Genomic DNA, 56,438 nt, shown 5'->3' with positions numbered 1-56,438 from the left:
GGGCTCAAGATCCTCGCCGACGTGGCCGACGCCTCGGCGACCGTCGACCTCGACGCGCTGCGGTCGGGCATCCCCGCGCCGCAGCGCGCCGACGCCGGGCCGCCGCCGATCCTGGTGGGCCCCGCCTCGCTCGACGCCGAGCACGACATGCTCACCCGGCGGCTCGACCTGGCCCGCGCCTACGCGCGGGCGAACGGGCTGAACCGGGTCATGTTCTCCTCCTCGCGCGCCACGCTGGGCATCGTCGCCTCCGGCACGTCGTACCAGGTGGTCCTGCGGGCGCTGGCCGACCTCGGGGTGCGGGAGGCGGACCTCGAAGGGCTCGGGGTGCGGCTCGTCCGGCTCGGGATGCCGTTCCCGCTCGACCCCGCCGAGCTGGTCGCCATGACCTCCGATCTGGAGCGGGTGCTCGTGGTCGAGGACAAGGTGCCGTTCATCGAGGGCCTGCTCAAGCAGGCGCTGTACGGCGGGGAGCGGACGCCGGTCGTGGTCGGGCGCGCCGACGAGACCGGGCGCGAGCTGCTCACCGCGCGTGGCACGCTGGGCGCCGAGTCCGTCGCCGCCGCCGTGGCCGCCTGCCTCGGCCCCGACCGCCTGCCGCGGACCGCACTCACACTGGCCGGCGCCGGCTCCTCCGTGAAGAGGCGCGCCCTGCTGCCCGTCGTCGCGGCGCGGACACCGTACTTCTGCTCGGGCTGCCCCCACAACACCTCCACGCGCACGTCCGACGACACCCTGGTGGGCGTCGGGATCGGCTGCCACGCGATGATCGCGCTGGACGGCAACGGGCGCGGTCACCAGGTCGGCATCACCCAGATGGGCGGCGAGGGAGCCCAGTGGATCGGCCTGGCGCCGTTCACCGAGGACCGGCATTTCGTGCAGAACCTCGGTGACGGCACCTTCCATCACTCCGGCTCCCTGGCCATCAGGGCCGCCATCGCCGCCGGGGTGACGATCACCTACAAACTCCTCTACAACGACGCCGTCGCCATGACCGGTGGCCAGCGCGCCGAGGGCCGCCTGGACGTGCCCGCGCTGACGCGGGCGCTCGCCGTCGAAGGGGTACGGCGCGTCGTCGTCACCACGCCCGAGCCCGAGACGTACCGGAACATCACGCTCGACCCGATCGCCACCGTCAGGCACCGCGACGACCTCCCCGACGTGGAGCGGGAGCTGGCCGCGCTCGACGGGGTGACCGTGCTGATCCACGACGACCGGTGCGCGGCCGAGGAACGGCGGCTGCGCAAACGCGGCAAGCTGCCCGTCGCCGTCGAGAAGGTCGTCGTCAACGAGCGGGTCTGCGAGGGTTGCGGCGACTGTGGCGAGGTGTCCACCTGTCTGTCGGTGCAGCCCGTGGAGACCGAGTTCGGGCGGAAGACGCGCATTCACCAGCCGTCCTGCAATTCCGACCTGAGCTGCCTGAAGGGGGACTGCCCGTCGTTCCTGCTGGTGAAGCCGGGGACGGCGAAGCGGGAGCGGCCGGTGCCGGAGGCGCCGGGGTCTCTGCCGGAGCCTGTGGCGAAGTTCCCAGATAAATCAGCATTGATCCGCATGCCCGGCATCGGGGGGACCGGGGTCGTCACCGTCTCGCAGATCCTGCAGATGGCCGCCCACCTCGACGGCCTGCACGCGGCCGGCCTGGAGCAGACCGGCCTGGCGCAGAAGGGCGGGCCGGTCGTCAGCGACATCCGCATCGCCCCGCACCCGATCACCGGCTCCGTACGGGCCGCGAACGGCAGCGCCGACGTGCTCATCGGCTTCGACCTGCTCGGCGCCGCCGCCGACGCCAACCTGGCCGCCGCCGCGCCGGACCGCACGATCGCCGTGGTCAACACCACCGTCGTGCCCACCGCCGCCATGGTGACCGGCCGCGACCGGCTCGGCTCCACCGAAGGCGCGCTCGCCCGCGTCGAGTCGGCCACCCGGCAGGCCGACAACCTGTACGTGGACGCGCACGGCCTGGCCGAATCCCTGTTCAACGACCACATGCCGGCCAACATGGTGCTCGTCGGCGCCGCGTACCAGCATGGCTGCATCCCGATCTCCGCCGCCTCGATCGAGCAGGCCATCCGGCTCAACAAGGCCGCCGTCGAGCAGAACCTGGCCGCCTTCCGCTGGGGCCGCGCCACCGTCGTCACCCCGGCCGAGGCTCCGGCCGCCGAACCGGGCCTGGAGGAGGTGCTGGCCCGCCGCACCGCCGACCTGACCGGCTACCAGAACGCCACCTACGCGCGCACGTACGCCGACGACGTCCGCCACGTGACGGCGCGCGCCACCGAGCGCGCCGGCGAGGAGGCCGGCGCCCGCATCGGCCTCGCCTACGCCCGCGGCCTGCACAAGCTCATGGCCTACAAGGACGAGTACGAGGTCGCCCGCCTCCACCTCGACCCGGCCGAGCAGGCCAGGCGCGAGCAGGAGTACGGCACGGACGCCGTCGTGTCGGTGCTGCTGCACCCGCCGCTGCTGCGCGCGCTGGGCATGAAGCGCAAGATCCGCCTGCGCCGCACGGCCGCGCCCGTCTTCCGCGGCCTGCGCGCCGCCCGGGTGCTGCGCGGCACCGCCCTGGACGTCTTCGGCTACGCCCACGTACGACGGGTCGAACGGGAGTTGGTCAGCGAATACCGTGATCTCATGCGAGACGCCCTGAACCGGCTCACGCCCGGCACCGCCGACGCCGTGGCCGACCTCGCCGCGCTGCCGGAGATGATCCGCGGGTACGAGGACATCAAGCTCGCTCGCGTCGCCGAGTTCCGCGAGCGGGCGGCCAAGGCCCTCGCGCACCTGAACGCCTCTTCCCAGGAGTAGCCGTGACCGTTGACCGCCTGCTGCCGGACCAGGACGCCCGAGACCTCCTCGACCTCACCCGCGACATCGCCGACAAGGAGCTCGCCCGCAGGGTCGACGAGCACGAACGCGCCGAGACGTACCCGCACGGGCTGTTCGCGACGCTGGGCGAGGCCGGGCTGCTCGGCCTGCCCTACCCCGAGGAGTACGGCGGCGGCGGGCAGCCGTACGAGGTGTATCTGCAGGTGATCGAGGAACTCGCCGCCCGGTGGGCCTCGGTGGCGGTGGCCACCAGCGTCCACACACTGGCCTGCTTCCCGGTGCTCGCCTACGGGACGCCGGAGCAGCGGTCGCGATGGCTGCCGGACATGCTGGCCGGGCGCCTGATCGGCGGCTACAGCCTGTCGGAGCCCCAGGCCGGCTCCGACGCCGCCGCCCTCACCTGCCGCGCCGACCGCGTCGAGGGCGGCTACCGGATCACCGGCAACAAGGCGTGGATCACCCATGGCGGCATCGCCGACTTCTACGCCCTCTTCGCCCGCACCGGCGACCGGAGCATCTCCTGCTTCCTCGCTCCCGGGGCAGCCGACGGCCTCACGTTCGGGCGCCCCGAGGAGAAGATGGGCCTGCACGCGGTGCCCACGACCGGCGCCCACTGGGACGGCGCCTTCCTGGAGGACGAACGACTGCTCGGCGAAGAGGGGCAGGGGCTCCAGATCGCCTTCAGCGCCCTCGACTCCGGACGCCTCGGCATCGCCGCCTGCGCCACCGGCCTCGCCCAGGCCGCCCTGGACGAGGCCGTCTCGTACGCGAAGGAGCGGCAGACGTTCGGCAGGAAGATCATCGACCACCAGGGCCTCGGCTTCCTGCTGGCCGACATGGCGGCCGGGGTCGACTGCGCGCGAGCCACCTACCTGGACGCCGCCCGCCGCCGCGACGCCGGCCTGCCGTACAGCCGGCAGGCGTCCGTGGCCAAGCTGGTGGCCACCGACACGGCCATGAAGGTGACCACGGACGCGGTGCAGGTGTTCGGCGGGTACGGGTACACGCGCGAGTTCCGGGTGGAGCGGTACATGCGCGAGGCCAAGATCATGCAAATCTTCGAGGGCACCAATCAGATCCAGCGGCTGGTCATCAGCAGACACTTGGCCAAGTAGCTTCTGACGTGCGAGAACCCCGCTTTCCGGTGCTGGGAAGCGGGGTTCGGTTGTCTTGGGGCGGCGTCTTACATGATCACTGTTCCGTGCCTGTTCCGTGAGAGACCTCGCGCGGACGGAACAGCCGGTCGTCGATGGCCTTCCGAGCGCGGTCGTGGGAGCCGGGCATCATGTGGGCGTAGACCCGGAGGGTGAACCCCGGGTCGGCATGGCCGGGGTATTCAGCGAGCGCCACGTCGTACAAGGGCCGCAACAAGCCCCTGTCGCAGAAGCCGGCCAACCGCTCCCACGCTCGGCTACGCGGACCGGGCGAACGCGCCAACGCCCAGCTCAAGAGCTGGCTTATCCTCCGCAAGCTCCGCTGCTGCCCGCACATGGCAGGCGCGCTCTGCAAGGCGATGGCCGTTCTGCAGAACTACGAGCTCACCCGACATCCTCGATCACTTGCCGCAGGGGCATCCGGCCGCCTCACTCATGCTGCGGCGTGAGGACTTGTCGGCCATCTACAGTTGGGCAGTGGTCACGTCTTCGGCCCTGTCCTGGACCGCCGAGGCGATCGGCGACCGGAAGTTGCTGGAGATCGGGGCCGGGTCCGGCTGTTGGAGTCATCAGCTGATCCAGCGGCCGTGCGCGCTCACCCTGACAGGGGTCTCCTGCTGGTGCGGCCTCCCCACCATGACCAGACCCTGCGCGCTTTCTTCGATGAGCTGGAGCGGCACTGGTATGAGGAGGCCGTTTGTCCTGTTGCCGTCCATTGGCTGGGCCACAACGACCGGATGATGCTCTATCGTCGCATGTCCGGCCGCCGTTGACATTGACGAGTTCCCGCGTGTTCAGCGCACTGCCATGGGTGGGCGGACACCCGGGCAAGAGCTTCGACGTGGTGCCCATTTGTCTTGTGAGGGCTGCGACCCGGCAGGCCCGGGAAAGTCCTCACGCCAGGTGACAGTCGCCACCTGCAGCAGAGCCCACAGATCGGCGGCGGCGATGGCTCGGACACGGGCGTGAGCGCGCCGCGTCAACAAGCTCCCGCCACACGGACAGAGTCCCGATCGGCGCCTCGGCCGTACCCGCCCAACGTCTGTGCGACCCGCACTCGTACCCGGTGAAACTTGTGCATGACGCGACATGGCGGCCCCCCCGAGTCTCGGTCACGTCCACGGACGTGGTGTATGAATCGATCTCCGAGTGATCCTGTTTCTGCAGGTTAAGCGGTAAGTGTCTGTGGGAGTTGGTTCGGGGTCGGTGTGTCGCTTGTGATCAGCCGGACGCGGGCTTTGGCCAGGATGTCCAGGCCCATGTAGCGTCGGGCTTCGATCCATTCGTCGGTCTGCTCGGCCAGCACCGCGCCGACCAGCCGGATGATGGCGGCCCGGTCGGGGAAGATGCCGACCACGTCGGTGCGGCGGCGGATCTCTTTGTTCAGTCGTTCCTGCGGGTTATTCGACCAGATCTGCCGCCAGGTCTCACGCGGGAAGGCGGCGAAGGCCAGCAAGTCCTCGCGGGCGGCGTCCAGATGCTCACAAGCGGCCGGGTACTTGGCCTCCAGCGCTTCGATGACCCAGGCGTGCTGGCTGCGCACCTGCTCGGCGGTGGGCTGGTCGAAGATGGTGCGCACCAGGGTGGCCACCCACGGCTGGGCTGACTTGGGTACGCAGGTGAGCAGATTGCGCAGGTAGTGGGTGCGGCAGCGCTGCCAGCACGCGCCCGGCAGAGCGGCGCCGATGGCCTCGACCAGGCCGCGGTGGGCGTCGGAGATGACCAGCTGAACGCCGGACAGGCCCCGGGCGAGCAGGCCGCGCAGGAACGCCAGCCAGCCGGCACCGTCCTCGGCCGAGGTGACCTCCAGGCCGAGGACCTCGCGCTGGCCGTTGGCGTTGACGCCGGTGGCCACCAACACGTGCACGTTGATCGTGCGACCGCCCTCACGCACCTTCTGGGTCAAGGCGTCCAGCCAGACGAAGGTGTACGGGCCGGCGTCCAGCGCGCGGGTGCGGAACGCCTCGACCTGCTCATCCAGCACCTTGGCCATCTGCGAGACCTGGCTCTTGGAGATGTGCTTGATGCCGAGCTGCTCGACCAGCTTGTCCACCCGCCGGGTGGAAACGCCGAGCAGGTAGGACGTGGCGACCACGCTGATCAGCGCCTGCTCGGCCCGTCGGCGTCGCTCCAGCAGCCAGTCCGGATAGTAGGAGCCGGACCGCAGCTTCGGAATCGCGAGCTCGATGGTTCCTGCGCGGGTGTCCCACTCGCGCGCCCGGTAGCCGTTGCGGGAGTTGGTCCGCTCGTCGCTGCGCTGGCCGTAGGCGGCCCCGCACAGGTTGTCAGCCTCGGCCGACATCAACGCTTCGGCCATGGTCTTCACCATGGATCGCAACATGTCAGGGTCGTCGGTCTCGATCTGCTTCGCGAGCCACTGCGCGGGCGTCACACTGTTGTCTGCGGCCATCGACTGGTTCTCCTTCGATCTTGATCTAGCTACTCGAAGGATCACTCGATGGCCGTCTTCATTTCACGGCGCCACGCCTGTGACCAGGCCAAACTCGTACACCACTCCCGTGGACGCAACCCGAGTCTCGGGAGGCCGCCATGTCGCGCGGACGTTGGCCGTCGTTACACGGCCCACGCGTACAGGGTGCGAATGTTGCCACACCATGCCTCGATATCGGTAACGCCTCGATAGACGGTGTACGGTCCGCAGTCCCACCAGAACGAGTTCTCTACCATGATCTGCACCGAGTTGTTCGGGCCGCAGTGGTTGTACTTCGCCCGCCGGTCGGGGGTTTCTGTGAAGTGGTTGTAACCACATTTGTACGCCGCGGTGTTACCGGTCGCCGCCGTCTTGGCCGATGCTGGCGAAGCGCCACTCAGCAAGGCTCCGACCATCAGTACTCCGGCCAAGCCTGCGGCAACTCTCTTCGCTCTCATGCACACTCCTGAATCCTGCCGATTCTCGAACCCGCACAGTCTGCCATTCCACCTGTCATGCCGATACGGGCAATGCGGCCAAAGTGTGTTGCTTCTCTGCCAGTCGCCGACGGGATGTCGATGCCGAATGACCGGACCAGGGCCGCGTCGAGCGACAAGTACGGCCGTTACCCTCCGCTGGACGCATGAGAGCCCCAGTGACCACCGGCGGGCCTTCGGCGTTCATGACTGAGGCTTTCCAACCTGATCGCGCAGGTCAGCAGGGGCGGTGTCGGGACCGGTTGGCATGAGAAGAGGCTCCCGGTAAGACAGCAGTCGACCAAGATTCGATGCCCCAACCGGGAGCCTCGCTGCGTCTTACCGTGCCTCGATTCGGCTGCCCAACCACACCCGGGCCCGCCTGGCCGAACTCGTCCGCACACAGCGGGCCGAACGAGGCTGCCGATGGCGGCGGTTAGGCCCGGCCCAGCAAGCGCTGCCGGTCCTGGCCCATCTGCGTAACGGCGACACCTACGCACGCCTGGCGCTACGTCCGCGAAGCCGTGGACCTTGTGGCCGTCCTGGCCGACGACGTGCACGCCGCCACGGCACGAGCGGGCCGGTCGGCCCACGCCATCCTGGACGGCACACCCATCCCGATCGGCCGCCTCGCCGATGAGCGGCCGTACTACAGCGGGAAACACAAGAAACACGGGATGAACGTGCAGCTGCTGGCCCATCCGGTGGGCCGGCTGGTGTGGGCCTCGCCCGCGCGTGCGGGTGCTGTTCACGACGTGACCGCCGCTCGTACGATGCCTGATCGACGCCCTGACCAGCGCCGGCGTCAAGACCTTCGCCGACAAGGGCCATCAAGGCGCGCAGGCGGCACCATCCGCACGCCGTTCAAGCGGCATCGCCACCGACGATGGCTGTCACGCCGGCAGCGAGCGGTCGACCACGCCCATGCCCGCATCCGCGCCATCGGCGAGCGCGCCGTCGCCACCTCGAAAAACCTGGAAGGTACTGACCAAGCTGCGCTGCTGCCGCATCGCGCGACCACGCTCGTGCAAGCAATCCTCGTGCTGCAGCTCATCGAGGAGGGCCTTTACCCAGGATGAAAAAGGCTCCATGTCGAACGAGCACGTCGACGTTCGATTGCTGTAATCCGAGAAGGCGACTGCCGATGTCCGGCAAACATAAGGCCCAGTTCCGTCTCCGTCAGGCCGGAAATGCGGCGCCCTCAAATGAAGTGGTCGCGAGAATAGATGATTCACGGCACTTTATGCCGTGCGGGCGCCATCATAGTCCGAAGGCTCCAAGTGATCAGCGGGCATTCGGCCATGTCGATGTCCAGGCCGGGATGGCTCTGTCGCTCGTACCGGTGGGTCGGTATGATCACGCCATCCGTCCCGTGTGACCCCTCAGGCAGGACCCCTGTGCGCCCCGTGCCTCCGCCGCCCGTCATCAGTTACCAGGACTGGGGATTCCTCTGCGGAATCCTGGCCGCCAGGACGACGGAGGAGCTGACGTCGCGCCCCTTCGTCCCGAGCCCCGCACGCCTGGCACCCGGGGAGCGGGCTCTCCTCGTGGGGCCGGCGCAGCGCCACACCTGGAAGCCGCAGAGCGCTGTCGCGTACAGGCGGGACAACATGTTCGCCTTCGGGTCGCTCTCCTTCGTCGTCGCCGCGCACGCGATCAACGAGGCCGCCAACGCGATGAGGAAGAGCAAGGCGAGGGCGGAGGCGCAGGGACAGTGGGTGATCGACGGCGCCGGGCCGCTGACGGTCACCACGCACGGCGCCCACTTCACGCACCCCGACACCTGGGCGCATTTCGCCTGGGGGAGGGCCGAGTTCTGCGACATGGACGCTGCCGACCTGTTCCAGATCCACATGGTCGACGACATGACGGGTCACCGGATCGGGCTGAGGTTCCGGACCATCTGGGCGCCGTTGGTCTTCGTGCTCACGGCGTTGTCCTCGCAGCCCGGGCATCCTCGGCTGCACGATCGTTCGTGGGTGCCGCCTCACCTCGCGCATGTTCATCCAGAGGTGCCCGCACTGGTGGCTGACGTGGCGCTCAAGCTCGCCACGGGGCAGGAACTGCCGCTGGACCAGGCTCGCTATCGCGGCCTGCGCGGCTGACGACGCTCGGGGAGGGGGCTGGGACCCCTCTGGCGCATGCGGGCTAGTGGCGCGCTAGGGGCGGGCTAGCGGGGCCGGGAAGCATCCGAGGCGTGGATCTCCTGCTTGTCGCGTGCCAGGTCCTGATCGGGTCCGTGTTCGCCGTCGCCGCGTTCACCAAGCTGCGCAGCCGCGCGGACCTGCGCTCGTTCGCGTCGACCCTGGTGATGGTGCCGGAGCGGCTGCGCCTTCCGGTGGCCGCGGTGGTGGCGGCGGGTGAGGCGGCGACGGTCGCTCTCATGGTGATCCCGGAGATCGGGCTGGTCCTCGGCGGGATCATGCTCGGCGCGTTCAGTGTGGTGATCGCCGTGAGCGCCCGGCGGGGCGCGCGGGTGTCCTGCCGCTGCTTCGGCCCGTCCGTGGTCTCGCTCGGCTGGGTCCACCTGGTGCGGAACGCGCTGCTGCTGGTGGTGGTGGCGCTGGGCGGGATGGCGCTGACCTTGACGAGCGGGCCACCGGCCGCGGCGGCGCTGGCGGTGGCGATACCGGCCGGGCTGGTGGGGGCGGTCGTGCTCGTCGCCTTCGACGACATCGCCGGGTTGTTCATGAACAGAACGGGGAGTGTGTGATGCAGTACCTGATCGCCGCGGTCGTGCTGATCGGTCTCCTGTGCATGGTGAACATGCTGCTGACCATCGGCGTGATCCGCCGGCTGCGCAGGGAGAGCTCGCCGTCGATGCCGGCGGAGGGGCTCCTGCCCGGCGAAAGGGTCCCGGAGTTCGCCGCCATGACCACGAGCGGCGAGCCGATCTCCGGTGAACTCCTGGGCGCGCCCGCGCTGGTCGGCTTCTTCTCCCAGGGCTGCCAGCCCTGCAAGGACCTGCTGCCGCTCTTCGTGGAGCGGGCGCGCGGCACGTCGGACGGTGTCCTCGCCGTGGTCGTCGCCGGCCCCTCCGAGAACCCGGAAGCCGACGTCGAACGGCTCGCGCAGGTGGCGCAGGTCGTCAAGGAGGCGCCCCAGGGCCCTCTGCAGAGGGCGTTCAAGGTCAGCGGGTACCCGACGGTCATCACGATCGGCGCCGGGGACACGGTCGTCAGCAGCGGCCACATCATGCCCGACGAGGTCACGGCGCCGTGAGGCGGGCGCTCGTGGTGGCGGCCTGCGGCGTCGCGGGGCTGGCCCTGCTGGCTGTACGGCTGCGCGCGACGTACGTGGTGATCCGCGTCCACGGCAGCAGCATGGCCCCGACGCTGACCCACGGGGACCGGGTGCTGTCCCGGCGTACGGAGCTGGCGGCGTTGCGCAACGGGCAGATCGCCGTCGTGGCGAGTCCTCGCCCGGACGGTAGCGGCTTCCTGATCAAACGTGTCGCGGCCGTGCCCGGCGATCCGGTTCCGGAGCAGGTGCGGCGGGTGGTCGCCGACGACGTCGTGCCGGCCGGGCGGTTCGTCCTGATCGGTGACAACACCGAGGTCAGTTTCGACTCCCGCGAGCACGGCTTCTTCCACGCCGACGATCTCCATGCCGTCACCGTCAGGAAGCTGGAGCTGCAGCATGGCCGTTGACGGGGTGCGCCTGTCCGCCTCGGCGCGTGAGGCCGCGGCGACCGGCTGGAGCGGCGCCGCCGCCCCCATGATCGGGTACGGGGTCACCCTGCTGGGCATGGCCACGGCGCCGGTCGCGGTGGCGTGGCTGACCAAACTGGTCATCGACGGCCTCACCGGGGCGGCCTCCCTGGCCGAGCTGCTGGCCCTGGCCGCGGGGCTGGCCGGCACCGGGGTGGTCGCCGCGATCCTGCCGCACTGCTCGCGCTATCTGGGCAGCCAGATCGGCCGCGCCATGACGGCCACCACGACGGACCGGCTCTTCGCCGCGACGGCGCGATTTCCCGGGCTCCGGCCCTTCGAGGATTCGCGCTTCCTGGACCGGCTGCGCCTGGCCGAGGACGGGACGTCCAGGGCCGACGGCATCGTCACCGAGGCGTTCGGCCTGGTCCGCTCCGCCGTCACCGTTACCGGCTTCGTCGGGTCCCTGCTGGTGATCAGCCCCGCCATGACGCTGATCGTGCTGTGCGCCGCCGTACCGGCACTCATCGCGCAACTGAAGCTGTCGCGCCGGCGGACGACCTTGATGTGGGAGATCGGTCCGGCGGAGCGAAGGCAGCTCTTCTACAGCACTCTGCTCAGCACGATCGAGGCGGCCAAGGAGATCAGGCTCTTCAACCTGGGCGGGTTCCTGCGCGGCCGCCTCATGGCCGAGCTGTCGACGACTCACGAGGCCAAGCGGCGGATGGACCGCAAGGAGCTGTCGGCCGAGGGGCTGCTCGCCCTGCTGTCCGCCGTGGTGGCCGGAGGCGGGCTCGTGTGGGCCATCGCCGCGGCCCGGACCGGCACGCTCACCGTCGGGGACGTGTCGATGTTCACCATCGCCGTCGTCGCCGTCCAGGGCGGGCTCGACACCCTGGTCAGCGGCATCGCGACGACCGACCACAACCTGCGGCTCTTCGGCCACTACGTGGCGGTCATCAGGGCCGAGCCCGACCTCGTCGTGCCTGCCGACCCCGCGCCGCTGCCGCGGCTGCGCCGGGGGATCGAGCTGCGCGACGTGTGGTTCCGCTACAGCGACGACCATCCCTGGATCCTGCGCGGCGTCGACCTGTTCATCCCGTACGGCGCGGCCGTGGCGCTGGTCGGGCTCAACGGCGCGGGCAAGAGCACGCTCGTCAAACTGCTCTGCCGGTTCTACGACCCGAGCCGGGGAGCGATCCTCTGGGACGGGGCCGACCTGCGCGACGTCCGGCCGGAGGCGCTGCGGGAACGGATCAGCGGCGTCTTCCAGGACCACATGACCTACGACTTCTCCGCCCGCGACAACATCGGTGTGGGAGACGTGGACGCCCGTGACGACCTGAACCGGATCCGCGCCGCCGCGCGGAAGGCCGGGGTGGACGAGCTGCTGGCGGCCCTTCCCCGCGGCTACGACACGCTGCTCACCCGGATGTTCGCCAGCGAGGAGGACCGCGAGGACTCCTCGACGGGCGTCGTGCTCTCCGGCGGCCAGTGGCAGCGAACCGCCCTGGCCAGGGCCTTCCTCCGGGACGACCGTGACCTGATGATCCTGGACGAGCCGAGCTCCGGCCTCGATCCCGAGGCCGAGGCCGACGTGCACGCCCGGATGCGCCTCCACCGCGCCGGCCAGACCAGTCTGCTCATCTCCCACCGGCTGAACACGGTGCGGGACGCCGACCTGATCGTCGTCCTCAAGGACGGCGGCGTCGCCGAGCGGGGAAGTCACGACGACCTCATGGCGGTGAACGGCACCTATGCGCGCCTCTTCCGCCTCCAAGCCCGCGGATATCACGAATCCGCGCCCAGTGGACCCGAGGCATCGAAGGAGGTGAAGACAGAATGCTGGACAAGCTCATCGACCGGTTGATTCCCACGGCCAAGGCTGACGCGGCGTGCACCCCGAGGTGCGTGCAGATCAGCTACGACCCGAACACCGGCTGCTACAAGATGCGGTGCTACAACCGTGACTGCAGCTACCGCACGGTCACCCTGTGCGAGTAACTCCCCGGAGAAGAGGTGGGACCGATGAAGTACATCACCGCCTTGGCGGACCGGATCGTCGCCTTCGCCGTACCGGCGGGTGACGCGCAGGCCGCCTGTACTGCTCGTTGCATCATCGACCACACGACCTGCACCGGCAGCATTTGTTGTGCCTACTACAAATGCTGGCGGAGCGACTGCTCGGTCTACTGGCGAAAGCGATGCGCCTAGGTTAGTAAAGGGACGGCCCTCTGGCAGGCTCCGGCCAGAGGGCACCCTGGTACGAGCGGGCGGTGTCAGAACGACGCGCCCCGGAGTATGTCCTGATGCTGCCGGCGTAGGTGGTCGGCCGGTTCGACGCCGAGTTCCGTGCTCAGGATGTCGCGCATGCGCCGGTAGGCGGCGAGCGCTTCGGCACGGCGGCCGAGCCCGGCCAGGGCACGCAGCAGCATCCCCCACAGTGACTCACGGAGAGGGTGGGCCTCGACGAGGCGTTCCAGTTCCGGGATGACCCGGTTGTGGAGGCCGAGCCGCAGTTCGGCTTCCACCCAGAGCTCGGACGCGGTCAGGTGCACCGCGTCCAGACGGCGGCGCTCACAGCGGACGGTTTCGACGTCGATCTCCGGCGCCAGCGGGCCGCGCCACATGTCCAGCGCCTCCCGCAGCAGAACGGCCGCCACCGCGGGGCTGCCCGCGGTCAGGGCGTCCGTTCCCCGGGAGAAGTGCTGCTCGAACGCCCTGATGTCGACGGCTCGATCGGGGACGATGAGGGTGTAGCCGTGCCCGTGGGTGTTCAGGGTGACACCGTGGGCGGCGAGCGGCGCCAGCGTGCGTCGCAGGCGGTATACGTACGTCTGCAGGCTCGCCTTGGCCGTGGCCGGTGGCCTGTCCGGCCAGAGCTCCGTCATCAGTCGATCCACGCTGACCACTCCGCCCGGCCGCAGCATGAGAACGGCGAGGATGGCCTGCTGCTTCGCGGCCCGGACGTCGATCGCGCGGCCCCCGCCGTCGACCACCGACAGGCGCCCCAACAGTTGGAACATCGTGCACCTCCGATCGCCAGTGTGATCGCGGTGGGTATGTTCCAGGTATGACCGTCAGGCGAGCGCGGCTGTCAAGAGCACCTCGACCAGGCCGCGCGCCCGTTTGGCGGGGCCCTCGGGGCCGAGGGACTGGCCGGAGGCGTTCAGCCCTTCGAAGACCAGCGTGAGGTGGTCGGCCAGAGCGGCCGGGTCGCGGACCCCGAGCCGGGCGGTCAGCTCGCCGATGCTCTCGCGGAACCAGGCTTTGGCCGCGACCGCGTTGCGGTGCGCGGGCAGGTCGCGGTCGGGGAACTCGGCCAGCGTCATCTGCAGCGCGCAGCCGCGGAACTGCTCGGAGGCGACCTGCCCGTACACCGTGTCGAAGACCGCCAGGATCTGCTCGCGCGGGTCGGGGCCGGCGGCCGCGACCGCCTCCGCGAACGTCTCGCGGAACTCCCCGGCGGCGTGTTCGACGTACGCGCCCACGAGGCCGTCCTTGGAGGCGAACAAGCGGTACAGGGTCGTCGGCGCGACGCCGGCCTCCGTCGCGACCAGGTCGACGCCGGTGGCCCGGATGCTCTTCCAGTAGAACAGCCCGCCGGCCACGCGGAGCACGTGGTCCCTGGTCTCAGCGGCAGGTCGTTGCATGGTTGCTCCTCACGCGGCACCCGTTGGCGGGCGTTCCCTGATCGATGTTAGGGATCGTTCCCCTACAGCTTAGTCCGTGGGTGAGCTTCCCTTGACGCCGCTCAGGCCTAGAGCTGGTGCAGGGCCGCGTGGTCGGGCTCGGCGGCGCCGCCGTCGAGATGGGCCCGCAGGGAGTCGATGCGGCCTGCCCGGTTGCTCCTGGTGCGCTCGACCCACGCGCCCGCCTCTTCCCGCGGGCCGGGTCCAGGCGGGAGAGGGCGGCGCTGCGCCTCGTGCCGGTACGCTCCCGCTCGGCGGGCTACAGGTGGTCCCGGTCCCAGGCGCCGCGGGCGGTGGTGATGGCGTCCTTGTGGTCGCGGGACCAGTCGGCCAGCGCGGACACCATGCCCGCCAGGCTCTCGCCCATCGGGGTGAGCCGGTAGTCGGTCTGCGGGGGGATGGTGGGGTAGACGGTCCGTTCGACCAGTCCGTCCCGGCACAGCCGTTTGGTCGTCAGCGTGAGCATCCGCTGGGAGATGCCGGGGATCGCCCGTTCCAGCTCCCGGAAGCGGCGCGTCCCCTTGGACAACTCGACGAGGACCAGCACGGTCCAGCGATCGCCGAGCCGGTCGAGCACGTCGCGGATCCCGCAGTCGTCATCGCCGCACGGGCCAGTGACCTGTGGGCTTACCGCCGTGTTCGTGGCTGACACGAAAGTGCCTCCTTACGGGCCGTTCGTCCGGTGTGGATGATCGATGCGTTCCCGATCCGCATCAACACTGATCTGCATCAACACCTAGGAGCGTCAAATGATTCTCGTCACCGGTGTCTCCGGCGGCCTCGGCGGCCTGATCCTGCGCGGTCTCTCCGGCGAGGACGATCTGGAGGTGGTCGGCGGCACCCGCTCGGGTGACGGAGTGAACGCGCGCCGGATCGACTTCGACGACCCGGCGTCGCTCGCCGGCGGATTCCGGGACGTGGACGTCCTCGTGTTCGTCTCGGCCGGATACGCCGAGGACGACGTGGTGCTCGCCCGTCATGGCGCCGTGGTGGACGCGGCGGAGGCGGCGGGCGTCCGGCACGTCGTCTACACCAGCCTGGCGGGCTCGGGCGACCTGATGACGATCGCGCTGCCGCACCGCTGGACCGAAGCGCGCCTGGCCGCCGCCTCGTTCGAGGTGACGGTCCTGCGCAACGGGCTCTACACCGAGGTCCCGGTCGGGCTGGCCGCGGCCGCCGCCGCGTCGGCCGGTGAGACCGGCGTCTTCGCCGCGCCGTTCGGCGGCGGAAGCGTGTCGGTCGTGGCGAAGGAGGACCTGGCCGACGTCGCCGTCCGGGTCGCCGCGGAGAGCGGGCGCGACCTGGCCGCGGGCCGCCGCAGCCGCCACGCGGGCAGGACGTACGAGCTGGAAGGCGTCGAGGCGGTCGGCGGGCAGGACATCGCCGAGGTGCTGAGCGACGTGCTGGACCGGCCGGTCGGCTACCAGCCGGTCTCGCTGTCGACGATGCGGGAGGTGCTGGCCGGGAGCGGCCTGGAGCCGTACCAGATCACCCACACGCTCTCGCTGTTCTCCAACCTCGGCGCCGGATACCTCCAGGCCCACCGCACCGACCTGGCCGACCTCCTGCCGTCCACCCCCCGGCCCGTGCGAAACCAGATCGCCCGGGCCGTCATGAGCGCGGCCGGAGCCTCCTGACCGGGGTCCAGTGGATGGTGGAAAGGGAGTCGGTCGGGCGTTCGGTTGATAGAGGACGGCCGTGCTGCCGTCGTGCCGGACAGCGTAGTGGCCTTCCATCAGCACCCGCCGCGAGCAGTCGCGGCGCCGGTCGGTACGGCTCCAGCAGTTGGAGGGATCCAACGGTCTGGCCCGACGGGTACTCAGATGAGCCAGATGGAAGGACCGTCCTTCGAATAGTCGGTCCGGATCTTCTTCCATTTCGCCCTGAAGAAGCGGATGAACCACGCCTCCGTAACCAGGGTGAGCAATGCCAGGACGATCAGGATCGGGAGCCACGGAAGTTGTGTCGCCAGGTCACGCAGCAGGGCGATGAGAATGGTGAACCCGGTGACGGTGGCCGCCCAACCGGTGCCGAGGAGGAGCAGCACGACGGACAGGTAGGGGTAGGTCATGTGCACGGAATTGCCGATCAGGGCGCTCTCCCAGTACATCGCCCTTTCGAGGCCCGCCGCTCGGTTGATCCGCTTCTCCAGGTCGGACAGCCACTTCCCGGCGCGCTGAGAGCGGTTGTACTCGCCCAGCCAGATCATCAATCCGACCTTGGCTATCTGCGGAACGAAGATCACTCCAGTGATTCCCGTCAGCAGGCTGGGCGACTCGATACTCACGAGGGCGGCGGTGATCAGAGCGACGGCGCCGAACATGAAGTTGGCGATGATCACCCGGTTGTTGATGGCATTCAGGCTTTCCTGGCGAAGCCACTCGTATTCGGTGAGCATGACCTGGAGAGGCGCATTCTTGTCGATCGGCCCCGTCCGGCCGGTCGAGTCGATGGCTTTGGCGTCGCGGCGGAATGGGCGCATAAGACTACTCCAGGTGGGGTCTCATGCTTCGGTGGAAGGGCTCCTCTCCGTCCATCGAATGATGGAGGGTCTCGAAGCCCAGGGAGGCCGCCCGTGCGAGATTGTGCGCCCGGTCGTCGATCACCAGAGTGGTGTTGGGGTCCACCTCGTCGGCTGCCAGCTCGAACAGGCCCGCGCCGGGGCTCGACTTGGAGACGCCGCGCAGGTGGGACAGGAAGTCGAGGCGCGCGTCCGCATGGTCTTCCAGCCCGAGCAGCCGCAACTGCTTCGGATACCAGAACGCGGTGTTGTCGCTGATGAAGCCCCACTCGATATCGAATCGTACAAGGAGCTCGAAGAGGGCTGCGGAGTCTTGGTTGACCTTGAGCGCTTCCTTTTCGGCGGCGTCGACGAGGTCGCCAGGAACCGGGGTGCCGACGGCCGCTTCGAACTCGACCCAGTAGTCGCCTTCCCGGCGCGTGGACAGCGAGAACTGCGGCCATAGGGCATCGCCGGCTGAGGCGGCGGTCGCGCGGTCCAGCCCCAGGCGATCGGCCAGACCCAGCCGAGGGGTCAGGACGATGGCCTGCCATGGGTCGGATGTGAGGACGCCGCCGATGTCCACGAGGACGCTCTTTATTCTGGGCACTTCGTGTCGCTTCCGGGTGGACGAAATCCGACGGCTCCACAGTCAAGCTACGCCCGCCGGAAACGGCGGGCAAGGGTCCGGCAGGCGAGGCGCATCGGAGCTAGTGGAAGGCCGGGAGGCCGGTGAGGGCCTTGCCGAGGACCAGGGTGTGGATCTCCGAGGTGCCCTCGTAGGTGAGCACCGACTCCAGGTTGACCGCGTGCCTGATCACCGGGTACTCCAGGGTGATGCCGCTGGCGCCGAGGATGGTGCGGCAGGTTCTGGCGATGTCCAGGGCCTCGCGGACGTTGTTGAGCTTGCCGGCGCTCACCTGCTCGGGGGTGATCGTGCCGGCCTCCTTGAGCCGGCCGAGGTGGAGCGCGAGCAGCATGCCCTTGCCCAGCTCCAGGGCCATGTCGGCGAGCTTCTCCTGGGTGAGCTGGTAGGAGGCGAGCGGGCGGGCGAACACCTCGCGGGAGGCGGCGTAGTCCAGGGCCGTCTCCAGGCAGTCGAGCGCCGCCCCCATCGCGCCGAAGACGATGCCGAAGCGGGCCTCGTTCAGGCAGCCGAGCGGCCCCGACAGGCCCCGCGCGCCCGGCAGCATCGCCTCGGCGGGCAGCCGGACGCCGTCGAGCACCAGCTCGCTCGTCACGCTGGCACGCAGCGACACCTTCCGCTTCAGGTCGTGGGCGGTGAAGCCGGGGGCGCCCGCCGGGACCAGGAAGCCCCGCACGCCCTCGTCGGTCCTGGCCCACACGACGGCGACGTCGGCCACGGAGCCGTTGGTGATCCACATCTTGGTGCCGTTCAGCACCCAGTCGGAGCCGTCGCGCCTGGCGGTGGTCCGCATGCCGCCCGGGTCGGAGCCGAAGTCGGGCTCGGTGAGGCCGAAGCAGCCGATGCGCTCCCCGGCCGCCATCGGGGGCAGCCATTCGCGTTTCTGCTCCTCGCTGCCGTACTTCCAGATCGCGTACATGGCCAGCGAGCCCTGCACCGACACCAGGCTGCGCAGGCCCGAGTCGGCCGCCTCCAGCTCCAGGCAGGCCAGGCCGTAGGAGACGGCGCCCAGCCCGGCGCAGCCGTAGCCGTCGAGGTGCATGCCGAGGACGCCGACCGAGCCGAGCGTGCGGGCGAGCTCGCGGGCGGGCAGTTCGCCCGTCTCGAACCAGCCGGCGACGTGCGGCCGGATCTCCTTGTCGCAGACCTGGCGCACGGCACGGCGGATGTCGCGCTCCTCGTCGGTGAGGAGGCCGTCGATGGCGAACAGCGTCGAGGGATGCACGGCGAAGCCCTTCCTGTATTTTGGATCCAAAATCCAAATATGTCATAGCTTGGAGGGCATTGGCCATGGACACCCCTGTGACCGGAGCGCTGGACGGGCTGCTGGTGGCCGACTTCAGCCGGGTGCTGGCCGGCCCGTACGCCACGATGCTGCTCGCCGACCTCGGCGCGGACGTGGTCAAGGTGGAGCGGCCGGGCGGCGGCGACGACACCCGTTCGTGGGGGCCGCCGCACGACGCAGACGGGGTGGCGACCTACTACCTGGCCGTCAACCGCAACAAGCGCTCCATCGCCCTCGACCTGCGCGACCCCGGCGACCTGGAGGTGGCCAGGGCGCTGGCCGCGCGGGCCGACGTGCTCGTGGAGAACTTCAGACCCGGCACCATGGACCGGCTCGGACTCGGCTACGACACGCTGCGCGCGCTCAATCCGGGGCTGGTCTACTGCTCGGTGACCGGGTTCGGCACGGGCAAGGGCGCCGGACTGCCCGGGTACGACCTGATCGCACAGGCCGTCGGTGGCCTGATGAGCGTCACGGGCGAGCCGGAGGGGCCGGGCACGAAGGCGGGCGTGGCACTGGTCGACGTGATCACCGGGCTGCACGCGGCGCTCGGCGTGCTGGCCGCGCTCCGGCATCGTGACGGCACCGGGCAGGGGCAGCGGGTGACGGTGTCGTTGCTGTCGTCGCTGCTGTCCGCGCTGACCAACCACGCCTCCGCGTACGCCGCCGCCGGGGTGGTGCCGGAGGCCATGGGCAACCGGCATCCGAGCATCGTGCCGTACGAGGTGTTCCGGGCGGCCGACCGGCCGATCGTCATCGCGGCGGGCAACGACCGGCAGTTCCGGGCGCTGTGCGGGGTGCTGGAGCGGGCCGACCTGGCGGACGACGCGCGGTTCGGCACGAACGGCGGGCGGGTGGCCCACCGCGAGGAACTGGTCGCCGAGCTGAACGCGACGCTCGGCACGCGTGGCGCCGACGCCTGGTTCGCCGCGCTGACGCCGGCCGGGGTGCCGTGCGGGCCGATCAACGACCTGGCCGCCGCCTTCGCGCTCGCCGCGGACCTGGGGCTGGAGCCGCTGGCCGGCGGGCAGGTGGCCAACCCGATCGGGCTGGACGTGACGCCGCCCGCCTACCGACTCGACCCGCCCGAACTGGGCCGGGACGAGCAGTGGGTCCGTGGGATATTGGGGAAATGACCTCTCGCCGCCCGCCCACGGCTCAGCAGTTCGTCCTTGAGGAGCTCAGGCGGGCCATCACCACCGGTCGCCTGCGGCCGGGCGAGCCGATCAGGCAGGAGGTGCTGGCCGGCGAGCTCGACGTGAGCCGCGTCCCGCTGCGCGAGGCGCTGAAGACCCTCCAGGGCGAGGGGCTGGTCGGCCACCGGGCGCACCGGGGCTACTTCGTCGAGCAGCTCTCGCTCGACGACCTGCGCGAGGTCTACCTCATCCGCGACCTGCTGGAGGCCGAGGCGGTCCGGCGCGCGGTCGGGCGGCTCACCGACGCCGGGCTGGCGGCGGCCGAGACGGCCCAGGCCGAGGTCGAACGGGCCGCGGAGGCGGCCGACGTGCTGGCCATGGCCGAGGCCAACCGGCGCTTCCACATGGCGATCTTCGAGTGCGCGGGGCTGCCCCGGCTGGTCAGGCTGATCAGGACATTGTGGGATTCGACCGATGCCTACCGCTCGGTCTACTACGCCGAGGAGCACAACAGGCAGCGGGTCATCGAGGAGCACCGGGCCACGCTCGACCTGCTGCGCCGCCGCGACGCCGAGGGGGCCGTCGCGCTGCTGGCCGGGCACCGGGCCGCCGCCGTGCAGGCCATCGAGTCCATGCTCGGCTGACAGCCCGCGTGCCTCTCAGCCCCGGTCGCGGGCCGCGCCGTCGACCACCTGGTCGATGTGCGCGGCCAGCTCGACGTCCTTGGCGGTCACCCCGCCCGCGCTGTGCGTCGACAGGCGGAAACGGATGCCGGAGCCGGTGCGTTCGATCTCCGGATGGTGGTCCAGGGCGTCCGCCTCGTTCGTCACCGCCTCGCGCAGCCAGTCGAAGTTGTCAGGCGTGATCGGGATGTCCCTGGTCAGCGCCGTGCCCTCGCGGCGCCAGCCCTCCAGAGCCGCCAGCGCGGTGTCGATCTCCTCGTCCGTCAGGAGTCCGGCCATGGTGTCTCCCCGTGTCGGTTGCCGTACAAGGGAGGGCTACCACGGGGGCGGCCGTTGACACCTACAGCCAGCTCGCCCGGACGCTGGTGGCCGGGCCGCCGGCGGGTGGCTGGGCGAGCCGGCCCTCGCGGACCTCGGCGAGCAGGCGCGCGACCGTGTCGATGATCTCCGGGACGCGTTCGCGCAGGCTCGCCGCGTCCGCCGGGCCGACCAGGTCGGGGCCGAGCCCGGCCAGTTCCGGATCGGCCAGCCGTTCGCCGAGCCACTTCAGCGGCTCGCCCGACAGCGCCTCGTCGAACACCCGCTCGCCCGGCTCCCACCCGGAGGTGCCCGGGTGGTGGTGGGTGCGGTCGAAGCTGCCGGGCGGGCCGTCGACGGACTCCAGCAGGTCCACCCGCCACAGCGGACGGTCGACGGTGATCGGCCGGGCCGAGTAGATGGTGCCTTTCAGCTCGCCCGGCTCCAGCCGGCGGACCTCCAGGCGGACGCCGCGTTCCGCCCCCTCCTGTCCCGCGCCGGGATCCGGGTCGACGAAGTAGAGGTCGCTGACGGCCACGCCGATCTGCTCGAAGCCGAAGAGGTAGAGCACCGGTGCCTCCCATGGATCGGGTCCTGCGGCCAGTATCACCCGGCCCGCCCCGAGAGCCGCGACCGGTCACCGGTAGACGGCGACGGCCGCCTCTCCGACGAGCGTGTCGACCATGCCGATGAGCTCCTTGACCAGGGGCGAGTGCCCGGTGGCGAGGGCGCGCAGCCGTTCGTTGAGCGACGGCAGGCCGAGGTAGAGCGCCCTCTCGATCTGCAGCACCGCCATCAGGCCGCACAGCGCGGCGCTGCGCGCGTCGGGGCTCTTGCGGCCCTCGGCCGCCGACCGCACCCCGGCGGAGGCCCGTACCAGGAGGGCGATGTCGGCGGGCTCGTGGCGGAGGTAGGGCAGCATGCCCAGGCGGCGGCGGGTCACCGGCACCAGGAGGCCGGCGGCGACCAGCGCCTCGCGGGTGCGGTCGTGCACGTCCTGCTCCGCCAGGGTCCTGATCCAGTACGGCGCGTCGTGGCCGAGGCGGTCACCGGCGATCAGGGTCAGGAGCCCGTCGGTCACCGCGTCGCCGGTGGCGGAACGGCCGACGACGACGGCCGGGCCGCCGGTGAGGCTCACGCGCCCGGCGAGCACCAGGTCGATCAGCACCGCCCCGGCCAGCGCCAGGGACGTCGCGGACCGGTGGGCCAGTGGCTTGCCGGACTTGTCGTGCGCGATGAGGAACAGGTCGTGGTGGAGCCGCTGCCCGGTCACGCCGGCTCCTTGGCGGCGTCGCGCAGCGTGGGCCGGCGCCCGGCGGCGTACAGGACGGCCAGCACGATCGCGCCGACGCCGAGCCAGGCCAGGCCCACCACCTGGGCGAGGATGTTGGCGTTGATCACCACGAAGATCAGGATCGCCATCCCGACGAGTGGCGCGACCAGGTGCGCCCAGCGGTTGGCCGATTTCAGGCGGACCGTGTAGTGCACGATCACGGAGACGTGCAGGACGACGAAGGCGACCAGCGCGCCCATGTTGATCAGGCTGGCGAGCAGGTCGGCGCCGCCGTCGATGGACGACATCCACAGCCCGATCCCGACCGACAGCGCCGACACGAGCAGGATCGCGTTGGCGGGCACCGAGTTGCGCACCGAGATCCGCCCCAGGAACGCCGGGAGCTGCCGGTCGCGCGCCATCGCGTACAGCAGCCGCGAGACGGCGACCTGGGCGACCAGCGTGTTGGCCACGCCCCAGGAGATCGCGGTGGCGGTGGTGGTGAGGTGCCGCAGCCACTCGCCCCCGGCCACGGCGGCGGCGTCGTAGAAGGCGGTGCTGGAGTTCAGCGGTTCGGGCGCCAGCAGGGCGGCCACCCACACCTGGGTGACGAACAGCACGCCCGCCAGGATCAGCGCCAGCCGCATGGCCCGGCCCACCTGCTCCGAGCCGCCGGTCGACTCCTCGACCAGCATGCTGATCCCGTCGAAGCCGAGGAACGACAGCACGGCCACGGACACCGCCGCGAACATGATCGGCCAGGAGAAGGTGTCCGGGTTGAACAGCGGCGACAGGCTGAACCCGCGTCCCGCCCCGTTCAGCAGCGCCCACAGCCCGGCCAGCAGGAAGAGCGCCAGCACCGCCAGCTCGGCGACGATCATCACCTTGGTGAGCTTGATCGTCATGCGGATGCCGCGCAGGTTGATCACCGTGTTGATCGCGACGAAGACGAGCAGCCACGCCCACACCGGCACCTGCGGAATGCTGGCGTTCATGGCGATGGACGCGATCAGGTAGAGCAGGCTCGGCACGAGCAGGTAGTCGAGCAGGATCGCCCAGCCCGTCATGAACCCGACCGGCGCGGCGATCCCCCGCCCCGCGTAGTTGTAGACCGAACCGGACAGCGGGAACGCCCTGACCATCTGCGCGTACGAGGCGGCCGTGAACAGCAGCGCGATCATGCCGACGAGATACGCCAGGACCGGCATGCCGCCCGAACGCTCGTAGACGAGACCGAAAATCGCGAAGGGGGCGATCGGCACCATGAAGATCAGGCCGTAGAACACCAGATCGGTCAGACCGACCCCGCGGCGTAACTCCTGGCGGTAGCCGAACCGGCCGATGCTCTCCTGTGAGTCCACGACGGTGCTCCAAAGGGCGGGGGGTTGATTGGGAGATCCTTCCGCAGCTTCGAGGAGGGTCGCAAGAGGGCGTGGGGTCTTGCCGGTTCGCCCCGGTCGGCTTTCAATGATCTCCATACGGGTGATCCAGGAGGAGCCGATGCGAGGCTTTCGGGCAGCCGCAGTTGTCCTGACCGTCGTTCTCACCACGTTCGTGACGGCCGAACCGTCCATCCCGGCGGTGGCCGGGCCCACCGACCCCGAGCCGGTCTCGCTGGTCACCCTCTCCGTCCCGGACCGGGCGGCGATGGAGCGACTGGTGGCCGCCGGCGCCGACCTCACCGAACGGGTGCGGCCCCAGGCCGACGGCAGCATCCAGGTCGACGCGGTGGTGACGGCGAGCCAGCTCGCCGCGCTCAGGCCGCTCGGCGCGACCCTGGCCACCGGCACGCCCGCCCCGGCGCCGGCGACCACCGCGACCGCACGGGACCAGCTCGTCATCGAGCGGGCGGTCTGGTTCAAGTCCCGCGACGGCTACTTCCTGTCGGTGGAGGCGTCCAGCAGCGCCGGCGGCGCGGCCACGCTCACCGCCACGTGGAAGGGCAGGCGCGGCGCCACCGGCCAGGTCGCCATGGCCCCCTACCTCGACGCGGGCGCCTACCTGGGCCACCAGTTCGCCACCCCGGCCCCGGTGGGGACCCGGCCCGACCGGGTCACCGTCACGTCCGCGACCGGCGGCACGGCGCAGGCGCGCGTCAGGGAGTGGCCCGACGGCGAGCGCCCCGACCGCACCGGGCACCGCTACCAGAAGGACTTCGTCACCCAGTACATGCCGCCGGCGCAGCTCAACGAGCGCATCAAGGCCCTGCACCGCAGCTTCCCCCGGCTCACCGACCTCGTCGAGCTGCCGCACCTGACCAACGGCTACCGGCGGCACGCCCAGGCCGTGCTCGGCACCGTCCCCGGCGCCGCCGTCGTGGTCACCTCCCGGGCGTACGGGCACGAAGGCGGCAACGACCTGGCCGTCGAGCTCGTCGACCCGGGAGCGCCGGACCGCGCGCTCGGCGTGCGCGTCGACGGCAAGCGGATCACCGTCAGCCTGGCCACCGACGGCTCCGGCGCGATCAGCAGCACCGCCGCCCAGGTGGCGGCCGCGCTCGACGCCACCCCCGGGCTGCGCGCCTCGACGTACCGGGCCGACCCGGGCGCCGGGGTACTGGCACCCGTGCCGCTCACCCAGCTCAGCGACTTCCTCAAGGCGCCCGCCGACATCTCCCGCGAGCCCGCCAAGGTGCTGGCGCTGCGCATCGGCGCGCACCGCGACGGCTCGCGCACCGGCGTCCTCGCCTACGCCCAGGAACACGCCAGGGAGTGGGTGACGCCGCTGGTCACCATCGAGGCCGCCGAGCGCCTGCTGCGCAACTACGCGCACGACCCCGCCACCCGCAAGCTGCTCCAGCGCACCGAGGTGTTCATCGTGCCGACGGTCAACCCCGACGGCGCCAACTACAGCTTCTACGACTTCAACTCCCAGCGTAAGAACATGACCAACCACTGCCCCGCCCAGCAGTCCGACCCGGCGCTGCGCAACACCTGGGGCGTGGACGTCAACCGCAACTACGCGGTCGGCTCGCTGCACGACGGTTACTTCGGCGCCTCCGCCAACTGCCAGAGCGGCACCTACGCGGGGCCCGGCGAGCACTCCGAGCCGGAGAGCCGCAACGTCATCTGGCTCGCGCAGAAGTATCGCAACATCAAGTTCGCGATGAACGTGCACAGCTACGGCGGCTATTTCATGTGGCCGCCCGGTGCCTACAAGCTCGACGGCCGTGTCACCCTGCCCCGCCCGACGGCCCAGGAGGAGGCGTACTTCCTGCGCTCGGCCCGCACCATCGAGGAGGCCATCGCCGCCGAGCGCGGCACCGTCACCTGGCCGCAGCAGACCGGCCCGGTCACCGACGTGCTCTACTCGGCCTCCGGCAACTCGGCCGACGAGCTCTGGTACGACTTCGGCATCTACGGCTGGGACTTCGAGGTCGGCAGCGACCTGTGGAACGCCGAAACCCAGCGTTGGGAGGGCGTCGGCTTCCAGCCGCCGTTCAGCGAGGGGCACGAGGAGGCGATGGAGTTCGCCTCGGGGCTCATCTCGCTGATCGGCGTGGCGGCCGACTACAGAGAGCGGTGATTGTCGGCTCGATCTGGTAGGACAGGACCCGCGAATCCCCCCGTTCGAGGATGTCCTGCCCATGATCGAGTACGACCAGCATTTCGGCTATCAGTTGCCCTATTCGGAAACGTACGCCGGGCTGCCCGTCGCCCACCCGCCGTCGGAGGGCCAGACTCCGCCGAAGGGTGAGGTGGCCTGGCGGCTCATGGCGAACGGGTGGAGCGACGGGCCTGACAAGATCGTCGAGGTGATCGACGCGTTCGTCGGGTCCGTCGACCCCGCCCGCGTGACGGCGCTGGTCATCGGGGCCTGGGAAGACTGCTACGACACGAGCTCGGCGGCCCTCGTCGAGCGGCTGGTCGCGCACGCGCCCCGGCTGACCGCGTTGCGCGCGCTGTTCCTGGGCGCGATCGCCTCGCAGGAGGCGGAGATCTCCTGGATCCAGCAGTCCGACGTGACACCGCTGCTGGAGGCGTTCCCGAAGCTGGAGCGGTTCGAGGTGCGGGGCGGCACCGGGCTGGCGCTGTCGCCGGTGCGGCACGAGGCGCTGCGGATCCTGCGGTTCGAGACCGGCGGGCTGCCGTCGGCCGTGGTCAGGGCCGTGGCGGCGTCGGACCTGCCCGCGCTGGAGCACCTGGAGCTGTGGCTGGGCGTGTCCGAGTACGGCGGGGACGCCACTGTGGCCGACCTCGCCGCCATCCTGTCGGGCGAGCGGCTGCCCGCGCTGCGCCACCTCGGGCTCCAGGACAGCGAGATCCAGGACGAGATCGCCGCCGCCGTCGCCTCGGCGCCCGTCGTGGCGCGGCTCGGATCGCTGGCCCTGTCCATGGGCGCGCTCACCGACACCGGCGCCGAGGCGCTGATCAGCGGCCAGCCGCTGACCCACCTGACCGCGCTCGACCTGCACCATCACTACCTGTCCGACGAGATGACCGAGCGGGTCGCCGAGGCGCTGCCCGGGGTCCGGGTCGACCTGTCGGAGCAGGAGGAGATCGACGAGGACTGGATCTACGTAGCGGTGGACGAGTGACATGGACTATGTGCACGACTACTCCAAGACGTACGCCGGGCTGCCGGTCGCGCGCTTCTTCGGCGAGGACGACGCGCTGCCGGAGCCGGGGGAGGTGGCCTGGCGGCTCGGCACGAGCGAGTGGGACGAGGGGCCCTACGCGATCGGCGAGCTCCTGGACCGGTTCTTCGCGAGCGTCGACACCGAGCGGGTGACCGCCCTGGTGATCGGCGCGTGGGAGGACTGCACGGACGACGACTCGTCGCACCTCGTCGAGCGGCTGGTCGCGGAGGCGGCGCGGCTGCCGGCACTGCGCTCGCTGTTCTTCGGCGCGGTCGTCGTGGAGGAGGCGGAGATCTCCTGGATCCAGCAGTCGGACGTCACGCCGCTGCTGAAGGCGTACCCCCGGCTGGAGCGCTTCGACGTGCGCGGCGGTGCGGGGCTGGCGCTGTCGCCGGTGCGGCACGAGGCGCTGCGGATGCTGCGGTTCGAGACCGGCGGGCTGCCGTCGGCCGTGGTCAGGGCCGTGGCGGCGTCGGACCTGCCCGCGCTGGAGCACCTGGAGCTGTGGCTGGGCGTGTCCGAGTACGGCGGGGACGCCACGGTGGCCGACCTCGCCGCCATCCTGTCCGGTGAACACCTTCCGGCCCTGCGCCATCTGGGGTTGCAGGACAGCGAGATCCAGGACGAGATCGCCGCCGCCGTCGCCTCGGCGCCCGTCGTGGCGCGGCTCGGATCGCTGGCCCTGTCCATGGGGGTGCTGCGGGACGCCGGGGCCGAGGCGCTGCTGAGCGGTCAGCCGCTCACCCACCTGCGCAAGCTCGACCTGCACCACCACTTCATGACCGAGGCGATGACCACGCGTCTCGCCGCCGCCCTGCCCGGCGTCGAGCTGGACCTGTCCGGCTCGGAGTGGTCCGAGCGGGGCTGGACCTACGTCGCGGTCAGCGAGTGAGCGTGGAGTTCGACGGGCTGCCGATCGTGGAGGCCGGCGACCGGGCGGACGACCCCGCGCGGGCCGCCTGGGAGCTGTTCGACCAGGACGGCGAGGAGTCGCACGCCGCCGACGAGCTGGACCGCCTGCTCGCCGACGTCGGCGGCGAGCACATCCGGTCCGTCGTGATCGCCGGCACCGGCGCGGCGGGCGCGCCGGAGGCACTGGCCGCGCGGGCCGCCGAGCTCCCTCACCTGAGGTCGGTGTTCCTGGGCAACGCCGAGCCCGAGGTGGCCGAGATCTCCTGGATCACCCACGCGGACATCACCCCGCTGCTGACGGCCTTCCCCCGGCTGCGGCGCCTCGACGTACGCGGTGCGAGCGGGCTGACACTGCGGCCGGTCCGGCACGAGGGCCTGACCATGCTGCGCTTCGAGTCCGGCGGGTTGCCGGCCGAGGTCGTCAGGGCCCTGTCCGGCGCGGACCTGCCCGCGCTGGAGCACCTGGAGCTGTGGCTGGGCGAGTCGTACTACGGCGGTGACGCCACGGTCGCCGACCTCGGCGGCGTCCTGTCGGGCGAGCGGCTGCCCGCGCTGCGCCACCTGGGGCTGCAGGACAGCGAGATCCAGGACGAGATCGCCGCCGCCGTCGCCTCGGCGCCCGTCGTGGCGCGGCTGGAGTCGCTGGCGCTGGGCATGGGGGTGCTCACCGACGTGGGAGCGGAGGCGCTGCTCGGCGGGCAGCCGCTGACGCATCTGCGCGCGCTCGACCTGGGCTACCACTTCCTGAGCGAGGCGATGGCCGCGCGGGTGCGGCAGGCGCTGCCCGGGGTGGCCGTGGACCTGTCGGATCCGCAGCTCGCCAAGCAGGAGGACGAGTGGCGGTTCGTGGCGGTGGGCGAGTGAGCGTGCGGTTCGCGGTCGTCGGCACGCCCGGCGACCGGCGGGTGACGATGTTCGGCGCGGCCGTGGCCGCCAGGGGCCTGCCGGAGCCGTACGTGATCCCGTGGCGGGACGTGCTGGCCGGGAAGGAACTGAGCGCGCCCGAGGGGGCGCTGCTGCGGATCGACTCGCCGGGCGAGGACGGCGAGGTGGACGCGCTGCTGCGCGGGCCCGGCGAGCCGGCGCGGGTGGGCGGGGGCGCCACCTGGTACGCGGGGTTCACGGCCGGCCTGGCGAGGGTGGCGGCGATCCCCGGGGTCAGGCTGCTCGGCGACGTGGCGGAGATCGGCGTGCTGTTCGACAAGCGGCGCTGCCACGCGGTGCTGGAGGAGGCCGGGGTGGCGGTGCCGCCGGGCTTCGCCGCCGGGTCGTACGAGGAGCTGCGGGACCTGATGGCCGGGCGGGGGTGGAAGCGGGTGTTCGTCAAGCCCGCCCACGGGTCGTCGGCGTCGGGCGTGATCGCGTTCCAGGAGCACGCCGGGCGGGTCAAGGCGGTCACCTCCGCTGCCTGGACGGGGGAGGCGTATCTCAATTCGCTGCGGCTGCGGACGTACGAGGACGAGGCGGACGTTCGGCGCCTGGTCGACTTCCTGGCGCCCGACGGGCTGCACGTGGAGCGGTGGTTCCCGAAGGCGTCGGTGCGCGGGCGGGCGTTCGACCTGCGGGTGGTGACCGTGTCGGGGGAGCCGACGCACGCGGTGGTGCGGGTCGGGCGCGGGCCGATGACGAACCTGCACCTCGGCGGCGAGCGCGGCGACCTGGAGATGGTGCGGGCTCGGGCGGAGCTGTGGGAGCGGGTGCTCGCGACGTGCGCGCGGGCGGCGGCGTGCTTCCCGGGGAGCCTCGGCACGGGGGTCGACGTGATGGTGGGGACGGACTGGCGGTCGGTGGCGGTGGCGGAGGTCAACGCGTTCGGGGACCTGCTGCCCGGGCTGGGTGATTTGTCAGGAAATAACCGGGATACGTATGCGGAGCAGGTCAGGGCGGTGCTCGATGGACATGCGTGAGATCGTGGGCAGCCACGACATCCTGCTGATCACGCTCGACACCCTGCGCTACGACGTGGCCGACGAACTGGCGCGGGCCGGGCGGCTGCCCGACCTGCTGCCGCGGGGGGCGCGGTGGGAGCGGCGGCACAGCCCGGGGAGCTTCACCTACGCCTCGCACGCGGCGATCTTCGCCGGGTTCCTGCCCACGCCGGTGACGCCGGGGCCGCATCCCCGGCTGTTCGCGGCCACGTTCCCGGGCAGCGAGACCACGGCGGACGGCACCTGGGTGTTCGACGCGCCGGACCTGCCCGCCGGGCTGGCGCGGGCCGGCTACCACACGGTGTGCGTCGGGGGCGTGGGCTTCTTCAACAAGCGGACGCCGCTCGGGTCGGCGCTGCCGGGGCTGTTCGCGGAGAGCCACTGGGAGCCGGAGTTCGGGGTGACGGACCCGCGGTCGCTGGAGAATCAGATCGACCGCGTGGACGAAATACTGCGAAATATCAAGACCAGGGTGTTCCTGTTCCTCAACGTGTCCGCCCTGCACCAGCCGAACCACTTCTACCTGCCCGGCGCGACCACCGATTCGCGCGACACCCACGCCGCCGCGCTGACGTACGTGGACCGGCACATCGGCCGGCTCTACGACCTCATGCCCCGTCCCACGCTGGTGATCGTCTGCTCCGACCACGGCACGGCGTACGGCGAGGACGGCCACGTCGGCCACCGGATCGGCCACGAGGTCGTGTGGACCGTCCCGTACACGCAGTTCATCCTGGAGCCACATGCGCCCGTATGAGGGATACGTCTACGCGTATCCGCACAAGACCGCCTACCGCCCGCTCGACCCCCGGCCCGCCCTGACCGACGTCTGGGCCGGGGAACGGCCCGGCGCCCTGTACGTGCACATCCCGTTCTGCGAGATGCGGTGCGGCTTCTGCAACCTGTTCACCCGCACCGGCGCCCCCGAGGACCTGGTCACCGCCTACCTCGACGCCCTCGGCCGCCAGGCCGCGCAGACCTCGGACGCGCTGGCGGAGACCGCGTTCAGCACGGCCGCGTTCGGCGGCGGCACCCCCACCTACCTCAGCGCCCGCGAGCTGACCAGGCTCTTCGACCTGACCGAGCGGGCCATGGCGGTCGACCTGGGCGCGATCCCGCTGTCGGTCGAGACCTCGCCCGCCACCGCCACCCCCGACCGGCTCGCCGTGCTGGCCGAGCGCGGCACCACGCGGATCTCCATCGGCGTGCAGAGCTTCGTCGCCGCCGAGGCGCGTGCCGCCGTCCGGCCGCAGAAGCGCGCCGAGGTCGAGGCGGCGCTCGACGCCATCCGCGCCTGCGCCGTCCCCGTGCTCAACGTCGACCTCATCTACGGCATCGACGGCCAGACCCCCGCATCGTGGCTGTACTCGCTGGAGACCGCGCTCACCTGGAAGCCCGAGGAGATCTACCTCTACCCCCTGTACGTCCGGCCGCTGACCGGGCTCGGCAAGCAGGGGCGGGCCTGGGACGACCAGCGGCTGGAGCTCTACCGGATCGGCCGCGACCGGCTCGCCGACGCCGGCTACGAGCAGGTGTCGATGCGGATGTTCCGGCTGCCCGGCACCGCGAACGCCACCGAATACTGCTGCCAGACCGACGGCATGGTGGGCCTGGGCTGCGGCGCCCGCTCCTACACGAGCGAACTGCACTACTCCTTCGAGTACGCGGTGGGCGCCCGGCAGGTGCGCGCGATCATCGACGACTACGTGGGCCGCGACGACTTCGGCGCCGCCAACGTGGGCTTCGCGCTGTCGCCGGACGAGCGCGCGCGGCGGCACCTGATCCAGTCGCTGCTGCAGGCCGGCGGGCTGGCGCGCGGGCTCTACCGGGAGCGGTTCGGCGCCGACGTGCTCGACGACTTCCCGCTGGACCGGTTCCGGCAGTGGCTGGTGGTGGAGCCGGAGACGGTCAGGCTGACGCCCGAAGGGCTGGCCCGTTCCGACGCGATCGGGCCCGCGTTGTTCTCGCCGCGGGTCAGGGCGCTCATGGACGGGTACGCCGCATGCTGACGATCCTGTATCGGGGGCCGCTGGCGAGCTGCGACTACGACTGCGCGTACTGCCCGTTCGCCAAGCGGCGCGACACGCCTGAGCAGTTGCGCGCCGACCGGGCCGCGCTGGAGCGGTTCGCCGCCTGGGTGGCCGGGCAGGACTTCGAGATCGCCATCCTGTTCACGCCGTGGGGCGAAGGGCTGGTCAGATCCTGGTACCGACGGGCGCTCGTGGAGCTGTCGTGGCTGCCGAACGTCCGCCGGGTCGCCATCCAGACCAACCTGAGCTGCCGCACCGGCTGGCTCGCCGACGCCTCCGACCGGGCCGCGCTCTGGGTCACCTACCACCCCACGCAGGTGCCCTACGACCGCTTCCTGGACAAGATCCGGTCGCTGACCGTGCGGCACAGCGTCGGCGTCGTGGGCGATCCGGCGCACCTGGCCGACGCCCGGCGGCTGCGCGCCGACCTGCCGCCCGAGACGTATCTGTGGGTGAACGCCGAAGAAGGGCGCCTCTACACCGACGCCGAGGCCGCCGACTGGGCGGCCGTCGACCCGCTCTTCCACCACAGCCGCTTCCCGCACGCCAGCCGGGGCCTGCCGTGCCGCACCGGCGACAGCGTCGTGTCCGTGAACGGCGACGGCGACGTGCGGCGCTGCCACTTCATCGCGGAGCCGCTGGGCAACCTCTACGACGGCAGCTACGCGCCGGAGCTGCGGCCGCGCGCCTGCCCGGCCGCCTCCTGCGACTGCCACATCGGCTACGTGCACCTGGAGCCGCTCGGGTTGTACGAGGTGTTCGGCGACGGGGTGCTGGAACGGGTGCCGGCGGCCTGGCCTCAGGTCTCGCGCGCCGGCCGGTAGTCGTCCTCGCTCACGCCGAACGTCCAGGCGACGCCCTCGCGCGCCCGCCGCACCCACGGCGGCACCCGCAGGAAGTAGGTGCGGCGGGTGCCGTCGGGCTCCGGCGTGGAGTTGACCACCTCCACCATGGCGATCGGCTCGTCGTCGGGCAGCTCGATCCGCCACAGGACGCCCGTCTCGTCCGAATGCTCCGGCCGCGCCCCCGACTCGGCCAGGTAGCGGTCGAGGCCGAAGTGCTCCAGCATGACGCGGCGCAGCTCGGCGTTGGCCTCCTCGCGGATGCGGCGCGGGGTGAGGTCGGTCATCGTGAAGTCGGCGGGCACCGGCATGCCGTGCCAGGCGTGCAGGGCGAACCCGTCGGAATACGCCAGCGCGGGACCGCCCGCCGCGTGCAGCCTGCCCAGCTCGTCGAGGTGCAGCTCCGTGGGACGGGCGCTGACGATCGCCACCCGCTCGTACGGCCACCACCAGCCCGCGCACCCGGCGACCCGCTTGAGCCCGCCCAGCGCCGACAGCCACGGCTCGTCGTCGTGGGCGTCGGGCCGCCCGCCGGGGGCGTCGAAGGCCGACAGCCAGGGCGCGTCATGCTGGCCGAGGACCGCGTCGAGCGTGACACGGCGCAGCTCGTCGCCCCCGGCGTCGGCGACGGCCCGGCGCACGTCGGCGACCAGCCGGCTCACCTGCGGCCAGAGCCGGCCACCGGTCTCGGTCCACCGGGCCGCCCAGCCGGCCGGGCCCAGCTCCGCCGAGAGCACGGCCCTGGCCCGCTCCCACGGCAAGGTCCGCACCTCGTGCCGCACCGACCGCCCCGCCACGACGCCGACCGGCAGCCCATCGGGCGCCGCCACGACGCCGATCGGCGGGCCTTCGGGCGCCGCTTCGACGCGGGTGGCCTCGCTTCCGGAGGGGGGCTGCTCGCGCCGGGCGGCGCCGGCTGTGGGCCGGGCGGCCGCCCGCGCTCCGGCGAGCGGCGAGGCCACCGTGATCACGTGCTCGGGGTCCGGCAGGCCCGCTTCCCGGTAGGCCTGCCGGACGGCTCCCTCGACGTCGTCGCCCCGGCCGGTGGCGAACGCCGCCCGGTCCCACGCCGCCCGCTCCTCCGTGTGCACGCTCATCAGTCGGCCACCACCCGGAAGGAGCCCGGCACGTACTCGCGCTGGCGGACCACCCGGTAGCAGCCCTTGGGCAGGGAGATCGCGTCGTGCTCCTCGTGCACCAGGCGGCCGCCATCCGGCAGGTGCAGGAAGCCCCCCGACAGCGTGCCGGGACCCGGGATCGCGTGGCAGTGCCCGGTGGCCTCGCCGTAGGCCAGCACGAGGCGCCCGCGGGCGTCGCGGGGCTCGGGGCGGACGACGCGCGGCGCGGTCTCCTCGGGCACCGGCACGATCAGGATGTCTCCCTGTCGGTACATCGACCAACCTCCATCGTCGGGGGGATGATCGGAAAGTACCGGCCGGCACCGACAATTCCGCGGGCCCGGGCCGGGGGAGGGAGCGTCCCGGTCCGGGCCCTGATCAGAAGGGGTTCAGACGCGCTGCCAGAGGGCGGGCACGACCGGCGGCTCCCAGCCCACCTGCGCGGTGTGGCCCTGGAGGCACCGGTACGTGGCGCCGCCGTACGTCACCGTGGAGCCCGTCGCGTACGTGGTGCCGGCCGCCCAGGTGCCGCCGGGCGGGTCGGTCGGGCCGCCGGTCGGCGACCCCGTCGGGCTCGGACCTCCACCGGAGCCCGCCAGCGTGAGGCCGTACACCTGGAGGATCTCGTTGACCGGCTGGAAGTACGTGGTGCCGCCCGAGCTGCAGTTGCCCGAGCCGCCCGAGGTCACGCCCTGGGCCTGGTCACCGGAGTAGAACGAGCCGCCCGAGTCGCCCGGTTCGGCGCAGACGCTCGTCCTGGTCACCTGGGAGACGGTGCCCTGCGGGTAGGTGACGCTGGTGTTGAGCTGGCTGACCTGCCCGCAGTGGGTCTGGGTGGTCGAGCCGGACCGGCAGATCGAGGCGCCCACCTGGGCTACCTGGGAGCCGCGGATCGGCTGGATGCCCCGGCCGTAGGCGTTGACCACGCCGGTCGGCGTCCACTGCGTGTTGACCTCGACCCAGGCGTAGTCGTTGCCCGGGAAGGAGGAGCCGCGGAATACGCCCTGGTTGACGCGGTTGTGCCCGGTCGTGGTCGCGCCGGTGGTGCCGCAGTGGCCGGCGGTGACGAAGCCGCCCTGCGAGCCGGGCTTGGTCACCGAGAACCCGACGGAGCAGCGGGAGCCGCTGCCGATGTAGTACGCGTCGCCGCCGCGTACGTCGTAGTAGGTCTGGGGCCGCTCGTCGGAGCGGACGACCCGGACGGCGGACGCGTCCGCCCCGCTGGCCTTCACCCAGGCGCGCGCCCTGGCGGGGGAGGACGACAGGACGACCACGTCGTTGTTGACGACGTCCACGTACCAGACGGGCGCGGTTCTGGGCGCCTTGGCGGCGGCCTGGTCGAGGGTGGCCTTGATCTGGTCGAGCTGCTGGAGGGAGCGGCCGACCACGCGGGCCTCGACGCCGGTCTTCCGGATGGCGGGGACCTGCGCCTGGTCGGTGGTGGCGACGATCATGGTGGCGGTGGGTCCGGTGAGCCAGACGCCGCCGTAGGAGGCGCCGAGCCCGGCGCGGACGCCGGGTTCGACGGAGGCCGCGGCGGCCTCGTTGACCAGCCGGGTCTCGGCCTGCTGCGCGCTGATGCCGAGGTCGTCACTGAGTGCGTCGATCAGGCCGGGAGGTGGTTCGTTGACGGCCGCCCGCGCCTGCGCCGCGGCGTAGGGGGTGAGGTCGTCCGCGGTGGCGCTGTGTGCGGTGTAGGCGACGGCGGGGACGACCACCAGGGTGATCCCTAAGGCCAGGCCCGCTGTCAGGGTCTTTCTGGGGAGCATGTGACTCTCCTCGTATTACGGGGGGTGTCGCCACCGTACGAGGCCGCATGCAAGAAGTGGTCGTCCCAAATGACCCCCTATCGCGGTGTTATGGGGGTGCCGAGCGCCTCCAGCGCGCGGTCCACGTCGGCGGTCGTGTTGTAGGCGTGGAAGCTGGCGCGCACCCTCCCGGCCCGCACCGCCGCACGGATGCCGGCCGCCGCGAGCCGCTCGCCGGGCGCGTCGACGGCGACGATGGCGCTGTCGTACGGTTCGAGGCCGAGGCCCGCCCGGAAGCGGTTGGCGAGCGCCACGTCGTGCTCGCGGACGCGCTCGACGCCGATCTCATCGAGCAGCTCGATGGCCGGCGCCGCGCCCACGAAGCAGAACCAGGCGGGCGACAGGTCGAACGCGCGCGCGTCGCCCGCCAGCCGCAGCGGCGGCCCGTAGTAGGAGCCGCCCTCGTCCGCCCCGGCGTACCAGTTGGCGGCCAGCGGGCGCATGCGATCGCGCAGCCGCGGCGACAGGTAGCCGAACGCGGCGCCGCGCGGCGCCATCAGCCACTTGTACGCGGCGCAGGCCAGCGCGTCGACGCCGGTCACGCCGACCGGCAGCCAGCCGCACGCCTGGGAGCCGTCGGCGATGACGAGCGCGTCGTGGTCACGGGCGGCGGCGACGATGTCGGCCAGCGGCGCGACCTCGCCGGTCGCGGACTGCACCAGGCTGAACGCCACCGCGGCGGTCGAGGAGGTGACGGCGTCGGCCAGCCGGTCGGCCGGGACGGTCGTGACCCGGGCGGCCACCGCCCACGGGAACAAATTGCTGGTGAACTCGGTCTCCGGCACGAGCACCTCGGCGTCCGGCGGCAGCGCGGTGGCCACCGTGGACATGATCTGCGAGACGGTCGAGCTGATGGACACGTCCTCGGGCGGGGCGCCGACCAGCCGGGCGAACGCGGCGCGAGACCGGCCGACGGCGGCGTCCCAGGGTTTCCAGTCGCCGCTGCCGTGCCGCCACTCGGCCAGCACGGCCTGCAACTCCTCGAACGCCCGGCGTGGCGGCAAGCCGTAGGAGGCGGTGTTGAGCCAGCCCGGCTCGGCGTCCCAGAGCGCGCTGTCGAGATCCATGAGCCCACCCTAGGACCGCGTCACCCTCCTTTCCTGCCGGATAAATCCGGCAAAGGTTCGGCATGTTCGGGTTGGCGGGCGGGGCCGTGCGGAATCACCTGGCTTTGTAGCGATGGGGGGACCGGAAGATGCTGGGTGTCCATTCCGAGGTCGGCACGCTGCGCAAGGTGATCGTGCATCGCCCCGAGCTCAGCCTCAAACGGCTCACCCCCGCCAACAACGACAGGCTGCTGTTCGACGACATCCTCTGGGTCGAGCAGGCGCAGAAGGAGCACGACACGTTCGTCGCGGTGATGCGCGAGCGCGGCGTCGAGGTGTTCTACCACCACCAGCTCCTCGCCGAGGCGCTCGACGCCTCGTTCGAGGCCAAGCAGCACGCCGTCGAGCAGGCTGTCACCCACCTGACCGTCGGCCCCGCCCTGGTCGACACGGTCAGGGAGACGCTGTCCGGGTGGAACGGCGACAAGCTGGCCACCCACCTGATCGGCGGCCTGACCAAGGAGGAGTTCGGCATCGGCGGGCACGCCGACCTGGACGACCGTTCGCTCGTCGCGGCGTCGGCCGACCCCCGGGAGTTCGTCCTGCCGCCGCTGCCGAACTCGCTCTACCAGCGCGACCCGTCGGCCTGGCTCTACGGCGGGGTGTCGCTGAACCCGATGTTCTGGCACGCCCGCCTGCTGGAGACGATGAACCAGTCCACCGTCTACCATCACCACCCGATGTTCGCCCACGAGGACTTCTCGTTCTGGTACCCGTTCGCGGGCGAGGACGAGCGCTTCAACGAGGAGTCGTACGGCAACGCGGCCATGGAGGGCGGCGACATGATGCCGATCGGCCACGGCGCGGTGGCCATCGGCATCAGCGAGCGCACCAACGTGCGCACCATCGAGCACATCGCGCTGTCGCTGTTCGCCGCGGGGGCGGCCGAGCGCGTGATCGCGGTCGACATCCCGAAGAGCCGCTCGTACATGCACCTGGACACCGTCTTCACGTTCCTGGACGTCGGCAAGGCCACCGCCTACCCGCCGTTCCTGCAGAACGCCACCTCCTACTCACTGCGCCCCGGCGACAAGGACGGCACGCTGGACGTGCACCGCGACGCCACCTTCACCGGCGCGCTGCAGGAGGCGCTCGGGCTGAGCGAGCTGGAGATCATCCCGACCGGCGGCGACGACTACCAGATGGCCCGCGAGCAGTGGGACTCCGGCAACAACTTCTTCGCACTCGCGCCCGGCGTGGTGATCGGCTACCACAAGAACCAGTTCACCAACCGCAAGCTGCGCGAGCACGGGGTCGAGGTCATCGAGATCGAGGGGTTCGAGCTCGGCAAGGGCCGGGGCGGCGCGCACTGCATGACCTGCCCGATCGAGCGCGACGGCATCTGACGCGGCCCCGATGAGCAGCCACCCCGCGCTTCTCCTGTTTCTCGCGCTGTTCGGGCTCTACAGCCCCGTCGCCGCCCTCGCCTCCTACCTGCCCATCGTCCGCACCTTCGACCGGGGGCAGGTCGCCCGGCTGGCGCTCGGGCTGGCCGTCAACGTCGCCGTGTTCGTGCTGGTCGCCCTGTGGGTCGGGGAGCCGCTGCTGCAGCTGCTCGGGATCAGCACCGCCGCGCTCACCGCCACCGGCGGCATCGCCCTGGCGTTCGCCTCGATCCCGCTCATGCTCGGCAGGGCGGGCGCCGTCGAGGAGCTGGACAAGATGGACGAACCCGAACCTGTCTCCGGGCCGCCGGTGAACGTCCAGTCGGTGCTGTTCACGCCGGTGACGTTCCCGCTCACCGTGGGTGGCACCACCTTCGCCTTCGGCGTCGCGGCCGCCGCCGAGGCCGTCTCGGTCCGGGACAAGGTGGTGCTGTCGGTCGCCGCGCTGGCCTTCGCCGTCGTCACCGGTGTCACCCTCTACGCGGCGGGTCACGTCCAGCGCCGCATCTCCCTCAAGGGCGCGATGCTGCTGGACCGCGTCGCGGGCATCCTGCTCACCGCCATCGCCGTCATCCTGCTCGCCAACGGCTTCACCGACCTGGTCACCGACCGCCTCAACCGCTGACGCCCACGGCGACGCCACTGACGCCATCGCTGCCGCCGACGCCATCGCTGTCGCCGCCGTCGGCGGTGAGCTGGTCGTGCAGGCGGCGGCACTCGCGGGCGAAGCGGCTCCGGCTCCGGCCGGCCGCGTGGACCGCCACGGCCGGGATCACGTCCCGTGCTCCCGTCCAGCTCGCGACGTCGGCGGCGAGCGCGACCGCCTCGGAGTGGACGACGGCCGGCCGCTCGCCCGCGCCGGGCAGCAGGACCGGCAGCAGGGCCTTGAGGATCTCCCACACCTGCGCGTGCCCGCCCTGCCGGGCCGCGTCGGCGAGCGACTCCAGTGCGGGACGGGCTTCGCGCCGGGTGCGCAGGATCAGGAAGGCGAGCTGCCGGCCGACCGCCTCGGCGGGCAGGTCGCCCCGGGCCGCCATCCGCAGCAGCAGCGGCACCGCCTCCGGGCTGCGGACGGCGAGGAAGGACGCCAGCAAGATGGCGGTGGCGTCACCGACGGGTCCGTCGGCCCGCGCCAGGCCCGCCAGGTGCTCCGGGTGGAACCCCGACGCGAACAGGTGGGTCAGGTAGTGGACGGCGACGACCTCGCGGTGCGACGGCAGGATCGCCGGCCACCAGCCCACGGCGTGGCTGTCATGGTCCCAGGGCGGCCTCCGCGGCTCGCGCAGCAGCTCGTCGATCAGCTCGTTGCCGGTCGGCTCGGCCCGCAGCACGGGTTGCGGCCTGAGCGCCGGGCGGTCCTCGAAGTAGTGGTCGGTCGCGCCCTCCGGGTGTCCCCACTTCAGCCCGGCGGCCGGATCGGGCAGGCCGCCTCCGGCCAGCCAGGCGGCGGCCTGCGCGGCGCCCCGCGACCCGAGGCGCGCGGCCCGTCCGGCGGCCTCGGGCCAGGCGCCGCGCGGCAGCCGCAGCAGGGCCTGCGCCAGGTCGGCGGGCAGCGGCTCGACGCCCGCGGCCGAGCACGCCTCCAGCCGGTCGACCAGCACCCCGGGGTCGAGCTGCCCGGTCGCCACGGTGGGCGTCGCCAGCAGCACCGGGGGCAGCGCGTCCGCGCGCAGCGCCGCGTAGAGCTCGCTGAGCCGGCGCAGCGCGAACAGGTGCGGCGGCGAGGTCCACGAGGGATCCGGCAGCCGGTTCCAGTGCCGCGTCACCTCGGCGGGGGCGCCGAGCTTCGTGAAGACCTCGCCCACCAGGTGGGTGAAGAACTTCCCGAACACCTGCAAGGGCCCGTCCGTCTCGTCCGGCGCGTCCCGGTCGACGGTCATCCTCCCGAGGGAGAAGCCCGAACCCCAGGGGTCGGCGGACGCCGGATCGGGCACGCCGGGATCGCCACCCGGATCGATCACCCCCAGGGCGAGCGCGGCGATCCACTCGCCGGTGCCGTTCCAGCGGTCGCTCGTATACAGGTGCGGCACGAGGTCGCGGTAATCCGGCATCAGCGTCTCACGCAGGGCCGCCCGGTCGCGGGCCGCCTGCTCGACGAACGCGGCGAGCCACCTCTCGGCCTCCTCCCACTTGTGCAGGTCCCACGCGCGCACGGCGAGCGTCGGCGCCGGGAACGGGCCCGGTTCGGCGATCTCGGGCAGCGGCGGGGGAGCGAACGGCTCGGCCGCCTCCTCGGCAGCCGCCTCGCCCCCGAACCTGGCGGCCACCCGCTTGCCCAGCTCGGCGGGCAGCGACGGCACCGCCTCCGCCAGCGCGGCGGAGCCCGTACGGAACGCGGCGGCGTGCTTGAGCGCGAGCTGGGCCGCGCGCCGCCGCACCTCGTAGGACGTGTGCGTGAACGCGGTGGCCAGCGCGGGCGCGAGCTCGTCGGCCCGGGAGGCGGCGCGCGGCGACGGCGAGCCGGGTGCGCCCGCTGCCGGCGCTCGCCGCAGCTCCTCGCCCAGCCAGCTCAGCCCGGCGAGTGCCAGCTTGGCCTCGGCGCGGAAGGCCAGCGCGCCGATCGCCTCGGTGACGTCGGCGGGGTCGTGCGGGCCGGTGCGGCGGACCTGGGCGAGAGCCAGCTCCGCCACCGGGCCGGGGGCGGCGGGCAGCAGCCGCAGGTAGTCGCGCGACCGGGTGGCGGACTCCTCGGGGGCGGGGTCGAGCAGCTTGTGGAGGCGTACGAAGAAGCGCAGGTCGAGGGCGTCGCCGCCGCGCAGGAAGCGGCCCGCGCAGCCGTCGAGGACCGCCTCACGCGGCAGCGCGCCGGACGCGAACAGGGCCAGCCAGGGGGTCGGCCGGGGCGACAGCCGTTCCTCGCGCAGCGTGCGACCGGCGCCCTGGGCCTCGAAGACTCTCGGGAGCAGCGTGGCGGCCAGCGGGTCGCCGGGCACGACGCCGGCGGTCAGCCAGGCGATCATCAGCGGGTCGTGTGGCGGAGGCTCGGCGCCGCAGGTGCGCAGCAGCGCGAGCACCAGCGGCACGGTGCGGTCGTCGGGCCTGCGGATCTTCCGCGTGAGCCGGCCGGCGACGTCGGCCCGCCAGGCGGCCGGGCGCCCGGCCAGCACGCGGGCCACCTCGGACCAGTCGTGCTCCGGCGACCAGCGGAGGTTGAACTCGCGCCGGGTCAGCCAGGTGGTGGCCGCGGCGGCGCCCGGGATCGTGCCCGCCCCCGCGAGCAGCAGCGACGCCCAGAGGCTCGCCGGGGTGTCGTCCGCCTGCCCGGGCTCCCGCAACCCGCGGGCGGCGTCTTCGCGCAGCTCCTTGACGAACCCGGGCAGCCGGCCCGCCACGCCGGCCCGCTCCGCCTCGGTCAGCGCGATCAGGCGGTCGGCCAGCGCGCGGGTGTCGCGGCCGGTGATGAGGGCACGGACCGCCTGCCAGGCGGCCACCTGATGTGTCATGCGACGGACACTAGAGATCACCGCCGACAGATTTGGATAACCCCCCGGGGGTATGTTAACGTCGCGGCGAAGATACTAGCAGGGGGTATGACGAGCATGTCCGAGCACCACCATCACCACCACGCGCACACCGGCCCGGGCAGAGCCTCCTGGCGGATGGCGGCCTCCGCCACCCTGCACTGCCTCACCGGCTGCGCCATCGGCGAGGTGCTCGGGCTGGTGATCGCCACCGCGCTGGGCTGGCACACGGTCCCGTCCATCGCGCTGGCCGTCGTGCTCGCCTTCTTCTTCGGCTACCTGCTGACCCTCATCCCGCTCCGCCGGGCCGGTGTGGCCTGGAAGGACGCGATCAAGCTGGCCCTGGCCGCCGACACGGTGTCGATCATCGTGATGGAGATCGTGGACAACGGCGTGATGGTCGCCATCCCCGGGGCCATGGACGCCGGGCTCGCCTCCGGCCTGTTCTGGGGCGCGCTGGCCGTGGCCCTGCTGGTGGCCTTCCTGGTCACCACCCCGATCAACAAGTGGATCATCGGCAGGGGCAAGGGCCACGCGGTGGTGCACGCCTACCACCACTGAGATCGTCAGCCGACGATCATCTTCTCGTCCGGCAGCCGGTAGTGCCGGGTGCGCTCCTTGAGCGCCAGTGCCGAGCCGAGGGTGAGCGGGCCGGTCCTGCCGACGAACATGAGCACCACCAGCAGCAGTTGCCCGGCCACGCCGACCTGGGCGGTGATGCCGGTCGACAGCCCCGTGGTGCCGAACGCCGAGACGACCTCGAACAGCACCCGGTCCAGGCTGAACGGGGTCAGCGCCAGCATCAGGTAGGTGGAGACGGCGACCAGGGCCACGCTGATGAGGCTGATCGAGACCGCCTGGCGCTGCACCGACCCGGGCAGCCGGCGATGTCCCACGTGCACCGACGCCTCGCCGCGCATCTCCGCCCAGATGACGAACGCCAGGAGCGCGAACGTGGTGACCTTGATCCCGCCGGCCGTGCCCGCGCTGCCACCGCCGACGAACATCAGCAGGTCGGTCACCAGCCAGCTCGACGGGTGCATGGCGGCGATGTCCAGGCTGTTGAACCCGGCCGTGCGCGGCATCACGGCGGCGAAGAACGCGGCCAGCACCTTGCCCGGATCGTCCAGCTCGCCCAGGGTGCCCGGATTGCGCCACTCGGTGGCCAGGAACATCAGCGTGCCGCCGGCCAGCAGGATCACCGTCGTCCACACGGTGATCCTGGTCAGCACCGACCACCGGCCGGGGTGCCGCCAGTTGCCCAGCACCTCGAACCAGACCGGGAAGCCGAGCCCGCCCACGATCACCGAGGCCGCGATGGTCAGGCAGATCCACGGATCGGTGACGAACCCCATCAGGTTGTCGGACCACAGGGCGAACCCGGCGTTGTTGAACGACGACACCGCGTGGAAGACGCCCAGGTAGACCGCCCGCCCGACCGGCTCGCCGTAGCCGAGCAGGAACCGGCCGGTCAGCACCACCGCCACGACCGCCTCGCAGGCCAGGCTGAACAGCACCACCCTGCGCACCACGGAGCGCACGTCGGTCATCCTGAGTGCCTTGGTCTCGGCCTGCGCGAACAGCTTGGCCCGCAGGCCGAGCCGCCCGGCCACCAGCACCGTGAACAGCGTGGCCAGCGTCATGATGCCGAGCCCGCCGATCTGGATCAGCAGCGCGATCACCACTTCGCCGAACGCCGACCAGTGCGACTCGGTGTCGACCACGGCCAGCCCGGTCACGCACACCGACGACGTGGCCGTGAACAGCGCCGTCAGCCAGCCGGTCGACTCACCGGACTCCGTCGCGACGGGCAGTGCCAGCAGCGCGGTGCCCAGCAGCACCGCGACCGCGAAGCCGGTCACGATCACCTGTGCGGGATGCTGGAACCGTTCGAGCAGGGCAGGCGCCCTCTTCCTCACCGCTTCTCCCAGTCTGGGGCCCCATGTGCGGGTTCACGGTACAGCAGCCCCAAACCGGGCTTCAGGTCGCGTCGGTCCGCTGGGCGGCCTGGAAGACGGCCATCGCCTCGTTGCCGAAGAACGGGCCGAACATGAAGTCCGGCGCGAAGTCGTACTTGAAGCTGTTGACCGAGGTGACCCAGCCGAGCCCGGTGGAGTCGTCGAACCCCTGCAGCCACGGGCCGCCGCTCGCCCCGCCGGTCATGCGGCAGCGCAGACCCAGGTCGCGCGTCATGACGGTGTCGTCGAACGCGCGCCCGCTGCAGAAGATGAGCGACGAGCCGTCGAACGGGTCCGCCGCCGGGAAGCCGTAGGAGAACATCTGCTGCCGCCTGGCCTGGTTGAACGCCACCCCCTGGCCGCCCACGACGTCGGTCAGCGTGCGGCCCTGGAGCGGTGCGACCACGGCGGCGGCGACGTCGAAGTTGATGTCCTCGCGGGCGTTCCACTGCTGCGTGGTCAGCAGCCGGCTCGCCACCCAGGCGCCGAGCGGCGCGCGGCCGTTGGTGAAGCCCGGGACGAACACCCAGTTGCGGTGGAAGGCGCCGTTCAGCTTCACGCAGTGCCCGGCGGTCATCACGACGCTCTCGTTCGCGCTGGTCACGGCCGTGCCGGAGCAGGAGGAGTTCTGCCCGTCGGCGGTGGTGAAGAAGACGCGCCCGGTGGTGCGCGCGATGGCGCCGCCGTCGGTCCAGCGCGCGCCGGGGCTGTTGGCCACCTGGGCCGACTGGGTGGAGGAGACGCCGCGCGTCGCCCACGGGGTGCCCCGCGTCGGCCGGTCGGAGCGGGTGGCGCGGCGCGGCGCGGGCGTCGAGAGCGGCCGGGCCGCGCGCAGGCGCTGCGTCGTCCAGTACTGCAGGACGGTCCTGCGCTCCGGCCAGGAGTCCGTGGCGGACCACTTGACGGGGCCGGGGCCGTGCGCGGCGGTGGCCTGCGCGGACACCGGGGCGGCCGTCAGGGTGAGCGTGAGTGCGGAGAGCAGGGCGACTCTGCGGTGCATGAAGGACCTCCAGATAACCGGGATCTGCCGTCTGGAGGTACGCATCGGGACGCGCGTTTCGCTCAAACCATGCGCGAACGGGTATGGCGCTGCCCGGTGATCGTCGTTTGTCCGCAGGTCAGCGGGGTAGCCGGAGGCCGTGGCCGGTATCCGGGGGGACTGCCACCCGCGCTTCGCCTCGGTGCGGGACCGCTTCGCGGACAACTTCGCCCAGGGGCGGGAGCTGGGCGCGTCCCTCTGCGTCTACCAGCACGGCGCGCCCGTCGTGGACCTGTGGGGCGGGCTGGCCGGCGAGGGCAGGCCGTGGCGGCGCGACACGCTCGCGCTGCTGGCCTCGACCACCAAGGGGATGGCGGTCACGGCCGTGCTGCTGCTGGTCGACCGGGGGGTGCTCGACCTCGACACGCCGGTGGCCGACTACTGGCCTGAGTTCGCCGCCGAGGGCAAGGGCGGGATGCCGCTCCGGTGGATCCTGGGGCATCGCTCCGGCGTCGTGGTCATCGATCCGCCGCTGACGATCGAGGACATCGAGCTCGGCAGCCCGGTGGCCGAGGTGCTGGCGGGCGCCAGGCCCGCGTGGCGGCCGGGGAGCGCCCACGGCTACCACTGCCTCACCCTGGGTTGGCTGGTCAGCGAGGTGGTCCGCCGCGTCACCGGGCTCACCGTGGGGCAGCTGTTCGCCCGGGAGATCGCCGCGCCGCTGGGGCTCGACCTGCACATCGGGATCCCGGCCCACCAGGAGGGGCGGCTGGCGAGCGTCGTCGCGCCCACGGCCGGCGAGGTCCGCAACGGCCGCGCGGACCCGGGGCTCCACGAGCTCAACCGGGCGATCTGCGAGCCGTCCTCGCTGCTGCACCGCGCCACCTACGGCAGCGTGGTCCTCACTCCGGAGCTGCTCGGCGGCTCACGCCTGTACAGGGCGGAGGTGCCCTCCGCCGGCGGGGTCGGCACCGCCGCCGGCCTGGCCAGGCTGTACGCCTCCCTCATCGGCGAGGTGGACGGCATCAGGCTGCTGCGCCCGGAGACCACGGATCGCGCCAGAACGGTCGAGGCCCGGGGCCGGGACCTGGTCCTGCGGCTCGACACGGCCTACAGCGCCGGGTTCATGCTGCCCGGCGGGCCGATGTGGCCGGATTTCGGGGCGCCGGGGGCCTTCGGGTACGCCGGCGCCACGGGTGCGTTCGCCTTCGCCGACCCGGACACCGGCCTGGCCTTCGCCTACGTGCCCAACCGCATGTCGGAGCTGATCGAGGGCAGCGACGGCCGGGTCTGGCGGCTGATGTGGGAGAGCCTTCGGTGCGCGCGCCTGGCCTAGCCGGCCAGGTCCCTGGCGACGTTGTCGAGCCGGGTCGCCACCTCGTCGAGCTGCTCGTCGGTGACGGTGCCGCCGGGCAGCAGCCCGGCCACGTCCGCCCGCCGGGCGATCACCAGGCTCCGGTGGCTCTCGTCCACCTCCGCGGCCGGCATGACCAGGCAGTCACCCCGGACGAAGACCAGGACGGTGTCGGGGTCCGGCGCGTCGAGCAGCCGGCGGACACACTCTCGGTTGACTAGGAGCATCGTGCGGTCCTCCGCGTTCCAGTTCGTGGGGGCTTCCGACCGCGTACCCGGATCATCCCCCCGGTCACCTGGTGAAGGCGGAAAGAGCGCGTCAGGAGTACGGGCAGGGCGGCCGCTCAAAGGGCGAGCAGGACGAGGGAGAGGACCGAGGCGCCGAACACGACGACGTGGCGGACGTTCTGGAGGGTCCACGTCCAGGCCGGGAAGCCGTCCTCGGCGGCCTTGAGCAGGGCCGCGACGTCGACCTTGGCCAGCATCGGGTCGCCCTTGCGCAGGAAGGCGGCGCGCACGGACTTCTCGGCGGTGAGCTGGCTGTAGATGATGACGCAGTTGCCGGCCAGGACGAGGGACTGGAAGATCCAGGTCAGGATCGGGGCCCAGTCGTGGCCGGACAGGTTGAGCCCGGCGACCGCCACCATGACGGCGGCGACCGTGGCGGGGACCGCCGTCTCGTGGCCGCCGGCGTCGAAGCGCATTCCGTTCTCCTGGAGGACGGTGGTGCGCACGCCCTGGCGCTGGAGCTCGGCCTGGGCGCTGCTCATGGCGGTGGCTCCGTAGCGGTGCCGCACCATCGGGATGCTCACGAAGGCGCCGGCGACGAGCAGCTGGCTGATGGCGATGACGGTGTTCACGGGGGGCTCCTCGCTTCGACTTGAACTAAGTGCAAGAGCACTGTAAACCGCTACTTGAACTAAGTGCAAGTCGAGTATCGTGGCCGCATGCCGCGCGACACCCTGACCAAGGAACAGATCGTCGAAACCGCGATCGAGCTGCTCGACGAGGAGGGCCTCGACGGCCTCAACATGCGCAGTCTCGGCAAGCGGCTCGGCTCCGCCGCCACCGCTGTCTACTGGCACGTCCAGAGCAAGGACAACCTGATCCTGCTCGTCGGCGACCGCGTGTGGGAGGAGATCGGGCTGCCGGACCCCGACGCCGTCGGCTGGCGCGCGGCCGCCACCGAACTGGCCACCGGCCTGCACGCGATGTTCAGCCGGCATCCCTGGCTCGTCCAGGCGTTCGGCTCACACCTGTTCTACGGGGTGAGCAAGGCCCGCTACGACGAGTGCAGCCTGGCCGTCTACGAGGCGGGGGGCTTCACCGGCGCTGCCGCCGACCGCGCGGCGGGCGTCGTCTTCACCTTCGTCCTGGGCAGCGTGCTCGGCGTGGCCGCGCAGGCGTCCCTGACCAGGCGGCTCAGCCGTGACGGCGGCGACGCGTCGGCGGCGTTCCAGGAGACGCTGGACAAGGCCGCCGACATCGCCAGGCAGTTCCCCCGGCTGCGCAGCCGGGTCGAGACGCCGCGCCCCGGCGACTACGCCACCGCTCCGGCGGACACCTTCGAGTTCGGCCTCCAGGCCCTGCTCGACGGCCTGGAACGGCGCCTCCCCGGCTGACGCGGGCGATGCCGGGGACCCGGCGAAGGTGACGGACCTAGTCGCTGGTCCACCGGGCGCGCCAGGCCGGGAGCTCGGCGGCGTCGCGCGTCAGGAAGCGGCCGAAGACGTCCGCGGCCTCGCGCCAGGCGCGCTCGGCGCGGGGACGCTCGCCGAGCAGCGCGTGGGCGGCGCCGACGTCGCGCAACGTGCGCGCCCGCCACAGCGGCAGCCGCAGCTCGTCCCACGTGTCGAGGGCGCGGCCGAGCCAGGAGAGCGCCTCCCGCGGCCGGTGCGCGGCCAGGCTCAGCTCGCCCAGGGTGCGCAGCCCGAGCCCGGTGCCGACCCGGTCGTGGAAGCGGGCGGTGGCGGCGACGACGGCGCGGAGCGGCGGTTCGGCCTCGGCCAGGCGGTTCTGCCGGATCCAGACCTTGGCCAGCGCCTGGGAGGTGTAGTTGACCAGCACTTCGTCCCCGGTCGCCAGGATGATCCGGTGGGCGCGCCCGCACAGGTCCTCGGCGTCGGCCAGCTCGCCGCGCGCCCGGTGGACCAGGCCGATGCCGCGCAGCGCGAGCGCCTCGCCCCTGCGGTGGCCGAGGTCGCGGTAGCGGGCCAGCGCGTCCCGCAGGTTGCCGACGGCCTGGTCGTCGTGGCCGAGCTCCCGGTTGGAGAAACCGATGCCGTAGCGGGCGTGCGCGATCCCCTCCTCGTCGCCGAGCGCGGACAGGGCCGCCAGCGCCTGCTCCATCAGGGGGAGCGCGGTGTGGTGCTCGCCGACCTCGCGGTGGACGGTGCCCAGGCCGTTGAGCGCGACGGCGGCGCCGCGTTCGTCGCCTTCGGCCCGGAAGAGCTGGAGGGCCACCCGGAAACGGCGTTCGGCCTCGTCGAAGTCGTCGCCGTTGTAGGCGAGCTGGCCGAGCCCGCACTCGATGACCGCCTCGGCCCGGCGGTTGCCCTTGGCCCGGGCGGCGGCGAGCGCGGCGGTGTGGGTCCTGTTCCAGCCGGCGAAGCGGTTGGAGCCGCCGAAGGACGTGAAGATGAGCGTGTCGGCCAGCGCGCAGGCGAGCGTGTCGAGGCCCAGCTCGGCGGCGCGTTCCACGGCCACGATGAGCGCCGACTCGGCGGTGGCGAACCACTGCCCGGCGTCGTCGGCGGGCAGCGCGGGGGCCGATCCGCCGAGGCGGGGCAGCGCGATCGGGAGCTGCTGCGTCAGCCCTTCGCACAGGGCCAGCATCTTCTCCAGCGCCCGGTGCACGGCCGCGGCCAGCTCGGGCGCGGGCATCGTGCCGGCGGCCCGCTCCTTGGCGTACAGCCGGACGAGGTCGTGCATCCGGTAGCGGATCAGGCCGTCACCGGCCGGTAGCGGTTCGACCAGGCGCGCGTCGATGAGCTCCTCGACGATCTCCTCGGTCGCCTCCGGCCCGAGGTTCAGCAGCGACGCGGTCACCATGAGGTCGAAGTCGGGCGGGTCGAGGTGGCCGAGCAGGCAGAAGGCGCGCAGGGCGGGGGCGCCGACCTCGGCGCAGCTCGCGCTGATGCCGGCCCGTACGCCCAGGTCGCCGATGGACAGCTCGTCGAGGCGGCGGCGCTCGTCGTCCAGCCGGTGCGCGAGGTGGGCCAGCGACCAGTGAGGTTTGCGCTGCAGCCGGGCCCCGACGACGCGGATGGCCAGCGGCAGCCGGTCGCACAGCGCGACGAGTGCACGGGCCGCGTCGGGTTCGGCGGCGACCCGTCCGGCGCCGACGATCGCGCGCAGCAGGTCGAGCGATTCGGCCTCCGCCATCTCGGTCAGCTCGACGACCGTCGCGCCGGGCAGCCCGTCGGGCCGTCGGCGGCTGGTCACGAGCACGGCACAGGTGCCGCTGCCGGGCAGCAACGGCCGGATCTGCGCGGTGTCGGCCGCGTCGTCGAGCACCACGAGGACACGCCGGGAGGCGAGCGCCAGCCGGTAGAGCTCGATCTTGTCCTCCAGCGGCAGGCTCTCGTCGTGGCCTTCGACGCGGAGCAGGCGCAGCAGCCGGTCGAGCGCCTCGGCGGGTGTGACGGGCCGGGCCTGGGCACCGCGCAGGGCGATGTGCAGCTGGCCGTCGGGGTAGCGCTCCTGCAGCAGGTGGGCGGCGCGGACGGCGAGCGTGGACTTGCCGACGCCGCTGCGCCCGGAGATGAACACGATGGGCAGCGCGGTGCCGGGCCGCCCCGCGCCCTCGACGGTGGCCAGGACGCGGGCCAGCCCGGCGGACGCGCCGGTGAAGTCGGTGATGTCGGGCGGCAACTGGGAGAGGCGGCCGGTCGGCGAGCCGCTCCTGGGCGCGGGGTCCCGGCGCAGGAGGCCGGCGTGCACCTCGCGCAGCCAGGGGCTGGGGTCGACGCCGAGCTTGTCGCGGATGCGCTCGCTCGCGGCGGCGTAGGCGGTCAGCGCCTCGGCGTGCCGCCCGCTGTGGTGCAGGGCGCGCATGTGCTGGCCGATCAGGCGCTCGGCCAGCGGGTGCTCCACGAGCAGCGGCGTCAGCACGCCGATGACCTCGCCGCTCCTGCCCAGCCGCAGCGCGCTCTCGGCCCAGTCGGCGGCGAGCGCGATCCGCTGCTGCTCCAGGTTCTGCCGGTAGCGCTCGGCCCAGTCGCCGGCGACGCCGGTCAGCGCCACGCCGCGCCACAGGCCGAGCGCCTCGTCCAGGAGCGCGGCCCGTTCCTCGTCCCCGGCCCGCGCGGCACGCTCAGCCAGGGCGCGCGCGTGGCCGGCGTCGATCTGGCCGGGCGGCACGAGCAGCGTGTAGCCGCCTGGGTTGCGGACGAGCGAGACGTTCTCGATGCCGGCGAGCTGGGCGCGCAGGCGGGTCACGTAGGCATACAGGGAGCTGCGGACGGAGCTCGGCGGGGACTCGCCCCACACCCGGTCGATGAGGGTCTCCATGGTGACGAGCCGCCCCGCGTCGGCCACCAGCGCCACCAGCATGGTGCGCTGCTTGACCGCCCCGGCCGGGCGGACGCCGTCGCCCGTCTCGATCGTGACGGGACCGAGGATGCGGAAGATCACCGGGTCATCTCACCCTGCCCGCCCAGCAGGGGCAAATCAGCGCGGCACTTTGTCCAATAGGCCGCGAAAGTAGAGCGATCACCCGTAATTAGGTCCTCCCCGATCGGCGTAACACGGTTACATTCACGATATTTGCTCCCTCTTATCCCTCCACGCCGACCGAAGGGAGAGGTATGAGAGCGAGAACCGCGCTCGCGGCCCTGTCTGCCGCGGCGATCCTCATGCCGGCCGCCACAGCCCAGGCCGCGGGAACAGCCCAGGCCGCGGGAACCGCCTTGGCGCCTCCGCCCGACGACCAGTTCCAGAAGGTGACGCTCAACGACAACCCCGGCGAGCCGGTGGACCTGGCGGTCTTACCGGACTCCAGGGTCCTGCACACCACCCGGACCGGCGAGGTCTGGCTGCACGACCCGAAGACCGGGCTCAACACGCTGGCCGCCCGGCTGGACGTCTACCAGCACGACGAGGAGGGGCTGCAGAGCATCGCACTCAGCCCCGGCTTCGGCAAGGGTTCGAAGAAGGACGACTGGGTCTACCTCTATTACTCCCCTCCGCTCGACACCCCGGTCGACGACCCCGCGACGCCGGACGTGAACGAGGGCGACGCGCCGTTCACCGGCACTCCGGAGGACTTCGCGCCGTTCGAGGGGCTGATCCGGCTGTCCCGGTTCCGGTTCGGCCGCGCGACCATCGACCTGTCCAGCGAGCAGAGGATCCTGGACGTGCCGGTGGACCGGGGCATCTGCTGTCACGTCGGCGGCGACATCGTGTTCGACGCCGACGGCAACCTGTACCTGTCGACCGGTGACGACACGAACCCGTTCTTCTCCGACGGCTTCACCCCGATCGACGAGCGGGCCGACCGGAACCCGGCCTTCGACGCCCAGCGCAGCTCCGGCAACACGAACGACCTGCGCGGCAAGGTCCTGCGGATCAAGGTCAGGGGCGACGGCTCGTACACGGCGCCGAAGGGGAACCTGTTCCCGCCGGGCACGCCGGGCACGCGGCCGGAGATCTACGCGATGGGGCTGCGCAACCCGTTCCGCATCGAGCTCAACCGCTCCACCGGGGACCTCTACGTCGCCGACTACTCGCCGGACGCGAGGGACGCCGACCCGGCGCGCGGCCCGTCGGGGACCGGCAAGTGGGCGCTGATCCGCCGGCCCGGCAACTACGGCTGGCCGTACTGCGCGACGGCGCGGCTGCCGTACGTGGACTTCGACTTCGCGACCGGGGCGTCGGGCGAGCCGTTCGACTGCGCGGCGCCGGTGAACGAGTCGCCGCACAACACCGGGGCGCGCGAGCTGCCACCGGTGGTCCAGCCGCAGGTGTGGTACTCCTACGGCGCCTCGCAGGAGTTCCCCGCGCTCGGCACCGGCGGCATCGGCCCGATGGCGGGACCGGCCTACGACTTCGACCGGCGCGACACGCAGGGCCGCGCGCCCGTGGCGTGGCCCGAGTACTACGACGGCGTCCCGCTCTTCTACGAGTGGACCCGCGACTACGTCAAGGCGTTCCACCCCGACGGGCGGATCGAGGACGTGCTGCCGTCGTTCGTCTTCGACAACCCGATGGACGTGGAATTCGGCCCCGACGGCGCGCTCTACGTGCTGGAGTACGGCGACGGCTACTTCCGGGAGAACCCGGACGCCCAGCTCTCCCGCTTCGACTACATCGGCCACAAGGGCAACCACTCGCCCGTCCCGGTGGCCGCGGCGTCGGTGACCGACGGCCACGCGCCGCTCACGGTCTCCTTCACCAGCGAGGGCACCGCCGACCCGGACGGTGACAGGCTCCGTTACGCCTGGGACTTCGACGCCGACGGCAGGGTCGACTCCCGCCGGCCCGAGGCCACGTACACCTACACCGAGAACGGCCTCTACAACGCGACGCTGAGGGTCAGCGACAGCGGCGGGATGTCCGCGGCCACGTCCGTGCGGATCGTGATCGGCAACGCCGCGCCGGTCGTCGAGCTGGTGCGACCGGCGGCGGGGGACACGTTCTCCTTCGGCGACGTGGTCGAGTTCGAGGTGCGGGTCACCGACGACCAGCCCGTCGACTGCGCCGACGTGACCGTGAACTACATCCTCGGCCACGACGACCACGGCCACCCGCAGACCACGGCCCGAGGCTGCACGGGCTCCATCCAGACGACGGAACCGGGCGGGCACGATCCCGAGAACGACGAGCTCACCGGCGTCTTCGTCGCCAGTTACACCGACCCCGGAACCGGCGGCCTGCCGCCGCTGACCGGCAGCCACCAGGTCGTCCTCCAGCCCACCAGTTAGGAGATTCCATGTGCTACGGCTACGGCCCGAGCAGGCGGTCACTGCTCGCCGCGGGCCTCGGACTCGGGGCGGCCGCCCTCGCCGCCACCCCGGCCGCCACCCCGGCCGCCGCGGCGGCCGGGGTGGCGACGAGGCCCGGCAGGGGCGGCGGCAGGCACCGCATCCCGCCGGGTCTGATCAGCATCCAGCTCTGGACGGTCCGCGACGACCTGTCGCGTGACTACGACGCGACGCTCGCCTACCTGGCCGAGATCGGATACCCGAAGGTCGAGCTGGCGCTGGGCTACTTCGGCCGGACGGCCAGGCAACTGCGCGAGTTCCTCGACGGGCTCGGCATCCGCTCGACGTCCAGCCACGACGGCATCAGCGCCGACGACGCCGCGCTGCACACGAAGATCGAGAATGCGCTGACCCTCGGCCAGTCCTACATGGTCGTGCCCTACCTGAGCTCCTCCAGCGAGGACGAGTGGAAGGCGTGGGCCGAGCGCATGAACGTGGAGGCCGCCGCCGCCCGCTCCGCCGGGATCCGGTACGGCTACCACAACCACGCCCACGAGTTCACCACCGACCTGGGGGGCGGCAGGACGCCCTGGGACGTGCTCACCGCCGAGCTCGACCCCCGCCTGGTCCACCTGGAGATCGACCTGTACTGGGCGGTCACCGGCGGCGTCGGGCGCGGCGTCGCCGACCCGGTCAAGTTCACGCTCGACGTGATCAGGCGGGCGCCGCAGCGGGTGCTCCAGTTCCACGTCAAGGACCGGCACCTGGACGGTGACATGGCCGACCTCGGTACCGGGACGATCGACTTCCGGCGCATCTTCGACGAGCACCGCGTGAAGGAGTACATCGTCGAGAACGACACCCCGGACGTGACGCCCCGGCAGACGGCCGAGGTCGGATACCGCTATCTGCGCAAGGTCAAGTACTAGAGGCGGGGAGAGCCCGGCCTGCGGGCCGGGCTCTTTAGTTGAATTCTCACCAAATCTTCACCTTGCCCTGAGGCTGTTCTGAGGATGCCGGGGGACCCTTGTTCCGTGACCGACCCCTCGCATCAGACGCTGCGCCCCGAGAAGACCGCCGCGCCGCCCGCCAGGACCGGGCCGGGAATGCTCCGCCTCGCCCTGCTCGGCCTGGTCGCGATCGGCATCCTGGGCGCCGCCTTCGAACTGGCCGTCGAACGCCACTGGGGCGGCCCGGCCCAGCTGATCCCGTGGGCGGCGCTGCTGCTGCTCGGGATCGCACTCGCGCTCGCCCTGCGCGACTCGCCGCGCACGCTCACCGTCGTGCGCGTGCTGGCGGCCGCCGTCCTGCTCGCGTCCGTCTACGGCGTCTTCACACACGTCTCCGTCAACCACGGCATGGGCGCCTTCGACCCCTCCTGGAACACGCTCTCCACGCTCACCCAGTGGTGGTACGCCTTCACCAAGTCCGTCGGGAACGCCCCGCCGCTCGCCCCGGGCATGCTGGCGCAGAGCGCGCTGCTGCTCCTGATCACCTCTACGCTCCGGGCGCGGCGGGCCTAGGCAGCCCGGGGACGCCGTCGCGCAGGGTGAATCCGGCGGCCGTCACGGTCCCGGCGCCCGGCGCGCTCACGTACGGCAGGATCTTGCAGTCGGCGGTGAGCTCGCGGGGCGTGATCCGCACCGCGAGATAGCCGCGACGGCGCAGGTGGAAGCGCAGGTGCGGGTTGCCGGCGAGCAGCGGGTCGCCGGCCGGGTCGGGGTCGTGGCCGTCGCCGCCGCTGGTCACCGACGTCACCGCGAACTCCGCGCCGACCGGCTCCGAACCGGGGTCGTCGTAGTCGAGGACCAGGTTCCCGGCCCAGTGCGCGTGCACGTCGCCGGTGAGCACGACGGCGTTGCGCACCCCGGCGTTCACCCAGCCGCCGGTCACGCGGGTGCGGGAGGCGGCGTAGCCGTCCCAGGCGTCCCGCCGCAGCACCTCCTCCGGGCCGGGGTCGCGGTCGCGGTGGCCGAAGAAGACCTGCTGGGCGACGACGTCCCAGCGGGCCCGGGAGGTACGGAAGCCGTCCAGCAGCCAGTTCTCCTGGTCCAGCCCGATCATCGTGTGGCCGGGCGCCAGGGGCGCGTCGCAGGCCGTGTAGCCGTGGCCGCACGGGTGCGGATCGCGGTGCTGGCGGGTGTCCAGGAGGTGGAAGGTCGCCAGCCGCCCCCAGCGCAGCCGCCGGTAGAGCTGGATCGCGGCCCCGCCCGGCCGGGCGCTCGCGCGCAGCGGCATGTGCTCGTAGTAGGCGCGGAAGGCGGCCCCGCGACGTTCGGGCGGGATCAGGTTCGTCCAGTTGTTGTCCACCTCGTGGTCGTCCATGATCGTCGCCCAGGGCGCGGCCGCGTGCGCCGCCCGCAGGTCCGGGTCGGTCTTGTAGAGCGCGTGCCGCCGCCGGTAGCCGGCCAGCGTCGTCGGCTCCGGGCCCTCGTGGTCGCGCACGTTCGCGCCCGGCTCGGCACCGTCCTCGTAGATGTAGTCGCCCAGGTGCAGGATCAGGTCCGGGCTCTCGGCGGCCATGCGGGCGTACGCGGTGAAGTAGCCGTGCTGGTAGTTGGCGCACGAGGCGACCAGCAGGCGCAGCGCCCTCGGCATCGCCCCGGGCCTCGGCGCGGTCCGCGTCCGGCCGACGGGCGACAGGTGCTGCCCGACCTTGAACCGATACCAGTACGGCCGGCCCGGCCGCAGCCCCGTCACCTCCACGTGCACGCTGTGGGCCCAGCCCGGCACCGCCTGCCGGACGCCGCGCCGCACCACCTTGGCGCAGCCCGGGTCGGTGGCCACCTCCCACCGGACGTCCACCGGCGCGGCCGGCATGCCGCCGAGCCCGTCCTCCGCCAGCGGCTCGGGCGCCAGGCGCGTCCACAGCACGAACCCGTCCGGGGCCGGATCCCCGCTGGCCACCCCCAGCGTGAACGGGTCGGCGGCCCGGTACGGCAGCACCGGCGACAACCCCAGCGCGAGGAACGATCGTCTGTCCAGCACACGACGATGATGGCGTGCGGGCGGCAAGCTCTCGGTATGCCGACACTGCGGCCGGGGTCAGGCGCGGTGACTCCGCCTATGATGAGCGGGCGGCACAGGATGCCGCCCCGCGAGGACCCTCCTTCAGACGTCGCCCGTCCCGGGCTTGAGGGTCGGGCCGGATCTCCGGTCGCGTCTCCCCGCATCATGGGAGGTGCGTGCTCGGATGGGTTCTCGTTCTGTTCTCCTCGTGCCGGCGGCGGGTGTGGTGGCCGGCATGGCCCTCGGGGAGTTCATCCCCTTCCTCGCGGCGATCGGCGGCGAGTTCGGGCTGCCGCTCACCGCCGTCGGGTGGTTGTCGTCGGCCGTCACGCTGGTGGCCGCGCTCGGCTGCCTGCCGCTCGGGATGTGGCTCGACCGCCGGGCGGTGCGCGGCTTCTTCGTGGCCGGCCTGGTGGCGCTGGCCGTGGCGGGCGCGCTGGCCGCTCTCGCCGGTGGGGTGGTGGCGCTGGCCGTCCCGCGCCTGGTGCAGGCGGCCGGGTACGCGCTGGTGATGATCACCGGGCCCACCCTGCTGGGCCGGCTCCTGGACGGCGGGCCCAGGCAGCGCGCCCTGGCCCTGTGGGGCATGTGCGTCCCCGCCGGCCTCGCACTCGCCGGCGCGGCGGGAGCGCTCGCCGGTGGTGCCGGATGGCGTGCGGTGGCCGCCGGCGTGGGGGTCATCAGCCTCGTCATGGCCATCCTGGCCCGCACCCTGCCCCGCGACGCCCCTCCGCCCCACCCGAAAGCCACCACCGATGAATCACGTGCGCCCCACCCGAAGGTCGCCGACGGTGGATCGCGTGCCCCCCACCCGCCGAACGCCGGCGATGGATCGCGGGCGGCCCATCCGAAGGTCGCCGGCGGTGGATTGCGGGCGGCCCATCCGAAGGTCGCCGGCGGTGGATTGCGGGCGGCCCATCCGCCGAACGCCGGCGGGGGATCGCGGGCGGCGTATTCGAACTGTCTCTTATAACCATCTCGCGCTGCCGACGAAGAGG

52 protein-coding genes and 3 pseudogenes (1 of these 55 running past the window's edge) are annotated in these 56,438 nt (G+C 72.0%); 32 read left to right on the top strand and 23 right to left on the bottom strand.

The features are described 5' to 3' along the window. From ADY59_RS18560 to ADY59_RS48795, 3 genes and pseudogenes are all read left to right on the top strand, one after another. Positions 1 to 2,805, top strand: partial view of an indolepyruvate ferredoxin oxidoreductase family protein gene (locus ADY59_RS18560; RefSeq protein ID WP_231618772.1) — the 3' portion only. 582 nt of this gene lie to the left of the window's left edge; only the last 2,805 of its 3,387 coding nucleotides appear in the window; its start codon lies off the left edge, out of view; its stop codon occupies positions 2,803 to 2,805. Positions 2,806 to 2,807: 2 nt separating this feature from the next. Beyond that, positions 2,808 to 3,941 (top strand): acyl-CoA dehydrogenase family protein, encoded by a 1,134-nt coding sequence (locus ADY59_RS18555; protein WP_049563754.1) that lies wholly within the window; start codon positions 2,808 to 2,810, stop codon positions 3,939 to 3,941. A gap of 233 nt (positions 3,942 to 4,174) precedes the next feature. Then, positions 4,175 to 4,429: pseudogene (locus ADY59_RS48795) on the top strand (hypothetical protein); the annotation flags it as partial. 719 nt (positions 4,430 to 5,148) lie between these two features. Here ADY59_RS48795 and ADY59_RS18540 read toward each other — a convergent pair. Then, entirely contained in the window at positions 5,149 to 6,390 is a 1,242-nt protein-coding gene (locus ADY59_RS18540) for an IS256 family transposase (protein WP_049563750.1), read from the bottom strand. Between the two features lie 164 nt (positions 6,391 to 6,554). After that, a complete protein-coding gene (locus ADY59_RS50095) occupies positions 6,555 to 6,869 on the bottom strand; it encodes a DUF6355 family natural product biosynthesis protein (protein WP_156325582.1) in 315 nt (104 codons plus the stop codon). A gap of 370 nt (positions 6,870 to 7,239) precedes the next feature. Between ADY59_RS50095 and ADY59_RS48790 the strand changes: the two are divergent. From ADY59_RS48790 to ADY59_RS50085, 8 genes and pseudogenes are all read left to right on the top strand, one after another. Continuing rightward, a pseudogene (locus ADY59_RS48790) lies at positions 7,240 to 7,966 on the top strand (transposase family protein). 318 nt (positions 7,967 to 8,284) lie between these two features. Beyond that, entirely contained in the window at positions 8,285 to 8,992 is a 708-nt protein-coding gene (locus ADY59_RS18530) for a hypothetical protein (protein ID WP_049563747.1), read from the top strand. Between the two features lie 92 nt (positions 8,993 to 9,084). Further along, complete coding sequence (locus tag ADY59_RS18525) at positions 9,085 to 9,600, top strand: MauE/DoxX family redox-associated membrane protein (RefSeq protein WP_049563745.1); 516 nt, start codon at positions 9,085 to 9,087, stop codon at positions 9,598 to 9,600. Then, positions 9,600 to 10,109 carry a TlpA family protein disulfide reductase gene (locus tag ADY59_RS18520; protein WP_049563744.1) on the top strand — a complete coding sequence of 170 codons (510 nt, stop codon included), beginning with the start codon at positions 9,600 to 9,602 and terminating at the stop codon, positions 10,107 to 10,109. The genes ADY59_RS18525 and ADY59_RS18520 overlap by 1 nt, the downstream gene beginning before the upstream one ends. After that, on the top strand, positions 10,106 to 10,537 hold the full coding sequence (locus ADY59_RS18515) for a S26 family signal peptidase (protein WP_049563743.1): 432 nt from the start codon (positions 10,106 to 10,108) through the stop codon (positions 10,535 to 10,537). Before ADY59_RS18520 ends, ADY59_RS18515 begins: the two co-directional genes overlap by 4 nt. After that, positions 10,527 to 12,407 (top strand): ABC transporter ATP-binding protein, encoded by a 1,881-nt coding sequence (locus ADY59_RS18510; RefSeq protein WP_063780698.1) that lies wholly within the window; start codon positions 10,527 to 10,529, stop codon positions 12,405 to 12,407. Before ADY59_RS18515 ends, ADY59_RS18510 begins: the two co-directional genes overlap by 11 nt. Next, positions 12,380 to 12,541 (top strand): hypothetical protein, encoded by a 162-nt coding sequence (locus ADY59_RS50090; protein ID WP_156325581.1) that lies wholly within the window; start codon positions 12,380 to 12,382, stop codon positions 12,539 to 12,541. Before ADY59_RS18510 ends, ADY59_RS50090 begins: the two co-directional genes overlap by 28 nt. Positions 12,542 to 12,565: 24 nt before the next feature. Further along, a complete protein-coding gene (locus tag ADY59_RS50085; protein WP_156325580.1) occupies positions 12,566 to 12,751 on the top strand; it encodes a hypothetical protein in 186 nt (61 codons plus the stop codon). Between the two features lie 65 nt (positions 12,752 to 12,816). On the opposite strand, the gene ADY59_RS18505 is transcribed toward ADY59_RS50085, so the two are convergent. The 3 genes from ADY59_RS18505 to ADY59_RS18495 all read right to left on the bottom strand — a co-directional run bounded on the left by ADY59_RS18505 (position 12,817) and on the right by ADY59_RS18495 (position 14,881). Beyond that, positions 12,817 to 13,563 carry an AfsR/SARP family transcriptional regulator gene (locus tag ADY59_RS18505; RefSeq protein WP_082310201.1) on the bottom strand — a complete coding sequence of 249 codons (747 nt, stop codon included), beginning with the start codon at positions 13,561 to 13,563 and terminating at the stop codon, positions 12,817 to 12,819. 54 nt (positions 13,564 to 13,617) lie between these two features. Then, positions 13,618 to 14,190, bottom strand: a complete 573-nt coding sequence (locus tag ADY59_RS18500; protein ID WP_049563741.1) for a TetR/AcrR family transcriptional regulator — start codon at positions 14,188 to 14,190, stop codon at positions 13,618 to 13,620. Between the two features lie 298 nt (positions 14,191 to 14,488). Then, complete coding sequence (locus ADY59_RS18495; RefSeq protein ID WP_049563740.1) at positions 14,489 to 14,881, bottom strand: winged helix-turn-helix transcriptional regulator; 393 nt, start codon at positions 14,879 to 14,881, stop codon at positions 14,489 to 14,491. Positions 14,882 to 14,978: 97 nt separating this feature from the next. On the opposite strand from ADY59_RS18495, the gene ADY59_RS18490 reads away from it, so the two are divergent. Continuing rightward, the gene (locus ADY59_RS18490) at positions 14,979 to 15,866 is read left to right on the top strand and encodes an NmrA family NAD(P)-binding protein (protein ID WP_049563739.1); all 888 of its coding nucleotides are present in this window, start codon (positions 14,979 to 14,981) and stop codon (positions 15,864 to 15,866) included. A 182-nt stretch (positions 15,867 to 16,048) separates the two neighbouring features. Here the strand turns inward: ADY59_RS18490 and ADY59_RS18485 are convergent, their stop codons facing one another. From ADY59_RS18485 to ADY59_RS18475, 3 genes are all read right to left on the bottom strand, one after another. Then, a complete protein-coding gene (locus tag ADY59_RS18485; RefSeq protein WP_049563738.1) occupies positions 16,049 to 16,711 on the bottom strand; it encodes a hypothetical protein in 663 nt (220 codons plus the stop codon). A gap of 4 nt (positions 16,712 to 16,715) precedes the next feature. Beyond that, positions 16,716 to 17,315, bottom strand: a complete 600-nt coding sequence (locus ADY59_RS18480; protein ID WP_156325579.1) for a hypothetical protein — start codon at positions 17,313 to 17,315, stop codon at positions 16,716 to 16,718. Positions 17,316 to 17,439: 124 nt separating this feature from the next. Continuing rightward, complete coding sequence (locus tag ADY59_RS18475) at positions 17,440 to 18,630, bottom strand: acyl-CoA dehydrogenase family protein (protein ID WP_231618771.1); 1,191 nt, start codon at positions 18,628 to 18,630, stop codon at positions 17,440 to 17,442. Positions 18,631 to 18,665: 35 nt separating this feature from the next. Between ADY59_RS18475 and ADY59_RS18470 the strand changes: the two genes are divergently transcribed. Together ADY59_RS18470 and ADY59_RS18465 are read left to right on the top strand one after the other, a co-directional pair. Then, positions 18,666 to 19,796, top strand: a complete 1,131-nt coding sequence (locus ADY59_RS18470) for a CaiB/BaiF CoA transferase family protein (RefSeq protein ID WP_156325578.1) — start codon at positions 18,666 to 18,668, stop codon at positions 19,794 to 19,796. After that, complete coding sequence (locus tag ADY59_RS18465; protein WP_049563733.1) at positions 19,793 to 20,440, top strand: GntR family transcriptional regulator; 648 nt, start codon at positions 19,793 to 19,795, stop codon at positions 20,438 to 20,440. Before ADY59_RS18470 ends, ADY59_RS18465 begins: the two co-directional genes overlap by 4 nt. 15 nt (positions 20,441 to 20,455) lie before the next feature. Here ADY59_RS18465 and ADY59_RS18460 read toward each other — a convergent pair whose 3' ends face one another. From ADY59_RS18460 to ADY59_RS18445, 4 genes are all read right to left on the bottom strand, one after another. After that, a complete protein-coding gene (locus tag ADY59_RS18460; protein ID WP_049563732.1) occupies positions 20,456 to 20,758 on the bottom strand; it encodes a 4a-hydroxytetrahydrobiopterin dehydratase in 303 nt (100 codons plus the stop codon). 61 nt (positions 20,759 to 20,819) lie between these two features. Then, the gene (locus ADY59_RS18455) at positions 20,820 to 21,347 is read right to left on the bottom strand and encodes a hypothetical protein (RefSeq protein WP_049563731.1); all 528 of its coding nucleotides are present in this window, start codon (positions 21,345 to 21,347) and stop codon (positions 20,820 to 20,822) included. 66 nt (positions 21,348 to 21,413) lie between these two features. Further along, positions 21,414 to 22,049, bottom strand: a complete 636-nt coding sequence (locus tag ADY59_RS18450; RefSeq protein ID WP_049563730.1) for a GOLPH3/VPS74 family protein — start codon at positions 22,047 to 22,049, stop codon at positions 21,414 to 21,416. Next, positions 22,046 to 23,410 (bottom strand): APC family permease, encoded by a 1,365-nt coding sequence (locus ADY59_RS18445; RefSeq protein ID WP_049563729.1) that lies wholly within the window; start codon positions 23,408 to 23,410, stop codon positions 22,046 to 22,048. The genes ADY59_RS18450 and ADY59_RS18445 overlap by 4 nt, the downstream gene beginning before the upstream one ends. A gap of 139 nt (positions 23,411 to 23,549) precedes the next feature. Between ADY59_RS18445 and ADY59_RS18440 the strand changes: the two genes are divergently transcribed. From ADY59_RS18440 to ADY59_RS18405, 8 genes are all read left to right on the top strand, one after another. Further along, positions 23,550 to 25,574, top strand: coding sequence for a M14 family zinc carboxypeptidase (locus tag ADY59_RS18440; protein WP_049563772.1), 2,025 nt, complete (start codon positions 23,550 to 23,552; stop codon positions 25,572 to 25,574). Positions 25,575 to 25,635: 61 nt separating this feature from the next. Then, the gene (locus ADY59_RS18435) at positions 25,636 to 26,586 is read left to right on the top strand and encodes an STM4015 family protein (protein WP_082310198.1); all 951 of its coding nucleotides are present in this window, start codon (positions 25,636 to 25,638) and stop codon (positions 26,584 to 26,586) included. A gap of 1 nt (position 26,587) precedes the next feature. After that, entirely contained in the window at positions 26,588 to 27,520 is a 933-nt protein-coding gene (locus tag ADY59_RS18430) for an STM4015 family protein (protein ID WP_053174876.1), read from the top strand. Beyond that, positions 27,517 to 28,404 carry an STM4015 family protein gene (locus ADY59_RS18425; protein ID WP_053174873.1) on the top strand — a complete coding sequence of 296 codons (888 nt, stop codon included), beginning with the start codon at positions 27,517 to 27,519 and terminating at the stop codon, positions 28,402 to 28,404. The genes ADY59_RS18430 and ADY59_RS18425 overlap by 4 nt, the downstream gene beginning before the upstream one ends. After that, positions 28,401 to 29,447 (top strand): STM4014 family protein, encoded by a 1,047-nt coding sequence (locus tag ADY59_RS18420; protein WP_331459490.1) that lies wholly within the window; start codon positions 28,401 to 28,403, stop codon positions 29,445 to 29,447. The genes ADY59_RS18425 and ADY59_RS18420 overlap by 4 nt, the downstream gene beginning before the upstream one ends. Continuing rightward, positions 29,440 to 30,225 (top strand): STM4013/SEN3800 family hydrolase, encoded by a 786-nt coding sequence (locus tag ADY59_RS18415; protein ID WP_082310207.1) that lies wholly within the window; start codon positions 29,440 to 29,442, stop codon positions 30,223 to 30,225. Before ADY59_RS18420 ends, ADY59_RS18415 begins: the two co-directional genes overlap by 8 nt. Beyond that, positions 30,212 to 31,477: an STM4012 family radical SAM protein gene (locus tag ADY59_RS18410; protein ID WP_049563726.1), complete on the top strand. Its 1,266-nt coding sequence runs from the start codon at positions 30,212 to 30,214 to the stop codon at positions 31,475 to 31,477. Before ADY59_RS18415 ends, ADY59_RS18410 begins: the two co-directional genes overlap by 14 nt. Then, on the top strand, positions 31,471 to 32,322 hold the full coding sequence (locus ADY59_RS18405) for an STM4011 family radical SAM protein (RefSeq protein ID WP_049563724.1): 852 nt from the start codon (positions 31,471 to 31,473) through the stop codon (positions 32,320 to 32,322). The genes ADY59_RS18410 and ADY59_RS18405 overlap by 7 nt, the downstream gene beginning before the upstream one ends. Here the strand turns inward: ADY59_RS18405 and ADY59_RS18400 are convergent. The 4 genes from ADY59_RS18400 to ADY59_RS18385 form a co-directional block, all read right to left on the bottom strand. Continuing rightward, positions 32,298 to 33,437 carry a DUF6745 domain-containing protein gene (locus ADY59_RS18400; protein WP_049563722.1) on the bottom strand — a complete coding sequence of 380 codons (1,140 nt, stop codon included), beginning with the start codon at positions 33,435 to 33,437 and terminating at the stop codon, positions 32,298 to 32,300. The two genes, ADY59_RS18405 and ADY59_RS18400, sit on opposite strands and share 25 nt — an antisense overlap. Then, on the bottom strand, positions 33,437 to 33,733 hold the full coding sequence (locus ADY59_RS18395; protein ID WP_049563720.1) for a hypothetical protein: 297 nt from the start codon (positions 33,731 to 33,733) through the stop codon (positions 33,437 to 33,439). Before ADY59_RS18395 ends, ADY59_RS18400 begins: the two co-directional genes overlap by 1 nt. Positions 33,734 to 33,847: 114 nt before the next feature. Then, the gene (locus ADY59_RS18390; protein WP_049563718.1) at positions 33,848 to 35,227 is read right to left on the bottom strand and encodes an alpha-lytic protease prodomain-containing protein; all 1,380 of its coding nucleotides are present in this window, start codon (positions 35,225 to 35,227) and stop codon (positions 33,848 to 33,850) included. A 77-nt stretch (positions 35,228 to 35,304) separates the two neighbouring features. Continuing rightward, positions 35,305 to 36,333 carry an aminotransferase class V-fold PLP-dependent enzyme gene (locus ADY59_RS18385; protein WP_049563717.1) on the bottom strand — a complete coding sequence of 343 codons (1,029 nt, stop codon included), beginning with the start codon at positions 36,331 to 36,333 and terminating at the stop codon, positions 35,305 to 35,307. Between the two features lie 128 nt (positions 36,334 to 36,461). Between ADY59_RS18385 and ADY59_RS18380 the strand changes: the two genes are divergently transcribed. Both ADY59_RS18380 and ADY59_RS18375 read left to right on the top strand, forming a co-directional pair. Next, positions 36,462 to 37,718, top strand: a complete 1,257-nt coding sequence (locus tag ADY59_RS18380; protein WP_049563715.1) for an arginine deiminase — start codon at positions 36,462 to 36,464, stop codon at positions 37,716 to 37,718. Between the two features lie 10 nt (positions 37,719 to 37,728). Further along, positions 37,729 to 38,382 carry a MarC family protein gene (locus tag ADY59_RS18375; RefSeq protein ID WP_049563713.1) on the top strand — a complete coding sequence of 218 codons (654 nt, stop codon included), beginning with the start codon at positions 37,729 to 37,731 and terminating at the stop codon, positions 38,380 to 38,382. Here ADY59_RS18375 and ADY59_RS18370 read toward each other — a convergent pair. Continuing rightward, positions 38,372 to 41,200 carry a hypothetical protein gene (locus ADY59_RS18370; protein WP_156325576.1) on the bottom strand — a complete coding sequence of 943 codons (2,829 nt, stop codon included), beginning with the start codon at positions 41,198 to 41,200 and terminating at the stop codon, positions 38,372 to 38,374. The two genes, ADY59_RS18375 and ADY59_RS18370, sit on opposite strands and share 11 nt — an antisense overlap. An 87-nt stretch (positions 41,201 to 41,287) precedes the next feature. Between ADY59_RS18370 and ADY59_RS18365 the strand changes: the two genes are divergently transcribed. Next, a complete protein-coding gene (locus tag ADY59_RS18365; RefSeq protein WP_049563710.1) occupies positions 41,288 to 41,779 on the top strand; it encodes a DUF4396 domain-containing protein in 492 nt (163 codons plus the stop codon). Positions 41,780 to 41,784: 5 nt separating this feature from the next. Here ADY59_RS18365 and ADY59_RS18360 read toward each other — a convergent pair whose 3' ends face one another. Both ADY59_RS18360 and ADY59_RS18355 read right to left on the bottom strand, forming a co-directional pair. After that, the gene (locus ADY59_RS18360; RefSeq protein ID WP_049563709.1) at positions 41,785 to 43,137 is read right to left on the bottom strand and encodes a TrkH family potassium uptake protein; all 1,353 of its coding nucleotides are present in this window, start codon (positions 43,135 to 43,137) and stop codon (positions 41,785 to 41,787) included. A gap of 61 nt (positions 43,138 to 43,198) precedes the next feature. Further along, positions 43,199 to 44,176, bottom strand: a complete 978-nt coding sequence (locus tag ADY59_RS18355) for a trypsin-like serine peptidase (protein ID WP_049563708.1) — start codon at positions 44,174 to 44,176, stop codon at positions 43,199 to 43,201. 139 nt (positions 44,177 to 44,315) lie between these two features. Between ADY59_RS18355 and ADY59_RS18350 the strand changes: the two genes are divergently transcribed. Next, a complete protein-coding gene (locus ADY59_RS18350) occupies positions 44,316 to 45,491 on the top strand; it encodes a serine hydrolase domain-containing protein (RefSeq protein WP_049563707.1) in 1,176 nt (391 codons plus the stop codon). On the opposite strand, the gene ADY59_RS18345 is transcribed toward ADY59_RS18350, so the two are convergent. Beyond that, positions 45,488 to 45,736, bottom strand: a complete 249-nt coding sequence (locus ADY59_RS18345; RefSeq protein ID WP_049563706.1) for a hypothetical protein — start codon at positions 45,734 to 45,736, stop codon at positions 45,488 to 45,490. The genes ADY59_RS18350 and ADY59_RS18345 overlap by 4 nt on opposite strands. A gap of 116 nt (positions 45,737 to 45,852) precedes the next feature. Beyond that, positions 45,853 to 46,368, bottom strand: a complete 516-nt coding sequence (locus ADY59_RS18340) for a hypothetical protein (RefSeq protein ID WP_049563705.1) — start codon at positions 46,366 to 46,368, stop codon at positions 45,853 to 45,855. Positions 46,369 to 46,455: 87 nt separating this feature from the next. Here ADY59_RS18340 and ADY59_RS18335 point away from each other — a divergent pair, with 87 nt between their 5' ends. Next, positions 46,456 to 47,130, top strand: coding sequence for a TetR/AcrR family transcriptional regulator (locus ADY59_RS18335; RefSeq protein WP_049563704.1), 675 nt, complete (start codon positions 46,456 to 46,458; stop codon positions 47,128 to 47,130). 37 nt (positions 47,131 to 47,167) lie between these two features. Here the strand turns inward: ADY59_RS18335 and ADY59_RS18330 are convergent, their stop codons facing one another. Continuing rightward, entirely contained in the window at positions 47,168 to 50,143 is a 2,976-nt protein-coding gene (locus ADY59_RS18330; protein WP_049563703.1) for an AfsR/SARP family transcriptional regulator, read from the bottom strand. 173 nt (positions 50,144 to 50,316) lie between these two features. Here ADY59_RS18330 and ADY59_RS54055 point away from each other — a divergent pair. The 4 genes and pseudogenes from ADY59_RS54055 to ADY59_RS18315 form a co-directional block, all read left to right on the top strand. Beyond that, a pseudogene (locus ADY59_RS54055) lies at positions 50,317 to 51,327 on the top strand (PQQ-dependent sugar dehydrogenase); the annotation flags it as partial. Between the two features lie 387 nt (positions 51,328 to 51,714). Beyond that, entirely contained in the window at positions 51,715 to 52,431 is a 717-nt protein-coding gene (locus ADY59_RS54050; RefSeq protein WP_442937705.1) for a PKD domain-containing protein, read from the top strand. Between the two features lie 8 nt (positions 52,432 to 52,439). After that, positions 52,440 to 53,360, top strand: a complete 921-nt coding sequence (locus ADY59_RS18320; protein ID WP_049563700.1) for a sugar phosphate isomerase/epimerase family protein — start codon at positions 52,440 to 52,442, stop codon at positions 53,358 to 53,360. 105 nt (positions 53,361 to 53,465) lie between these two features. Continuing rightward, positions 53,466 to 53,954 (top strand): hypothetical protein, encoded by a 489-nt coding sequence (locus ADY59_RS18315; RefSeq protein WP_049563698.1) that lies wholly within the window; start codon positions 53,466 to 53,468, stop codon positions 53,952 to 53,954. On the opposite strand, the gene ADY59_RS18310 is transcribed toward ADY59_RS18315, so the two are convergent. Next, positions 53,929 to 55,419: an alkaline phosphatase D family protein gene (locus ADY59_RS18310; protein WP_053174869.1), complete on the bottom strand. Its 1,491-nt coding sequence runs from the start codon at positions 55,417 to 55,419 to the stop codon at positions 53,929 to 53,931. The genes ADY59_RS18315 and ADY59_RS18310 overlap by 26 nt on opposite strands. Positions 55,420 to 55,624: 205 nt before the next feature. Here ADY59_RS18310 and ADY59_RS18305 point away from each other — a divergent pair, with 205 nt between their 5' ends. Next, positions 55,625 to 56,413 (top strand): MFS transporter, encoded by a 789-nt coding sequence (locus tag ADY59_RS18305; protein WP_082310196.1) that lies wholly within the window; start codon positions 55,625 to 55,627, stop codon positions 56,411 to 56,413. The last annotated feature ends 25 nt before the right edge of the window (positions 56,414 to 56,438 follow it).

It is taken from the genome of Nonomuraea sp. SBT364, from assembly GCF_001083785.1.
GTDB lineage: Bacteria > Actinomycetota > Actinomycetes > Streptosporangiales > Streptosporangiaceae > Nonomuraea.
Note: the sequence above shows the minus strand (reverse complement) of the source record. Positions and strands in the feature narration are given on the sequence as shown.

Coding starts and splice junctions, on each gene's coding strand:
- ADY59_RS18540 (WP_049563750.1), bottom strand. CDS start 6,390: ATGGCCGCAGACAACAGTGTGACGCCCGCGCAGTGGCTCGCGAAGCAG.
- ADY59_RS50095 (WP_156325582.1), bottom strand. CDS start 6,869: ATGAGAGCGAAGAGAGTTGCCGCAGGCTTGGCCGGAGTACTGATGGTC.
- ADY59_RS18520 (WP_049563744.1), top strand. CDS start 9,600: ATGCAGTACCTGATCGCCGCGGTCGTGCTGATCGGTCTCCTGTGCATG.
- ADY59_RS18510 (WP_063780698.1), top strand. CDS start 10,527: ATGGCCGTTGACGGGGTGCGCCTGTCCGCCTCGGCGCGTGAGGCCGCG.
- ADY59_RS50090 (WP_156325581.1), top strand. CDS start 12,380: ATGCTGGACAAGCTCATCGACCGGTTGATTCCCACGGCCAAGGCTGAC.
- ADY59_RS50085 (WP_156325580.1), top strand. CDS start 12,566: ATGAAGTACATCACCGCCTTGGCGGACCGGATCGTCGCCTTCGCCGTA.
- ADY59_RS18505 (WP_082310201.1), bottom strand. CDS start 13,563: ATGTTCCAACTGTTGGGGCGCCTGTCGGTGGTCGACGGCGGGGGCCGC.
- ADY59_RS18500 (WP_049563741.1), bottom strand. CDS start 14,190: ATGCAACGACCTGCCGCTGAGACCAGGGACCACGTGCTCCGCGTGGCC.
- ADY59_RS18490 (WP_049563739.1), top strand. CDS start 14,979: ATGATTCTCGTCACCGGTGTCTCCGGCGGCCTCGGCGGCCTGATCCTG.
- ADY59_RS18485 (WP_049563738.1), bottom strand. CDS start 16,711: ATGCGCCCATTCCGCCGCGACGCCAAAGCCATCGACTCGACCGGCCGG.
- ADY59_RS18470 (WP_156325578.1), top strand. CDS start 18,666: ATGGACACCCCTGTGACCGGAGCGCTGGACGGGCTGCTGGTGGCCGAC.
- ADY59_RS18465 (WP_049563733.1), top strand. CDS start 19,793: ATGACCTCTCGCCGCCCGCCCACGGCTCAGCAGTTCGTCCTTGAGGAG.
- ADY59_RS18460 (WP_049563732.1), bottom strand. CDS start 20,758: ATGGCCGGACTCCTGACGGACGAGGAGATCGACACCGCGCTGGCGGCT.
- ADY59_RS18440 (WP_049563772.1), top strand. CDS start 23,550: ATGCGAGGCTTTCGGGCAGCCGCAGTTGTCCTGACCGTCGTTCTCACC.
- ADY59_RS18435 (WP_082310198.1), top strand. CDS start 25,636: ATGATCGAGTACGACCAGCATTTCGGCTATCAGTTGCCCTATTCGGAA.
- ADY59_RS18430 (WP_053174876.1), top strand. CDS start 26,588: ATGGACTATGTGCACGACTACTCCAAGACGTACGCCGGGCTGCCGGTC.
- ADY59_RS18415 (WP_082310207.1), top strand. CDS start 29,440: ATGCGTGAGATCGTGGGCAGCCACGACATCCTGCTGATCACGCTCGAC.
- ADY59_RS18410 (WP_049563726.1), top strand. CDS start 30,212: ATGCGCCCGTATGAGGGATACGTCTACGCGTATCCGCACAAGACCGCC.
- ADY59_RS18405 (WP_049563724.1), top strand. CDS start 31,471: ATGCTGACGATCCTGTATCGGGGGCCGCTGGCGAGCTGCGACTACGAC.
- ADY59_RS18400 (WP_049563722.1), bottom strand. CDS start 33,437: ATGAGCGTGCACACGGAGGAGCGGGCGGCGTGGGACCGGGCGGCGTTC.
- ADY59_RS18395 (WP_049563720.1), bottom strand. CDS start 33,733: ATGTACCGACAGGGAGACATCCTGATCGTGCCGGTGCCCGAGGAGACC.
- ADY59_RS18390 (WP_049563718.1), bottom strand. CDS start 35,227: ATGCTCCCCAGAAAGACCCTGACAGCGGGCCTGGCCTTAGGGATCACC.
- ADY59_RS18385 (WP_049563717.1), bottom strand. CDS start 36,333: ATGGATCTCGACAGCGCGCTCTGGGACGCCGAGCCGGGCTGGCTCAAC.
- ADY59_RS18380 (WP_049563715.1), top strand. CDS start 36,462: ATGCTGGGTGTCCATTCCGAGGTCGGCACGCTGCGCAAGGTGATCGTG.
- ADY59_RS18375 (WP_049563713.1), top strand. CDS start 37,729: ATGAGCAGCCACCCCGCGCTTCTCCTGTTTCTCGCGCTGTTCGGGCTC.
- ADY59_RS18370 (WP_156325576.1), bottom strand. CDS start 41,200: ATGACACATCAGGTGGCCGCCTGGCAGGCGGTCCGTGCCCTCATCACC.
- ADY59_RS18365 (WP_049563710.1), top strand. CDS start 41,288: ATGACGAGCATGTCCGAGCACCACCATCACCACCACGCGCACACCGGC.
- ADY59_RS18355 (WP_049563708.1), bottom strand. CDS start 44,176: ATGCACCGCAGAGTCGCCCTGCTCTCCGCACTCACGCTCACCCTGACG.
- ADY59_RS18345 (WP_049563706.1), bottom strand. CDS start 45,736: ATGCTCCTAGTCAACCGAGAGTGTGTCCGCCGGCTGCTCGACGCGCCG.
- ADY59_RS18335 (WP_049563704.1), top strand. CDS start 46,456: ATGCCGCGCGACACCCTGACCAAGGAACAGATCGTCGAAACCGCGATC.
- ADY59_RS54050 (WP_442937705.1), top strand. CDS start 51,715: ATGGACGTGGAATTCGGCCCCGACGGCGCGCTCTACGTGCTGGAGTAC.
- ADY59_RS18320 (WP_049563700.1), top strand. CDS start 52,440: ATGTGCTACGGCTACGGCCCGAGCAGGCGGTCACTGCTCGCCGCGGGC.
- ADY59_RS18305 (WP_082310196.1), top strand. CDS start 55,625: ATGGGTTCTCGTTCTGTTCTCCTCGTGCCGGCGGCGGGTGTGGTGGCC.